Annotated in this window: 55 protein-coding genes and 1 pseudogene (2 of these 56 running past the window's edge); 36 read left to right on the forward strand and 20 right to left on the reverse strand. The window is 64.4% G+C overall.

Annotated features, from left to right (window positions below; all coding sequences use genetic code 11):
* The 4 genes from ACXJKC_RS04750 to ACXJKC_RS04765 all read left to right on the forward strand — a co-directional run.
* Positions 1–553, forward strand: partial view of a creatininase family protein gene (locus tag ACXJKC_RS04750; protein ID WP_456695530.1) — the 3' portion only. It extends 215 nt beyond the left edge of the window; 553 of the gene's 768 nt are visible here — the last part of the coding sequence; its start codon lies beyond the left edge, outside the window; it ends in the stop codon at positions 551–553.
* A gap of 73 nt (positions 554–626) precedes the next feature.
* A complete protein-coding gene (locus tag ACXJKC_RS04755; RefSeq protein WP_456695531.1) occupies positions 627–1,142 on the forward strand; it encodes a flavin reductase family protein in 516 nt (171 codons plus the stop codon).
* 79 nt (positions 1,143–1,221) lie between these two features.
* On the forward strand, positions 1,222–2,844 hold the full coding sequence (locus tag ACXJKC_RS04760; RefSeq protein WP_456695532.1) for an AMP-binding protein: 1,623 nt from the start codon (positions 1,222–1,224) through the stop codon (positions 2,842–2,844).
* 433 nt (positions 2,845–3,277) lie between these two features.
* Positions 3,278–3,658, forward strand: a complete 381-nt coding sequence (locus ACXJKC_RS04765; RefSeq protein WP_456695533.1) for a 2-oxo acid dehydrogenase subunit E2 — start codon at positions 3,278–3,280, stop codon at positions 3,656–3,658.
* A 39-nt stretch (positions 3,659–3,697) separates the two neighbouring features.
* On the opposite strand, the gene ACXJKC_RS04770 is transcribed toward ACXJKC_RS04765, so the two are convergent.
* Both ACXJKC_RS04770 and ACXJKC_RS04775 read right to left on the reverse strand, forming a co-directional pair.
* Positions 3,698–4,036, reverse strand: coding sequence for a hypothetical protein (locus ACXJKC_RS04770; RefSeq protein ID WP_456695534.1), 339 nt, complete (start codon positions 4,034–4,036; stop codon positions 3,698–3,700).
* Between the two features lie 80 nt (positions 4,037–4,116).
* The gene (locus ACXJKC_RS04775; protein WP_456695535.1) at positions 4,117–4,701 is read right to left on the reverse strand and encodes an SMI1/KNR4 family protein; all 585 of its coding nucleotides are present in this window, start codon (positions 4,699–4,701) and stop codon (positions 4,117–4,119) included.
* 51 nt (positions 4,702–4,752) lie between these two features.
* On the opposite strand from ACXJKC_RS04775, the gene ACXJKC_RS04780 reads away from it, so the two are divergent.
* Positions 4,753–5,577, forward strand: a complete 825-nt coding sequence (locus tag ACXJKC_RS04780) for a nuclease-related domain-containing protein (RefSeq protein WP_456695536.1) — start codon at positions 4,753–4,755, stop codon at positions 5,575–5,577.
* Between the two features lie 25 nt (positions 5,578–5,602).
* Here ACXJKC_RS04780 and ACXJKC_RS04785 read toward each other — a convergent pair whose 3' ends face one another.
* Complete coding sequence (locus tag ACXJKC_RS04785) at positions 5,603–5,974, reverse strand: hypothetical protein (protein WP_456695537.1); 372 nt, start codon at positions 5,972–5,974, stop codon at positions 5,603–5,605.
* 220 nt (positions 5,975–6,194) lie between these two features.
* Between ACXJKC_RS04785 and ACXJKC_RS04790 the strand changes: the two genes are divergently transcribed.
* Positions 6,195–6,263 (forward strand): FitA-like ribbon-helix-helix domain-containing protein, encoded by a 69-nt coding sequence (locus ACXJKC_RS04790; protein WP_456695596.1) that lies wholly within the window; start codon positions 6,195–6,197, stop codon positions 6,261–6,263.
* 124 nt (positions 6,264–6,387) lie between these two features.
* Positions 6,388–6,807: a PIN domain-containing protein gene (locus tag ACXJKC_RS04795; RefSeq protein WP_456695538.1), complete on the forward strand. Its 420-nt coding sequence runs from the start codon at positions 6,388–6,390 to the stop codon at positions 6,805–6,807.
* Positions 6,808–6,818: 11 nt separating this feature from the next.
* Here ACXJKC_RS04795 and ACXJKC_RS04800 read toward each other — a convergent pair whose 3' ends face one another.
* Positions 6,819–7,499, reverse strand: coding sequence for a hypothetical protein (locus tag ACXJKC_RS04800; protein WP_456695539.1), 681 nt, complete (start codon positions 7,497–7,499; stop codon positions 6,819–6,821).
* Between the two features lie 211 nt (positions 7,500–7,710).
* Between ACXJKC_RS04800 and ACXJKC_RS04805 the strand changes: the two genes are divergently transcribed.
* Both ACXJKC_RS04805 and ACXJKC_RS04810 read left to right on the forward strand, forming a co-directional pair.
* Complete coding sequence (locus ACXJKC_RS04805) at positions 7,711–8,082, forward strand: type II toxin-antitoxin system VapC family toxin (protein WP_456695540.1); 372 nt, start codon at positions 7,711–7,713, stop codon at positions 8,080–8,082.
* A 12-nt stretch (positions 8,083–8,094) separates the two neighbouring features.
* Entirely contained in the window at positions 8,095–8,502 is a 408-nt protein-coding gene (locus ACXJKC_RS04810) for a hypothetical protein (protein ID WP_456695541.1), read from the forward strand.
* A 13-nt stretch (positions 8,503–8,515) separates the two neighbouring features.
* Here ACXJKC_RS04810 and ACXJKC_RS04815 read toward each other — a convergent pair whose 3' ends face one another.
* The 3 genes from ACXJKC_RS04815 to ACXJKC_RS04825 are packed head-to-tail and all read right to left on the reverse strand — an operon-like array spanning position 8,516 to position 11,258.
* Positions 8,516–9,010, reverse strand: coding sequence for a mycothiol transferase (locus ACXJKC_RS04815; protein ID WP_456695542.1), 495 nt, complete (start codon positions 9,008–9,010; stop codon positions 8,516–8,518).
* Between the two features lie 32 nt (positions 9,011–9,042).
* On the reverse strand, positions 9,043–9,891 hold the full coding sequence (locus ACXJKC_RS04820) for a M55 family metallopeptidase (protein ID WP_456695543.1): 849 nt from the start codon (positions 9,889–9,891) through the stop codon (positions 9,043–9,045).
* A complete protein-coding gene (locus ACXJKC_RS04825) occupies positions 9,891–11,258 on the reverse strand; it encodes a serine hydrolase domain-containing protein (RefSeq protein WP_456695544.1) in 1,368 nt (455 codons plus the stop codon). Before ACXJKC_RS04825 ends, ACXJKC_RS04820 begins: the two co-directional genes overlap by 1 nt.
* Positions 11,259–11,506: 248 nt before the next feature.
* Between ACXJKC_RS04825 and ACXJKC_RS04830 the strand changes: the two genes are divergently transcribed.
* Positions 11,507–12,946: a serine hydrolase domain-containing protein gene (locus ACXJKC_RS04830; RefSeq protein ID WP_456695545.1), complete on the forward strand. Its 1,440-nt coding sequence runs from the start codon at positions 11,507–11,509 to the stop codon at positions 12,944–12,946.
* On the opposite strand, the gene ACXJKC_RS04835 is transcribed toward ACXJKC_RS04830, so the two are convergent.
* Positions 12,931–14,109, reverse strand: coding sequence for a diaminopropionate ammonia-lyase (locus ACXJKC_RS04835; protein WP_456695546.1), 1,179 nt, complete (start codon positions 14,107–14,109; stop codon positions 12,931–12,933). The genes ACXJKC_RS04830 and ACXJKC_RS04835 overlap by 16 nt on opposite strands.
* Positions 14,110–14,347: 238 nt before the next feature.
* Here ACXJKC_RS04835 and ACXJKC_RS04840 point away from each other — a divergent pair, with 238 nt between their 5' ends.
* Positions 14,348–15,763: a M1 family metallopeptidase gene (locus ACXJKC_RS04840; RefSeq protein ID WP_456695547.1), complete on the forward strand. Its 1,416-nt coding sequence runs from the start codon at positions 14,348–14,350 to the stop codon at positions 15,761–15,763.
* A 94-nt stretch (positions 15,764–15,857) separates the two neighbouring features.
* On the opposite strand, the gene ACXJKC_RS04845 is transcribed toward ACXJKC_RS04840, so the two are convergent.
* A complete protein-coding gene (locus ACXJKC_RS04845; RefSeq protein WP_456695548.1) occupies positions 15,858–17,444 on the reverse strand; it encodes an ABC transporter substrate-binding protein in 1,587 nt (528 codons plus the stop codon).
* A 230-nt stretch (positions 17,445–17,674) separates the two neighbouring features.
* On the opposite strand from ACXJKC_RS04845, the gene cuyB reads away from it, so the two are divergent.
* On the forward strand, positions 17,675–18,421 hold the full coding sequence (cuyB, locus tag ACXJKC_RS04850) for a cysteate racemase (protein ID WP_456695549.1): 747 nt from the start codon (positions 17,675–17,677) through the stop codon (positions 18,419–18,421).
* Between the two features lie 6 nt (positions 18,422–18,427).
* Here cuyB and ACXJKC_RS04855 read toward each other — a convergent pair whose 3' ends face one another.
* Positions 18,428–20,059, reverse strand: coding sequence for a PucR family transcriptional regulator (locus ACXJKC_RS04855; RefSeq protein ID WP_456695550.1), 1,632 nt, complete (start codon positions 20,057–20,059; stop codon positions 18,428–18,430).
* 99 nt (positions 20,060–20,158) lie between these two features.
* Between ACXJKC_RS04855 and ACXJKC_RS04860 the strand changes: the two genes are divergently transcribed.
* From ACXJKC_RS04860 to ACXJKC_RS04875, 4 genes are all read left to right on the forward strand, one after another.
* Positions 20,159–20,887 carry a GntR family transcriptional regulator gene (locus tag ACXJKC_RS04860; RefSeq protein WP_456695551.1) on the forward strand — a complete coding sequence of 243 codons (729 nt, stop codon included), beginning with the start codon at positions 20,159–20,161 and terminating at the stop codon, positions 20,885–20,887.
* Positions 20,888–20,998: 111 nt separating this feature from the next.
* Entirely contained in the window at positions 20,999–21,994 is a 996-nt protein-coding gene (locus tag ACXJKC_RS04865; RefSeq protein ID WP_456695552.1) for an ABC transporter permease, read from the forward strand.
* A gap of 3 nt (positions 21,995–21,997) precedes the next feature.
* A complete protein-coding gene (locus ACXJKC_RS04870) occupies positions 21,998–23,941 on the forward strand; it encodes a dipeptide/oligopeptide/nickel ABC transporter permease/ATP-binding protein (protein WP_456695553.1) in 1,944 nt (647 codons plus the stop codon).
* A 49-nt stretch (positions 23,942–23,990) separates the two neighbouring features.
* Positions 23,991–24,923, forward strand: coding sequence for an oligopeptide/dipeptide ABC transporter ATP-binding protein (locus tag ACXJKC_RS04875; RefSeq protein WP_456695554.1), 933 nt, complete (start codon positions 23,991–23,993; stop codon positions 24,921–24,923).
* A 3-nt stretch (positions 24,924–24,926) separates the two neighbouring features.
* On the opposite strand, the gene ACXJKC_RS04880 is transcribed toward ACXJKC_RS04875, so the two are convergent.
* Positions 24,927–28,283: a serine hydrolase gene (locus ACXJKC_RS04880; protein WP_456695555.1), complete on the reverse strand. Its 3,357-nt coding sequence runs from the start codon at positions 28,281–28,283 to the stop codon at positions 24,927–24,929.
* Between the two features lie 245 nt (positions 28,284–28,528).
* On the opposite strand from ACXJKC_RS04880, the gene ACXJKC_RS04885 reads away from it, so the two are divergent.
* The 4 genes from ACXJKC_RS04885 to ACXJKC_RS04900 are packed head-to-tail and all read left to right on the forward strand — an operon-like array spanning position 28,529 to position 33,202.
* Positions 28,529–29,680 (forward strand): M20 family metallopeptidase, encoded by a 1,152-nt coding sequence (locus ACXJKC_RS04885; RefSeq protein WP_456695556.1) that lies wholly within the window; start codon positions 28,529–28,531, stop codon positions 29,678–29,680.
* The gene (locus ACXJKC_RS04890; RefSeq protein ID WP_456695557.1) at positions 29,677–30,612 is read left to right on the forward strand and encodes a GNAT family N-acetyltransferase; all 936 of its coding nucleotides are present in this window, start codon (positions 29,677–29,679) and stop codon (positions 30,610–30,612) included. Before ACXJKC_RS04885 ends, ACXJKC_RS04890 begins: the two co-directional genes overlap by 4 nt.
* Positions 30,609–31,724, forward strand: coding sequence for an o-succinylbenzoate synthase (menC, locus tag ACXJKC_RS04895; protein WP_456695558.1), 1,116 nt, complete (start codon positions 30,609–30,611; stop codon positions 31,722–31,724). The genes ACXJKC_RS04890 and menC overlap by 4 nt, the downstream gene beginning before the upstream one ends.
* Entirely contained in the window at positions 31,700–33,202 is a 1,503-nt protein-coding gene (locus tag ACXJKC_RS04900; protein WP_456695559.1) for an amidohydrolase family protein, read from the forward strand. Before menC ends, ACXJKC_RS04900 begins: the two co-directional genes overlap by 25 nt.
* A gap of 15 nt (positions 33,203–33,217) precedes the next feature.
* On the opposite strand, the gene ACXJKC_RS04905 is transcribed toward ACXJKC_RS04900, so the two are convergent.
* Complete coding sequence (locus ACXJKC_RS04905) at positions 33,218–33,808, reverse strand: dihydrofolate reductase family protein (protein ID WP_456695560.1); 591 nt, start codon at positions 33,806–33,808, stop codon at positions 33,218–33,220.
* Positions 33,809–33,920: 112 nt separating this feature from the next.
* On the opposite strand from ACXJKC_RS04905, the gene ACXJKC_RS04910 reads away from it, so the two are divergent.
* From ACXJKC_RS04910 to ACXJKC_RS04920, 3 genes are all read left to right on the forward strand, one after another.
* Positions 33,921–34,997, forward strand: coding sequence for a DUF6357 family protein (locus ACXJKC_RS04910; protein WP_456695561.1), 1,077 nt, complete (start codon positions 33,921–33,923; stop codon positions 34,995–34,997).
* A 577-nt stretch (positions 34,998–35,574) separates the two neighbouring features.
* Complete coding sequence (locus tag ACXJKC_RS04915; RefSeq protein ID WP_456695562.1) at positions 35,575–36,765, forward strand: ATP-binding protein; 1,191 nt, start codon at positions 35,575–35,577, stop codon at positions 36,763–36,765.
* Positions 36,762–38,066: a tetratricopeptide repeat protein gene (locus tag ACXJKC_RS04920; RefSeq protein ID WP_456695563.1), complete on the forward strand. Its 1,305-nt coding sequence runs from the start codon at positions 36,762–36,764 to the stop codon at positions 38,064–38,066. Before ACXJKC_RS04915 ends, ACXJKC_RS04920 begins: the two co-directional genes overlap by 4 nt.
* 9 nt (positions 38,067–38,075) lie before the next feature.
* On the opposite strand, the gene ACXJKC_RS04925 is transcribed toward ACXJKC_RS04920, so the two are convergent.
* From ACXJKC_RS04925 to ACXJKC_RS04945, 5 genes are all read right to left on the reverse strand, one after another.
* Positions 38,076–38,825, reverse strand: coding sequence for a hypothetical protein (locus ACXJKC_RS04925; RefSeq protein ID WP_456695564.1), 750 nt, complete (start codon positions 38,823–38,825; stop codon positions 38,076–38,078).
* 43 nt (positions 38,826–38,868) lie between these two features.
* Positions 38,869–39,345, reverse strand: a complete 477-nt coding sequence (locus tag ACXJKC_RS04930; protein ID WP_456695565.1) for a hypothetical protein — start codon at positions 39,343–39,345, stop codon at positions 38,869–38,871.
* Between the two features lie 12 nt (positions 39,346–39,357).
* Positions 39,358–39,789, reverse strand: coding sequence for a hypothetical protein (locus ACXJKC_RS04935; protein ID WP_456695566.1), 432 nt, complete (start codon positions 39,787–39,789; stop codon positions 39,358–39,360).
* Between the two features lie 88 nt (positions 39,790–39,877).
* Entirely contained in the window at positions 39,878–40,219 is a 342-nt protein-coding gene (locus tag ACXJKC_RS04940) for a hypothetical protein (protein WP_456695567.1), read from the reverse strand.
* A gap of 24 nt (positions 40,220–40,243) precedes the next feature.
* On the reverse strand, positions 40,244–40,684 hold the full coding sequence (locus ACXJKC_RS04945) for a VOC family protein (protein ID WP_456695568.1): 441 nt from the start codon (positions 40,682–40,684) through the stop codon (positions 40,244–40,246).
* A gap of 397 nt (positions 40,685–41,081) precedes the next feature.
* Between ACXJKC_RS04945 and ACXJKC_RS04950 the strand changes: the two genes are divergently transcribed.
* The 5 genes and pseudogenes from ACXJKC_RS04950 (at position 41,082) to ACXJKC_RS04970 (ending at position 46,413) form a co-directional block, all read left to right on the forward strand.
* Positions 41,082–41,714 (forward strand): hypothetical protein, encoded by a 633-nt coding sequence (locus ACXJKC_RS04950; protein WP_456695569.1) that lies wholly within the window; start codon positions 41,082–41,084, stop codon positions 41,712–41,714.
* A 37-nt stretch (positions 41,715–41,751) separates the two neighbouring features.
* Positions 41,752–42,111 carry a hypothetical protein gene (locus ACXJKC_RS04955; RefSeq protein WP_456695570.1) on the forward strand — a complete coding sequence of 120 codons (360 nt, stop codon included), beginning with the start codon at positions 41,752–41,754 and terminating at the stop codon, positions 42,109–42,111.
* A 270-nt stretch (positions 42,112–42,381) separates the two neighbouring features.
* Positions 42,382–42,901, forward strand: a pseudogene (locus ACXJKC_RS04960) (IS1380 family transposase); the annotation flags it as partial.
* Positions 42,902–43,272: 371 nt separating this feature from the next.
* Positions 43,273–44,238 (forward strand): RNA polymerase subunit sigma-70, encoded by a 966-nt coding sequence (locus ACXJKC_RS04965; RefSeq protein ID WP_456695571.1) that lies wholly within the window; start codon positions 43,273–43,275, stop codon positions 44,236–44,238.
* 126 nt (positions 44,239–44,364) lie between these two features.
* Positions 44,365–46,413 (forward strand): hypothetical protein, encoded by a 2,049-nt coding sequence (locus ACXJKC_RS04970; RefSeq protein WP_456695572.1) that lies wholly within the window; start codon positions 44,365–44,367, stop codon positions 46,411–46,413.
* A gap of 7 nt (positions 46,414–46,420) precedes the next feature.
* Here the strand turns inward: ACXJKC_RS04970 and ACXJKC_RS04975 are convergent, their stop codons facing one another.
* The 3 genes from ACXJKC_RS04975 to ACXJKC_RS04985 are packed head-to-tail and all read right to left on the reverse strand — an operon-like array spanning position 46,421 to position 49,479.
* Positions 46,421–47,170, reverse strand: a complete 750-nt coding sequence (locus ACXJKC_RS04975) for an SDR family NAD(P)-dependent oxidoreductase (protein ID WP_456695573.1) — start codon at positions 47,168–47,170, stop codon at positions 46,421–46,423.
* Positions 47,170–47,982, reverse strand: a complete 813-nt coding sequence (locus ACXJKC_RS04980; RefSeq protein WP_456695574.1) for an NAD-dependent epimerase/dehydratase family protein — start codon at positions 47,980–47,982, stop codon at positions 47,170–47,172. Before ACXJKC_RS04980 ends, ACXJKC_RS04975 begins: the two co-directional genes overlap by 1 nt.
* A gap of 12 nt (positions 47,983–47,994) precedes the next feature.
* Positions 47,995–49,479, reverse strand: a complete 1,485-nt coding sequence (locus ACXJKC_RS04985; RefSeq protein ID WP_456695575.1) for an NAD-dependent succinate-semialdehyde dehydrogenase — start codon at positions 49,477–49,479, stop codon at positions 47,995–47,997.
* Positions 49,480–49,557: 78 nt separating this feature from the next.
* Here ACXJKC_RS04985 and ACXJKC_RS04990 point away from each other — a divergent pair, with 78 nt between their 5' ends.
* The 8 genes in view from ACXJKC_RS04990 to ACXJKC_RS05025 are tightly spaced (at most 43 nt apart) and all read left to right on the forward strand, a layout consistent with a single transcriptional unit that may run on beyond the window.
* A complete protein-coding gene (locus ACXJKC_RS04990) occupies positions 49,558–50,823 on the forward strand; it encodes a M24 family metallopeptidase (protein WP_456695576.1) in 1,266 nt (421 codons plus the stop codon).
* A 7-nt stretch (positions 50,824–50,830) separates the two neighbouring features.
* On the forward strand, positions 50,831–51,640 hold the full coding sequence (locus ACXJKC_RS04995) for a substrate-binding periplasmic protein (protein WP_456695577.1): 810 nt from the start codon (positions 50,831–50,833) through the stop codon (positions 51,638–51,640).
* Between the two features lie 9 nt (positions 51,641–51,649).
* Positions 51,650–52,327: an amino acid ABC transporter permease gene (locus tag ACXJKC_RS05000; protein WP_456695578.1), complete on the forward strand. Its 678-nt coding sequence runs from the start codon at positions 51,650–51,652 to the stop codon at positions 52,325–52,327.
* Positions 52,324–53,127 (forward strand): amino acid ABC transporter ATP-binding protein, encoded by an 804-nt coding sequence (locus ACXJKC_RS05005; RefSeq protein WP_456695579.1) that lies wholly within the window; start codon positions 52,324–52,326, stop codon positions 53,125–53,127. The genes ACXJKC_RS05000 and ACXJKC_RS05005 overlap by 4 nt, the downstream gene beginning before the upstream one ends.
* A complete protein-coding gene (locus ACXJKC_RS05010; protein ID WP_456695580.1) occupies positions 53,124–54,248 on the forward strand; it encodes an NAD(P)/FAD-dependent oxidoreductase in 1,125 nt (374 codons plus the stop codon). The genes ACXJKC_RS05005 and ACXJKC_RS05010 overlap by 4 nt, the downstream gene beginning before the upstream one ends.
* A 43-nt stretch (positions 54,249–54,291) precedes the next feature.
* Entirely contained in the window at positions 54,292–55,350 is a 1,059-nt protein-coding gene (locus ACXJKC_RS05015) for a threonine aldolase family protein (protein ID WP_456695581.1), read from the forward strand.
* 30 nt (positions 55,351–55,380) lie between these two features.
* Positions 55,381–56,691, forward strand: coding sequence for an MFS transporter (locus tag ACXJKC_RS05020; RefSeq protein WP_456695582.1), 1,311 nt, complete (start codon positions 55,381–55,383; stop codon positions 56,689–56,691).
* Positions 56,692–56,771, forward strand: partial view of a phosphotriesterase family protein gene (locus tag ACXJKC_RS05025; RefSeq protein WP_456695583.1) — the beginning only. The gene runs 919 nt beyond the window's last position; only the first 80 of its 999 coding nucleotides appear in the window; its start codon is at positions 56,692–56,694; its stop codon lies off the right edge, out of view. It abuts the gene before it with no gap.

Below are 56,771 nucleotides of genomic sequence, written 5' to 3' on the forward strand. Positions count from 1 at the left end.
CAGAGTCGGTTACTCGCCGCACCACCTGGCATTCCCAGGCACACTTTCGCTGCGGGCGAGCACCCTTGAAGCGATCTGCGAGGACTACGGGTCGAACCTCGTCAGAACCGGTTTCGAGCGGCTGGTGATCTTCTCCGGCCACATCGGGAACTACCCCGTCATGCAGGAGTTCGAGCTGCGTCTGGCACGCAAACTTGCTCCGTTGTCAGTCATCGTGTTCACCGACGGCCGCGCGATTCTCGAAGCCTGGCGCCTGGCTGCCGAGAATGTGGCGTCCCTGGGACGGAACGTGCGTGGGCATGCAGACGTGGCGGAAACGTCGGTGATGTTGGCGCTCGCGCCGGACAAGGTTCGAGTCGAATACCTCGACCGCGGGTTCATGGGGCCAGTTGACGACGAGCTCCTCGCCCACGTCTTCCGGCAAGGACTTGACTCGGTCGCCCCCAATGGCGTCCTGGGCGACCCGACAGGTGCGTCCCCGTCAATCGGACAGGCGTGCCTGGAAGCCGTGACCTCACTCATCGTCGAGCACGCACGAACCCGAGGAGCCTGATATGCGTCGTCCCGAAGCACTCGTCATCCCAAGGAACAGCCACGTTTCATCTCTGCCGGGGAGGCGCACCACGATGAACTTCGATCCAGTGAAGACCGGTCAAGCAGATATCGACGCGGCCAGACTGCGCACGCTGTACGGCCGGTATCCCACGGGTGTGGCGGCTGTGTGCGCTCTCAAGGACGGCCGTCCCGTCGGGATGGTGGCCACATCGTTCACTCCAGTTTCCATGGAGCCTGCTTTGGTGTCGATCTGCGTGCAGCACACATCGAACACCTGGCCGATTCTGTCTGAAGACGGTCGCCTCGGCGTATCCGTGCTGTCCTCGAGTCAGGAGGCAGCAGTCCTGCAGATCGCCGCCAAGAACGTCGACCGGTTCGCCGGGATCTCGTGGTTCGCCAACGAGTCCAACGGAGTCTTCCTTGCTGACGCCGCGGCGTGGTTCGACTGCACCATCTCAGCGTCCATCCCGGCAGGAGACCACGACGTCGTCCTACTGGAGGTCAATGGCACTGCGGTCAACAAGGAAGCACCCCCGCTGGTGTTCCACGACAGCCGCTTCCGCACCTTGGTATCGGCCGACGACTGACGGCGTCCGGTTCAAATCGAAAACCGCCCCACCCGACGATCTTTCGCACCAGCGAGAAATGGCTTCAACAGGAGGACATGTGACCGGTCTTGATATCCCTCTGACACCAGTACGATTCCTTGAGCGCGCAGCCGAGGTCATGCCCGACAAGATCGCCATCATCGACGGGCAACGGCAGTGGACCTACCGCGAATTCGCCGAATCGGCGCAGACGCTGGCGAAGGCTCTGCGCGCGTCGGGCGTCTCCGACGGCGAGCGGGTGGCCTTCGTTGCGACCAACTCGGCCGAGCTCCTGATCGCCCACTTCGCGGTGCCGTTGGCACGGGGCGTCCTGGTCGCGATCAACACGCGCCTGTCGCCCGCCGAGATCAGCTACATCTGCGAGCACTCGGGAGCCCGGATGCTGTGCGGGGACCTCGAACTACTGCAACCGCTTCGCGCGAGTGGTGCCGAGTTTCCGACGATCGGCGAGTGGGTGGGGCTGCCCGCGGTCGACGGCCGCCTCGCTGGTGACGGCGACTTCACTCGCTATGACGAGTTGCTGGCTCGCGGCCAGGGCGACGACCTGCGTTGGGAGGTGGACGACGAGACCCGAACACTCGCCATCAACTACACATCCGGGACCACTGGGCGCCCCAAGGGAGTCATGTACTCGCACCGCGGTGCCTACCTGAATGCCCTTGGCGGCATCCACCACTCATCGTTCGACCAGGAGACCACCTACCTGTGGACGCTGCCGATGTTCCATTGCAACGGGTGGTGCACGACCTGGGCTGTCGCTGCGGCCCTGGGGACTCAAGTGTGTTACCGAGCGGTGCGCGCCGAGACCATGTGGTCCCTGATTGACGAGCATCAGGTCTCCCACCTCAACGGTGCGCCGACGATCCTGACGACCTTGGTCACCGCAGAGCAAGCCCACCCACTCGGGACGCCGCTGACCATCAGCAACGGTGGTGCGCCGCCAAGTCCCACGATCATCTCCGCGGTACGCGCCCTCGGTGCGTCGATCGTCCACATCTACGGGCTCACCGAGACATACGGGCCGTACTCCGTGTGCGAACCCAAGCCCGAGTGGAACGAGCTGACCGCCGACGACCACGCACGACTCACGGCCCGTCAAGGCGTGGGGATGATCACCGCCGAAAGGCTCCGGGTTGTACGCGCCGAGCTTTCGCCGGACGGCGAACTGGTCGACGTTGCCGCTGACGGTGTTGAAATGGGCGAGATCGTCATGCGCGGTAACACGGTGATGAAGGGCTATTACCGCGATGAGGACGCGACACGGAAAGCGACTGTGGGCGGGTGGTTCCATTCCGGCGACCTGGGCGTCATGCATGAGGACGGGTACGTCCAACTGCTCGACCGCGCGAAGGACGTCGTGATCTCAGGTGGGGAGAACATCTCGACGATCGAAGTGGAGCAAGCCCTGCTCTCCCACCCGGCGATCCTGGAAGTTGCCGTCGTGGGCGTGCCCGATGACAAATGGGGCGAGACGCCGAAGGCGTTTGTCGTGACCACCGGCAAGGTGGACATCGACGAAGCCGAGGCCATTGCGCACGTCAAGTCGCAGATCGCGTCATACAAGGCGCCACGAGCAGTTGAGTTCGTGACAGACCTTCCGAAGACCTCCACCGGGAAGATCCGCAAGAACGAACTGCGCGAGATCGAGTGGAGCTCGCATTCAGCCAGGATCAATGGCTGATCTGCTGCTGGAGCCGGGGACGGCCGGGACGGGTCGAAGCGAGAAAGTGGGGAACCATGGCAGTCCGCAAAGGTGCGAGCCAAGAGCATTTCATCAGTTGCCAGCAATTCGCTGCGGGTGCCACGAGTCGCCGGGAGCCACGGGGGACGCAACATCTGCGCCGTCTCGGCGACACAGGGACCGCATGCGGGCAGTGGGCCGTGAACTGGCCGATGTATTTCGACCGTCAGGTCGATGTTCGCAATCCCGACCTGTGCCACGAATGTGCCCGGAGCATCGGGCTCCGGCCCTGAATGCCACCTCACGCCCAAGCAACGTCGCGGTCCACTTGCTCGGTGACCTGGATCCGCGCTACCTGACCACTCTTCGGTCCAGGGGCGGGCTGCAGTCGTACCCCCAGTCGGCGGAAGGACCCCGACACGGTCGACTACCTGTGATCCGTGATGCCGGGACACTTTCGGTCACGGCCCTCGCGATGCGGATCGCGGACGTCGCGGAGCGGACGCGCACCAGCTCGATCGGCGTCGACGAGTTCACGGGCGGCACCTTCACGATCACGAACACGGGCAGCCGCGGAGCGCTTATGGACACGCCGATCATCAATCAGCCGCAGGTGGCGATTTTGGGCGCCGGCGTCGTGGCCAGGCGTCCTGTCGTGATCGGGCGGGAAGGGCAGGACGAGGGGATTGCGATCCGCAGCAGGGTCTTCCTGTCGCTGACCTATGACCATCGCGTCGTCGATGGGGCGGACGCTGCGCGCTATCTCACGGCCGTCAAGGAACGCCTCGAACAGGGCTCGTTCGATCTCACATAACGGCACGGGCGGCGACGGCGGCCCACCGCGAAGCCCGGGTCAACTTCGCGCCCATCGCTCCCGTGGGGGCACCGCACTCCACGCCGAGTGATCGATCTCGCTCCTGTCCGCATGTCGGAGGATCGGGTTCCCGCGGATACAGAGCCCCCAGAACAGCACCTGCCCGCAATCGAGGCACTCCAGGAAGCTGACGATCGTGTACTTCAGGTCTGACTCGAGAAGAGCCGTCATGTCCCCGAGTGGAACGTCACCGCGCAACTCGCGCATCCGGCCGGTGCTGACCCTCTGGATCAAGGCCTCGGTCGTCGCATCGATATCCCAGGGGATCGCGCCGCTGCCCCGCACCCCGGCGGTGTCACAGGTATCGCAGTCATCCACGGGTTCAGTCTGGTCGATGAGGGCCTCAGTCCTCCGCAGCAGCGTGTCGAGCCGTGCCGGTTGGCTGCCCCGCGAAGGGTTCAGCGATCCTGCGAGAGTCCGTGGTCGAGCCAGAGCCCGAGTGAGTCGTCGATGCTGAATGCCCCGGTGTCGAACCGCTCCGCGAGCGACGTGAGCCAAGCCCCGTATGAGGTCAAATCCGGCGCCGGGGTGGGACCGTCGAACGGCAGCTGGAGGATCTGACCTGGTTCTCCGGCTGGCAGCGGATCGAGGTCGAGGGCGTAGCCGTCGCCTTCGGCGTCGGTGAACTGAAGCCAGCCACGACAGTTGGGGATCGTCCGGACCTTGTCGGGTTCCATCCAGGCGTAGTCATCGCTGTCGAGATCGGTGCCGAGGGCACTGGCCCGCATGTCAGAGGTCTCGATCATCGCCTCGACGCTGAGGAGGGTTTGGTGGTCGAAGACGTCCAGCAGTCGGGTGGGATTGTCCTGACCGTCGTGCCGCCGCAGGCTCGCCACGAAGTCGGACGGGAGCTCCTTGCCGATGGTGCGGGCAAGAGACTCGAGGTCATCGTCGTGGGCGGGGCTGCGCAGGGTCGCCGCAACAGTCGGGAGCCGGTCATGCAGCACGCGTTCGATGATGTCCCAGGCAGTGTCCACGTCCATGCGCCGAGTTTAGGACCGACCGTGAACCCGGCAACGGCTACGGTCTGACCCATGAGCGACGAGCCATCAGCGGACGAGAAGCGCATGCGACTCCGGTTCGCTGGCACGTGCCGCGTATGTGGGACCGAACTCCCGGCCAGGGTCGAGGCAGTATATGAGCGGGCCACAAGGACTGTTCGGTGCCTCAGCCATGTCGAAGCTGGCGGCGCTGAGGTCGCTGCAGAGGCGATCGATATCGGGACGCCCGGTGCTTCTGCTCGTCGGGAGTTCGAGCGTCGCAAGGACGGCCGCGAGCGACGAGTCCGCGCAAGGTATCCCAGGATCGGCGGGCTGCTCCATGTGCTGTCGGACGAACCGCAGTCGACCACGTCCTGGGACACCGGGGCGATCGGTGAGGAGCGGCTCGGTAGTCGTCTCAATGAACTCGCCTCTGACCACCTCCGCGTTCTGCACGACCGTCGTATTCCTGGATCCCGCACGAACATCGATCACCTCGCCGTGACCCGGACCGGGGTCTACGTGATCGACGCGAAGAAGTACGTCGGGCGTCCCCGTCTCAAGGTGCAGGGAGGCCTGCTGCGTCCCCGTACCGAGAAGTTGCTCGTTGGCAACCATGACCGCACGAAGCTCGTGGACGGCGTCCTCAAGCAGATGGGCATTGTCGTCGACGCGATCGGTGCGGGCATCCCTGTGCACGGGATCCTCTGCTTCGTCGAGGCCGACTGGCCATTGATCGGCGGCTCGTTCACGACGCGTGGGGTCTCGGTGCTGTGGCCGAAGAAGCTCTACCCGGGTCTTGGGCTCGACGGGCCTATGACGAGCGAAGAGATTGCCGAGATCCACCGACATCTCGCAATGGCCCTGCCGCTAGCTTGAGTGAGTAGCGCAGTGGTGCGCGAGGTCAGCGGTCGAACCGTTCGTCAGTCTGCGGATCGTAGAGGCGTCCGCCGCCAACGTCGGTGCCAACGTCGATGATGGTGTTCATCTGGTCACCGGTGTAGCGGCCCCTGGCAGTGACGATCAGGTGCTGAGGCGACCAACTGAACTCGAAGACAGTCGCCCCAGAGGGGGCTTCCCAGGTTGCCGAGCCGGTTGCCGTGGTCGGCGAAGGCTTCAACCCCGGCAACTTCTCGGCGAGGGCGTCGAGCGTCGCCGCGGCGTTGAAGGGCCCGATTCCCTCAACGGCTCGGCCCGCAAGCAACTCGGCATAGATAGTGTTCGGCTCCGGTCGTTCGGTGCGGGTATCGGTCCAGAAAGCCAGGTCATACGCCATGGAGTCGAGTGTGCCAGTACGACCTGGGCGGAATTCATCGGCGTAGCCGCGCGGACTGCGGCACGAGCTGGATTGCGGCTGTACAGGGCTACCAACGGCTGGCAGAGCCGCACGAGAACTGCTGCGCATCGGTTGACAGCTCAACCGCTATCAATACTGATATCACTCAAAGGAGGTGTCGGGAGTGGCATCTATCGTCGTTCGAGGGCTCGATGAGTCCGTGAAGAACCAGCTCGCAGCACAGGCAAAAGAACACGGTCGATCCATGGAGGCAGAGTGCGGGAGATAATCACTCGATCCGCTCAGCGCCCCCACATCGGCTTGGCGCTCATGCAGGCGGCCAGCGAAGTTGGCGGCATCGACGATCTTCCGATTCCGAGGCGCATCGACGAGGCGCGAGCAGTGGACTTCGAGTGATCGTCCTCGACACCAACGTCATCTCGGAGATCTTCCGGCCTCAGCCGGAGCCGCAAGTCGTCTCGTGGCTGGAATCCCTCAGCGGCGACGTCGCCATCACGGCATTCACGCTCGCGGAGCTGCTGACCGGTGTTCGTCGACTGCCCCGCGGTAAGCGCAGGTCAGAGCTGACCTCCAAGATCGAGACGGCGCTTCAGCCTTATCGCAACACCCGCGCAGTGCTGTCGTTCGACGACCAGGCGGCCGAGCACTTCGCGGACGTCCTCGTCTCCCGTGACAAGGCCGGATTGCCGATCAGCATGGCGGACGCTCAGATTGCCGCGATCTGTCGGGCGAATTCTGCAGCCTGTGCGACTCGCAACACGAAGGACTTCACCCACACCGGGGTCGAGCTGGTCGATCCATGGAATGCCTGACCCTGCAACCCCTACGAAGACGATGAGTTCCTGATGAACTGTGAGACGGCTTCGGCGCTGTAGAACTCGGCGATGGACTTCGACAGGTTCGGCTCGACCCGATCCGGATCTGCACCATGAGCAAGAAGCAGATCGAAGACGCGGGTGAGATCGTCCACGAGCTCTGGGTTGAGCGGCTTCGGGTCCACCCAGTCGGGATCGTTGTAGCGGCGGGTGGGAAGAATCTGCCGTGCGTCGAGCACCGCGCGACCCAGCGCGGAGTTGCCGGAGGAATCGACGGCGTGGATATCGGCTCCGGATTCCATGAGCAGCTGCAAAGCGGCGTACGCCTCGTCGGCCCGTTCGGCAGTGTTTCTCATCTGCCACACCTCTTCGGTGCTCTCCTTGGCAAAACGCGTGGGCCGCAGCCATCGGGAGCGCATCACGGCGGCTTTGATCGCGTGATGGAGCGCAGGCATCACGAATGTGTGAGGGCTGTCAGCCTCTATAAAGTTCGGGTCGGCGCCGTGCTCGAGAAGCAGCGCCGCGATCGCGAATTCCCCGTTGCGGTACGCGACCTGGAGAGGCGACTGCTGGGCGTACTGCTTCGGCGGTGCCGTCGCGACAAGGGCGGTCAATCCCGGGTCCTTGACCAGACGCTGGCGGACGGCGCCGATGTCACCATCGACGATCTCTTTGAAAAGCGCCTGCATGAACTTCGTCCGATCCTCAGGGTTGATCCTGCCGAAGACTCTATCGAGCGAGGCGGAATAGGGCGTCAGAGCTCTTGGCGCGCGCCAGCGAGTTGACAGGCGTTACTGAAAGGTCGGCCTTGATCCGCATCGAGAGCGCCAGGCGACTTGCCAAGCTGGGCGGCACCGATGGTGCGGCGACTTCCGCCCCTCGCCGGCGAGGCGATGCTGCGTGATCCTGGTCGATACTTCGATCTGGATCGACCACCTGCATGAACGGGACCCCGAGCTGGTCGCGCTTCTGTCTGACGACGAGGTCGGCTGTCACCCGTGTGTCATCGAAGAATTGGCTCTCGGCTCGATCAAGCAGCGCAATGTCATGTTGGACTTGTCGCAGAGTCTGCGCCAGTTTCCGGTGCTCGACCACGTCGAGGTGATGACGCTCGTCCACGGACGGCAGTTGTGGGGCCGTGGCCTCAGCGCGGTCGATTGCCACCTGCTCGGGGCTGTCGCTTTGGTCGCCGGATCCGAGCTGTGGACGCGCGACAAGCGCCTGATTGCCACGTGTGAGGACATCGGCATCGCGTGCCGCGACGAGCTATGAGAAGTTGAACGCATGATCGAGAGTCCGCAGACAATCCGAGTCAGCCGTGACGGCGATGTACACGATGCGACGATCGCGTGGTGGACTGAAGATCGGCTTCGGGTGGTCGCGATCACCTCTTCGGAGTTCGAACCAGTTGAGGCGGGAGCGAACGACGCCTTCGAGGCTCTCTGCCTCGTGCGTGAAGAACTCGAACCGCTGGGGTGGCGAATCGGCGTCACGGGTGCGCAGGCAGACGTCTGGCCGAGCGGCATGGCCCGCGATCAAGGTGGGGGCCTGGTGGCCTATCGGATGACGGACGAGCAGGTCGGCGGCGTTGTCCCCACGTTCGAGCCCGTCGACCCCGCGACGGTCACTACCGTCACGGAGCAGAGGGCCGAGGTCGAACGACGGTTCGAAGGGTACCGGCGCAAGACCTAGGACTGCCCAGACGTCACGTCAGCGCGCCCGCAGCATAGGCCGCTTGCCCGACGTGCTGAGCGGCGTCGTCGATGATCGACACCAGCCGCGCGCCCCGCGTCACGGGTGGTTCCCAGTTCTGGTCGATGATTTCGTCGAATCCAGACTCGGGCAGCGCGGAGACGTAGTCGACGAGCGCGGTGAGCGTCGCATCGAGGTAGTCGACCAACAGGTTTTGATCGTCGACCTTGATGTGAGCGGCCTGCTCGGGGCTGTGGCCATAGCCGATGGACTCTCCGAGCTCGCCGAGATCGAATCGGTCGCGGTAGGCCTCCCATTGCTGTGATCCGCCGGAAAGATGGGCGAGCTGCACGTCGACTTCTCGGCCGGTATGCCACAGGAGCCAGGCGACCGAGTTGGGATGCCTCGCAGGATGCGCATTGAGCTCATCGGGGGTCAGATCAGGAAGGTTCCTGGCTGCCTCGATGGGACGGCGGGCGAATCCTGCGAAGACGTCGGAGATGTCCATGGGTCCCATTCTGCAACCTGGAGAAGTATCCGCTAGCGGCGTGCCATCGCGACCCGCCTGCGCCGTGCGCTGGAGGCGAGCTCGTACCACACCGTGATCAACGTGAGCAGCTCGTCGACGTTGGAAACGCGCTGGCGGACTGTCAGCTCACTCAAGCGCTGGCTACCCGGAACGAATGCGAGCAGCTCAGCGGACTCGGGGATCTGGAGATCGACCTCGGCCACGAGTTCATCGGGCACCGCGATCAACTGATGCGAGCCGATCCGTTCAACCGCGAGCGCGGACGCCTGCCGGATGAGCTTCTGTGCGGCAGATGGGCTGAGCGAGTTGGTGGCGCTCCAACCCTCCGCGGTCTTGACCGTGGCTGTCCCCACGCCGGGCAGAATCTGTGCTGCCAGAGCGCACACCTGATCGTCGCCGGTGATCAATCCGACCGGGACACCCCGACTTGCGGCATAGAGCGCGTTGACCTCGGCTTCGGAGACCTCATGACCGTTGATCCGTATACGAACGAACTCGGAGGAGAAGGTGTGCGCCAGCACACCGTGGGCGCCGCCCGGGGCGTGGTAGCCCACGAAGAGCGCGACGTCGTGCTCTTCGTCGATGCCATGTGCCATGCACTGAGCACGCGGAGCGCCGAACACGAGCCGTGCTCGTGGATCGAGTTCAGCGTGCAGCAGATTGTTCATCTTGCCGTGGCTGTCACTGACGGTCACCGCCGAGGCGCCGGCCTCATACGCGCCCTCGATGGCGGCATTGGTTTCGGCCGTCATCAGGCTCTGCGCACTGCGATAGCCGGACTGGCCGCTGACCGTCTGGTCGAGCGTGGCGATCCCGGCGATACCTTCCATGTCCACTGAGATGTAGACCTTCATCGTCATCACTTGACCTTTCGAGCGGCGCGCCCGGAGTTGTGGAGATAGCGTTCTCCGTCTGCAGTGGAGTAGAAAGACACAGCCGACCACGGGGCGGACTGTTCGAACCGTGCCAGGAAGTAGTCCTGGTGCAGAGGCACCAAGGTCGCCTCCGCGTGCTCGTCCGGCAGCTCATCGGACAGCGGAGCGGTGACCAATCTCGTCACCCGCAGATCGTCGCCTTTCTCGTCTATCTCCAACCGCTCACCGAGTCTCTCGTAGATTCCGACGTAGTCAGCGTTGTTCACCGCGACGCGTGCGGCCGGCGGCGCGGGAAACCCCGGAACCGTCACGTCGCAGAGCTGGTCCAGCAGCTCTGCGAAGAACTGCTGGTAGAGCTGCAGTGTGCGGCCACCGTTGGTCAGCAGGCACACCACGACCTTGGAATCGGAGACGATGCGCAGGAACGATTCCTGGCCGATCGTCCCGCCGTCATGGCCGTAGACGAGCTGATCGTTCCAATTGTTGAGGAGCCAAGCCAGTCCGACCTGACGCGGGCTCTCGCCGGACTGGTCAGGGATGCTTGTCTGCGGCACAAGCATCTCGGCCTTGCGGGCTTCGGGCAGAATCGATTGCCCCTGGAGTCCCGGGCCGGGGAGGTGCGCGGCCGCGAACTTCACGACGTCCGAAGCCGTGGCGGTGATCCCACCGGCCGGACCGACAGATCGAGGCAGCGCCCACATGGGTGCCAGGTGGACCGTGCCGTCATCGCTCACGCCATGCCCGTACGCGACGCGGAACCGCAGCGCTTCCTCAGGCAGCGTGACGGTCTGCTCGAGGCCCAGCGGTTCGATGATTCGTTGACGCAGCGCGCTGTCCCACGTCGTGGAGGTGACCTGTTCGATGATCGCACCGAGCAGGGAGAATGCGCTGTTGCAATAGGACATCGTGGCCCCGACCGGATGGGTCAGACCGATGCGGTCGCACGATGCGACGAAACGTCGCAGGGCATCGTCGCCACGTCCACCGTCGAAGAAGTGGTCGCCGTCGATGCCGCTGGTGTGCGTCATCAGGTGTCGGACGGTCACCGCGTCGATCAAGCCGGGCGTGGAGAGCCTCAGCTCGGGCAGGTAGCGCAGGACCGGGGCGTCGAGTTCGACCAGTCCCTCGTCCACCAGCTGCATCACCATCGTGGCGGTGTAGATCTTGCTGATCGAGCCGATCTGGAACACGCTGAGCGGGTCTGTTTCGACGCGGGTCTCGCAATTGAGTACGCCGGTGGCGCCGGTATGAACGGCGCCGTCGACCAGCACCGCGAATGAAGCGCCGGGAACCTGGCAGTCAGCTGCCAGCGTGTGCAGCCGTCCCTGCCAGTAGTCTAGGTCGAAGGCCATGTTCGACTCCTTACGTCGTGTGGGGATGTGTGGGAGCTTGCGAGCGCGGGCTCATTGTGTGGCGCATTCGATCGCCGTGCATCGTGCAGACCGACGAAGTCGTCCGGGCCAAACGGGCCACAGCGACGACACGCGTGCCGCGGTGCGATCGGCCTAGTCCTGCTCGGCACATTCGGACGAATCCACGAGAGTTCGGCGCCGGTCAAGTGTGACGGTGGCGGCTACCCGCAACCACAGGAGGCACCTGGATGAGTTCGACAGACCAGATCCGTACCGCGACCACATCTGCATTGGCAGATCAACAGGCGCGCTGGCAGCAGCGCCTCATAGAACTGATGGACGTCAACAAAGTCCCCGGTGCGCAGGTCGGCGTTCTGCGAGTCGGCCAAGATGAAACCGACGAGCTGCTTCAGCTGAGCCACGGTGTGCTCAGTTTGGACACCCGCGTCGACGTCACGAACGACTCAGTCTTTCAGATCGGTTCGATCAGCAAGGTGTGGACGACTTCTCTGGTCATGCGCCTCGTTGACGACGGGCTGATCGATTTGGACGCACCCGTCGCCACTGTGCTCCCGGGGTTGCGACTGGCCGATCTCGACGCGCAGACCAAACTGACGATGCGTCACCTCTTGACCCATACGAGCGGTATCGACGGTGACCTCTTCACCGACACCGGCCGCGGCGACGATGTCCTCGAACGGTTCGTCGAGCTGCTCCCAGACCTCGAGCAGCTCTTCCCTCCGGGGGAGTGCTGGTCCTACTGCAACTCGGGCTTCGTGCTCGCCGGTCGGGTCATCGAAGCCGTCACCGGACTCACCTGGGACCAAGCGATGCGCACGATGGTGTTCGAGCCGTTGGGGTTGCCGAACACCGTGACCCTTCCAGAAGATGCGCTGTTGCGTCGAGCTGCTGTGGGGCACGTCGCAGGTCCCGACGGCCTGCCGGCGCCCATCTCGACGTGGAACGTCTCGAGATCTCTCGGCCCCGCCGGGGGCATCATGTCCACCGCCGCCGACGTGCTGTCTTTCGCGCGGATGCACATGTCGGAAGGCGCTGCGGCCGACGGCACCCGGTTGCTTCGACCGGAAACCGTACAGACCATGCAGGCCAAACATGCCAGCCTTCCGGCCGGCACCGGTGGTGGGGAAATGGAGGGCGCCTCTTGGGGCCTCGGCTGGCTCCGCTTCAAGTGGGGCAGCGTTGATCTCATCGGCCACAACGGCGGGACGTGGGGACAAGCGTCGGCGCTGCGGGTGCTTCCGGCCCACGGGCTGGCCATGGTCATCTTGACCAATGGCGGCGACCACGAGGCATTGGTCGAAGCTCTTTCAACAGAGCTACTCGCCGATCTCGCGGGCATCGAAAAGCCCGGTTGGCCGACCGAGCCCCCCACCATGTCGGTCCCCGTCGACCTGCACAGGTACGTCGGCGAATATGCCAACGTGGCGATGCGCGGCGAGGTGGTCCGGCACGAGGAGGAACTGAGATTGCGACTGTCGGCAGCCCCGAGTGGCGACGGGACGGAAGCCGAAACCCTCGAGGTCCCGCTGCTGCCCGCCGGAGGCGACCTGTTCTGGATCAATGTGCCGCCGGATCCCAGCTATGTGCCCGTGCAGTTGGGGTCCCTCGCCTCCGGCCGCCGTTTCCTGCACCTCGGCGGCCGGATGTTGGTTCAGGACGCTGGCTGAGGGGCCCGGCCGGACCGTTCGACCTCATCGGCCGACCGGCCGACCACGGTCTGATAGTTCGCCGGATCGGTGACGCCTTCGGTGCTGAGTATCAGCACCGAAGCGTCGGCCGGCACCGTGAGTTTCGTCCGCGTCGGCGCATCGGCAGCGCGCAGGGCGATGAGGGCACCCAAGGCCGCCGCGCCGGTCTCTCCGACGGAGATACCTTGCTGGGCCAATCGACGCATTGCGTCGTGCATCGGATCATCGCTGATCACGATGCTGCCCCGCAGCCGGGCTTGCAGCGAGGGCCACGTGCCAAATGATGGTGTCCCGCAGTTCAAACCCACCATCTCTGAGTTCTGAGGTCCAGGCACCGTCACTCGCCGGCCGGCCTTCAAGGATCCGGTGACGCAATCGCCGCCGACAGGCTCAACGGCGACAACTTGAGTGGGTAGGTGAGCCAGGTGCTGGATCGCCGCTGCGGCCAGGGCTCCGACGCCGACCGGGACGAACACGAAGTCCGGCGCAGGTGCACCGGCAGTGGCCAACGAATCGAAGACCTCGTGGAACATCGTTGAATAGCCCTCGGAGATCCAGGCCGGTACCTGCTCGTAGCCGGGCCATGAGGTGTCGGACAGGACGAGCCGGTTCTCGGTTGCTGTGCTGGCAGCGAGTTGCACGGTCGCGTCGTAGCTCAGCTCAGTTTCCTCGACCCGGGCACCTTCGTCGCGGATAGCCTGGACGCGCGCGGGGGCGGTTGCGTGCGGAACGTAGATGTGAGCTGACATTCCGAACAGGGCAGCGAATCTGGCTACCGCGCGACCGTGATTGCCGTCCGTGGCGGTGACCAGCGTCAGCCCGGAATGCTCGGACAACAAGGCTCGCAACTCGTCCAGGGTCGACCATTCATCGCGGAGGTCCCGGCCGATTCTCTGTTCGACGAGACGATATGCCGCCCACGATGCACCCAGCCCCTTGAATGACGGTAGACCGAACCGGCTGGCCTCATGTTTGACCCAGAGCCGCTTCACGGCCAAGTCGGCTGCCAGCTCCGGCAGCTCGTACAAGGCGGTTGGTCGATAACCCGGCAGCCGTTGGTGATACCAACGCGGATCCGAGACGGCATCGCCGATTATGCGGGGCTGTACCGGGCTGGCTCGTGACCACATCTGTTCAATCATGCGGGCGAGGATAGGGCGAAATCGTGCTCGCGATTTCGTCAGCCTCCAACAAAGCCGCCGGACGAACCTGTTGAAATCGCCGACACCGTACTCGTCGTTCTGGCTGAAATACGACCAGATACTTGGTCCGGATCGACGGGTCTGACGTGATGTGTGCTTGTTACCGTGCCCGCCGTGTGCCTATTCCGGCCGCAATTTCAGTGATGGAGGAGAAGTGTTCTTACAAAGCGTCGTTCGCGTGACGACGGTTGCGGCATTGGCCGTCATGGCAACTACTGCGGGACCTGCCAGTCCGGCCAGTGCGGGCTCAGCAAGCAAGCCCGTATTCGGCTCGTCAGGTGCTGGTGACCCGTACCTTCCACAAGCCGGCAACGGGGGCTACGAGGTCAAGCACTACGACATCAGCGTGCGATATGACCCTGTCACGCACCGGCTGCGTGGCGTGGCCCGTATCACCGCGAAGGCCACGAAGAATCTCAAGGGATTCAACCTCGACCTGCTCGGCTACAAAGTGAGCGCGGTCCGGGTCGACTCGGCGCGGGCGCGCCACTATCGACGTGGCGTCCATGAGCTGGTGATCCGACCGCGCGCAGTCCTGAAGCGAGGTGAACGGTTCACCGTGACAGTGAAGTATCGCGGGAAGCCCGACCCCGGCGGTTCCTGGTACTACAGCCCGAGCGGCGGCGCGTACGCGGTCGGCGAACCCGAGGCGGCGTCGAGCTGGTTCCCGGTCAACGAGACGACCCGGGACAAGGCGACGTTCACGCTGCACGCCACGGTGCCTCATGGCTGGTCGGTCGTGTCCAACGGCGTGCGTGGCAAGAGGTCGAGCCGGCACGGTTGGAAGACGTTCAACTGGCGCGAGCGCACCCCGATCACCGGATACCTCACAACGATCGCGATCGATCGCTTCACCTACAAGTCTCAGCGACGACTCAACGGGATGCGGATCCTGAGCGCATTCGCGCCCGGGACCCACGCGAACAGGCGAGTCGAGGCGTTGCTCCCGAAGATCTTGAATTTCGGCGAATCTCTCTTCGGCAAGTACCCGATCGACACCGCCGGCGGCATCTACGAGACCGGTCCATTCACGGGGGCACTGGAAACACAGGGACGCTCGTTCTACATGCTCGCAGAGGGCCAGCCAGCGGTTGCCACGGCTCTCAACGTCGTCCATGAAACTGTCCATCAGTGGTGGGGAAATTCGGTCTCACTGCACAGTCGGTCTGACATCTGCCTGAAAGAGTGTGTCGCGGCGTACAGCGAAGACCTGTGGAGCGAGGCAAAAGACGGGCTCGACCTCGATGCGAAATATCGCAGTGTCGTCGAGGAGAATCGGACCAACACCGACTTCTGGAGCGCGAAGCTGCGCCGTGGGGGGCCGGAGAGTGAGATGTTCAATGCCGTGTACTACCGCGGTCCGTTGTTCATGCATGCCTTGCGCCGTCAGATCGGGGACTCGGCCTTCTTTGCGACGTTGAAGGCCTTCCCGCGGGCGCACCGAGACTCCACGGCGACCTTGGGACAGCTGATCCGCATGTTCGAGAACAAATCGGGCCAGAACCTGTCCGCATTCATGCATGCTTGGCTGGACGGCACGACAATTCCTGCCGATACGTTCCTCTGGCCCGGAACGTTGGATCCCGGCGCGTAACACCGGAGCCTGGCAGAGAACAACGAAGCCACTGAGTCGCTGAGCGGCCCAGTGGCTTCGTTGTTCCCGGCGGACGTCGGGTGTTACCGCGGCGTCAGCTCGTCATGCGGATCGACCACGGGAACTGCGCCCGAGCGAACGTGGTGCCCTTTCCGAACATGGGCGTCGGCAACAGGTAGAACGGGACGATGTCGACTCGCTTGATCAGTTCGACTTCTGCCTGGTTCCAGATCGCGCAACCCTTGGTGCCGGGAATCGCGGAAGCCTTCTTGACCAGCGCGTCGTACACCGGGTTGTGCACGTCGCCCAAGTTCTTGCCGCCTTCTGCGAACGTCGGTCCGGAGAACATCGGGGCGAACTGACTCGGCAGTTCCTGGCCAGCACCGACCAGCGCCATGTCCCAGGAGCCTGCGACCACGGTGTGGTTGAACGCGACACCGTCGCCGGCCTTGTCCAGAACCCGCACACCGATCTGCTTCAGTTGCTCCTGAATGAGCTCCACCGCGTTGGTCTGATTTCCCGGAGTCGTGAAGTGCGCGAGCCTGAAGGTCAGTTGCTTGCCTTGCTTGGTTCGATAGCCGTCGCTGCCCATCTTCCAGCCGGCAGCGTCGAGAGCGGCCTCGGCCGCGGCGACGTCAGGTGCTGGGATGTTGCCCTCCACGTTGTTGCCGGGGCAGGGTTGGGGATCATTGCTGGCCAGCATCTGGTCGGCAGGTTTACCGGCGCCGCTGGTGAGTACCTTGCCGATTCGCGGCAGGTCGAGTGCCTGGATGATCGCCCGGCGGATGGCAAGATCGGCGCCGGGGTGTCCGCTCGCCTCGTGGAACCAGATCTCGCCCTCGACGGAGTAGCTGTCGATGCGGAACAGATCGGCCGCGCGGAGACGCTTTTCGTCCGGGCCCTCCACTACAGCGAAATTGAGCTGGCCCGACATCAGCAAGTTGGCCGCGGTCGTAGGGTTGGCCACTACTTTCGCCACGACTTTGTCGGGGAGACCCGGCTGATTGTTCTTCCAGTCGCCAGGTCCCCAGGAGTAGTCCTTGCGGCGATTGAGCGTGTAGTGGTCGCCAGGCACCGAGTCACCGGGCGTGAACAGTCCGGTGCCTCCCTTGCCCACGGAGAGGAGCTTGGTGTCCTCCAAGGCGTTGCGACACACCATGGCGACACCACCCAGGTTCAGCAGCAAGAAGGCATCCGGTTTGCCACTGCGCACCGTCAACGTGTTGGTGCTCTCGTCGGCGGTTGCCTTCGTCCCGGGCTGTACCGTCTGGCCGAGAACTGAGGCCTTGTTCGCCGGATCGGCGATCCAATTGATGGTTGCCGCTGCGTCCGCGGCATTGAACGGCTGCCCGTCCGAACATGTCACGCCCTTGCGAATCGTGAAGGTCGCAGTGGTGAGGTCGGCGCTGAACTTCGACGCCAGGGACGCGACGACGTTCCCGTCGGCGTCTTGTTCGATCAGCCCTTGGTAGAGGAACTCATCGAACATGCTGGTATCGCTCAAGACTGTCGTGAACGGGTTCAGGTTGCCCAGATCGTTCTGGACGGACATCGTGAAGGTGCGGCCGTCGACCAGCTTGCCGTCCTTGCCGTCCCCCGAGGGGGTGTCCTTCGATGCGGAACACGCTGACAGACTCAAAGCTATGGCAGCTGATGCCGCGATCCATCCGGTGCGTTTCATTCTTCCTCCTGTGCTGTGGGGAACATGATGCGGCCAATGACTTCAGGTGTTGCGTGACCGCTGGAGGCACCATGGGTGCCGGGGACCCGACATTCAATGAGCATCCGGACCAAAAGCCATGCCGTGATTGATCGCAACTGACGATGCAACCGGGGCGTCGAGCAGCAACTCTGCATGTGACCGGCGACGGGCCGGTCGCTGTGGCAGCTGTTGAACGATAGGAGGGTCCCATGCTGGTCGAGCACTCCGTGGCTCCGGTGGCGAGTACCTGGTGTTCCGCTCTCGGAATCCTGGGCGGAATGGGACCCATGGCCACCGCGCACTTCTACGAGAAGCTGATCGCTCTCACCTCGGTGAAGCAGGATCAGGATCACCTGCCGGTCGTCCTGTGGGCCGATCCGAGAGTGGCCGATCGTACCGAGGCGCTTCTCGGTCGTGGACCTTCGCCGGCGCCTGCCATGGTGCAAGGCGTGCGCTGGTTGCAGGCCGCGGGCGCTGATCTCATCGCGGTGCCGTGCAACACCGCGCATGCATTTTTCGACCAGATCGTCGCGCAGACCGATGCTCGGATGATCGACATGGTGCACGAGTCGGTCCGCGCCGCCGTACTGGAGCATCCCTCGGTCGACAGGATCGGAGTGCTCTGCACGGAGGGCACCAGAGTTGCTCGCCTTTACGAGCAAGCAGCCCGCTCCTTGGATGTGGAGCTGGTTCAGGTCGATGCCGTGACCCAGCGTGGGTCCGTCGATGTCGCGATTGCTCTGGTCAAGGCTCGCGCCGCCGATCATGATTCGTTGGCTGTCGCATCAGAGCATGTCACCAGCGCCACGGCGCGATTGGTCGACTTGGGCGCGGAAGTTGTCATCGCTGCGTGCACCGAGATCCCGCTGGTAATGGCCGGCGCCAGTGGCATCGTCCCGATGATCGATTCGGCCAGGTGCCTGGCTGAAGCTGCCCTGAAAGCGCTTCGACAGTAGCCGGCATCAACCCTCGTCCGTCATGAGGCGCAGCTCCAACATCGCCGCGAAACGCGTGTCCGCATCGCCGAGATCGATGTTGGCAACCTCGGCGAGTCGGCGCAGCCTGTACCGGAAGGTATTCGCGTGCACCTCGACAGCGGCCGCTGCGCCGCTCACATCCCCGAACAGGTCGAGCCAGGCTTTCAGCGTCTCGACCATGCACGTCCGGTGCTTCTCGTCGTACTCGGCCAGCCGGTACACCGGTCCGCGAACCAGGTCGCCCCGGACGTCGATCTGTTCGCGCAGTTCCAGGAGCAAGGCCTGGATGTGCACCTCGCTGATGCTGGCCACCCTGGCCCGGGACTCCGGGAGCTGGAGCACGCGCAGTGTGCGCTCTGCCGAAAGCCGCGAACTGGCCAGATCGGCGGTTCGTTCCGCCAACAGGCCCACGCCGATATAGGCATGGACGCGGCCGCTCGTACGTTGCAAGAACTCTTCGGACAACCGCATCGCTCGACGTTGTGCGGCGTCGTTGGCCGCCGAGACGGGCAAGATCCCATAGACGGTGTCGCCGATCAGCGAAGCCACGGCTTGTGGATGGGCAGCGGTCAACCGCACGGCGAAGGCATCGGCCAGGAGATGACGTTCCGCGGTCCTCGACGGTTCTGGGCCGTTGGTGGTGTCGGGCACGGCGAGGGCCAGCACGATGGCGGGCTGGTCGAGCAGGCCCAAGCGGTGCGCGACGTCGCGAGAGCCCGGGCCGCCGGCCAGCAAGACCTCAAGCTGCTCGGCACGCAGCCGACGTCGAGCGTCTGCCCCGGCGCGCTCACTCAACATGTGCAGGGCCACGACCTTGGCCATGTCGTGGAAGTCCTTGATGCGACGAGGGGTCAGCTCTTCGGCCGTGGCAGCCCACAGCGAGCCCAGCACTTCCTTGCCGGCGCGGACGGCAATGGCGACCCTCGGCACGGTGAGACCATCGATCGGGATGTAGGGCGGCCCGACATGCACGGGCCCGGTGGAGCGGTACAGCTGCTCGAAGACGCCGTGTGTCTCAAGCACCTGCAGGTTCTCGACCGAGACCTGACGGCCCAGGATCGTCGACACTCGCGACTGATCTGCTTCGTCCTGGCGGCCGGAGAAGGCCAGCAGCCGCGAACTGCGATCCTCGATCGTGATCGGAGCGTTCAGTAGTGCTGCGACCACGTTCGCCAGCGCGAACAGGTCTCCGCTGGGGATCGCGGAAAACGCGTCGTCGTGCATCGGCGTGCTCGTCTCGTCCGAGATCAGACCTTCGAGCACGGAGTTCAACTGCAGCCAGGACTCGCCGTTGGCCAAGGCGAGAATCGCAATACCACTGTGGTCGACGGCGGCGGAGATGGCAGGAAAGCGCGGGAACGGTTCGCGCAACACCAGCGCGCCCGCGCCCCCGCGGCTGCTGAGATGGTGCAACGCCTGGGTGACTTGGTCACGGGTGCGGAGGCCGACACCGAGGACGATCGAGTTGCCGGTGCAGGCCGGTTGGTCCAGACCGTCATAGACGCTGACCGCGCGGACGTCGACCAGGGCATCGAGGTTGCCGTAGCCCAAGGTCAGCGTTCCCTCGAGGCGGGACAGCACTGTGTCGATGCTTATTCCGAGCGGAGAACTGCTCACGGCGACGGACATCATCAGGGACCTCATCCTCGCGGGTTAGCAAACCAGTATTCCAATACTCTGGTATCCATCGGGGTGTAAGTCAAGTACGATCGAGGCGTGCCCAGCGACGACGAAATCAGCAGAGTTCTGGCAGCAGCGGCCGCTCTCGACGACCCGACGCAGCCTGCGCCGCGTGGTGGCCTGTTGCGAGACCGCGTCTACTCACGCCTCCTGGAGTGGATCGTCGACGGTCGGTTGCCTCCGGGAACCCGCATGCGAGATCGCGATATCGCCGCGCTGATCCAAGTGAGTCGGACGCCGGTACGGGAAGCGATTCGCCGCCTCGAGGATGAGGGCTTCGTGGTGGCCGAGGCCAGCCGGTGGACTCGAGTGACTGACCTGGACGTGGCCCAAGCCGAACAGATCTATCCGATCATCTGGACGCTCGAGAGTCTTGCCATGACGTCGGGCGGCCCATGGAGCCGCGAGCAGATCGCCGAGCTGCAAGCAGCTAACGAACAGCTCGCCGCAGCGGTGGAGGACGGCGACGCGACAGGCGCGGCCAGAGCCGACAGCGCCTTTCACGACATCATCGTCTCGTTCGCCGACAACACTCGCTTGGCATCGATCGTCGGTGAGCTGAAGACACACCTGCGCCGACTCGAGGTGGCCTACTTCGCCGGTGCGCCAGCAGCGAGCCGCTCGGTGCACGAGCATCAGCAGGCGATCTCGGCGTTGGAACGCGGAGACCTGGCTGCCGCCACCCAGGCGATCACCGAGAACTGGCAACGCAGCCTGGACCGTATGCGACACCACGCATCCTCGGGGCACGCGGACAAAGTTTGAACGTGCCGACAACAACGGTCGGCAAGTTCGGGTCGTTCTCACGAACATCGTGGTCTCCGGTACGTGCAATATCGCCCAAGCCCGACCTGGGAACGGAAGCGGAGGACCAGCATGGCAACGGTGGCGGTATCTCATCCCTCGATCCGTGAACGGATGACAAGCAGCAGATGGCCGGCGTATCTCGTGGGGAGGATGGGCCGACTGGCTGTGTCGCTGTGGGTTCTCGTCACTGCGTCGTTCTTCATGATCCATCTGATCCCCGGCGATCCGATCCGCGCCGCGATGGGACTGAAGGCGTCTGCCGAGGCCGTTGAGGCTCGGCGAGAAGCGCTGGGGCTCGACGATCCGATCTGGTTGCAATACATCCACTACCTGGGCAATACGATGAGCGGCGATTTCGGGACGTCGATCGTCACAAACGTCCCGGTGGCGGAGACCATCTCTCAGCGGCTGCCGGCCACCGTGGTGATCTCGGTGCTCGCGTTCCTCGTGGTCCTCGCGATCGCGGTGCCACTCGGTCTGATGATGGCGATTCTGACCAGGGGCGGCCGACGCGGCAGGCTCCAGCTGGGCTTCGCGGGATCCAATGTCATCATCGCCGCCATTCCCGATTTCCTGCTCGCCGTCGTACTGGTCTACGTGTTCGCGGTACAGCTCGAATGGTTTCCAGTGGCGGGCCGGTCGGACGCTTCGTCCTACGTGTTGCCCGTCATCGCTCTGGCGGCCGGTCCGATCGGCATTCTGTCCAGGATCGTGCGGGTCGAGACCTTGTCGGTGCTCGGTGCGGATTTCATCCGGACCGCTCGGTCGAAGCGGCTTCCCGCCCGGCTGATCTACCTCCGACACGCCATGCCGAATGCGCTCACCGCCACCCTCACCTTCGGCGGGATGCTGCTGAGCGGCTTGATGGCCGGAACGGTACTGGTGGAGAGCGTCTTCGCCTGGCCCGGTCTCGGCACCATGATCGTCGGGTCGATCCAGCAGAAGGACTATCCGACCGCTCAAGCGCTGGTCTTGGTCTACGGCGGCCTGGTGCTGTTCATCAATCTGCTTGTCGACCTGCTGATCGCCGTCCTCAACCCTCGATCCACCTTGAAAGAGGTCTAGTCCGTGGCCAGACGTCGTAGTTCAGTGTGGTTGCAGATCTTCCGCAGTCCAGTGGGGGCGGCAGCGGCGGTCCTGCTGCTCGCGGTGCTGCTCACCGCGGTCTTCGCGCCCATCTTGTGGGGTGCCCGCGCGGCCGAGATCGATACCGACATGATCGCGCAAGGGCCCAGCGGCACACATCTGCTCGGTACCGACGGACTCGGCCGGGACATCTTCTTTCGGCTGTTGGTCGCGACCCGGCTCTCTGTCGTGCTCGCCCTCGAGGCGACGATCCTCGGCGCGGTGATCGGAGTCGTCGTGGGCACCGTTCCCACAGTTCTGGGCAAGGCAGCCGGCCGATTCGTCACGGCAGTGGTCAACATCGCGGTGGCATTCCCAGGGCTGCTGTTGATCCTGTTCTTCGCGGTGGTGTTCGGTGCCTCGACCCGTGGCGCGGTCCTCGCGTTGGCATTGGCGATGGCTCCGTACTACGCGCGCCTCACTCAGACGCTCGCCGCCTCGGTGGCCAGTCAGGACTTCGTCTCCGCGGCCAGAGCTGCTGGAGTACCGCGAATCCGCATCCTGACCCGACACATCCTGCCCAACATCGGCGAACAGCTGATCATCAACGCGATGATCGGAGCAGGCGGCACGCTGCTGGCCTTCGCCGGACTGTCGTTCCTCGGCATCGGAATCCAGGCACCCCAATACGACTGGGGCCGCATTCTCAACGACGGTGTCGCGAGCATCTACGTCAATCCGGCTGCGGCCCTCGGACCGGCTGTGCTGATCATCCTGGCCGGTCTGTCGTTCAACCTGTTCGGGGAGGCCGCCGCTGGAACCATCAGCGGGGACAAGGCGGTGTCGCTGCGTGGCTCCGGTCGACCGGACCGGACACAGAGCCCAGACCGTGGCCATGACAGCACGGAGACCCCGGTACTGGTCGTGAACAATCTGCAGGTCTCCTACCCGAAGAGCGGCGGCTGGACCACGCCGGTCCGCGGCGTGAGCTTCCGTCTGGCAGAAGGTGAGGCCCTTGCCATCGTGGGCGAATCCGGCTCGGGCAAGAGCCAGACGGCGTTGGCAATCGCCCAACTGATCGAGAGTCCAGGCGAGGTCATCGCTGATGAGCTCATCTTCATGGATGAACCGCTGACCGAGCCGGCCAACCGCCGGACCAATCGAGTTCTCGGCACGTCGTTGGCGATGATCTTCCAGGACCCGATGACGTCGATGAATCCGACCTTGAAGGTCGGACGGCAGTTGGCCGAAGTGGCCGAGCAGCATCAGGGGATGGGACGCAAGGATGCACTGGCCAAGGCGGTTGACCGTCTGCGATCGGTACGCATCCCATCCGCCGTCCGACGGGCGCAGCAGTATCCCCACGAATACTCCGGTGGGATGCGCCAGCGAGCGATGATCGCGATGGGCTTGATGGGAGAGCCTCGACTGATCATCGCCGACGAGCCCACCACGGCACTCGACGTGACGGTCCAGAGTCAGGTCTTACGGCTGCTCGAGGATGTACGCAACAGCTCCAACACGGCCGTGTTGCTCATTTCGCACGATCTCGGCGTCGTGCGCAGATTCTGCGATCGGGTGCTGGTCATGTATGCCGGCCGGGTTGTGGAGGATATTCGAAGTAGCGATCTGCTCACCGAAGCGGGACACCCCTACACCCGGGCGCTGCTTGCAGCCGTCCCGGACATGGCGACCGACCGCACCCTGCCGCTGGCAGCGATCCCGGGCCGCCCGCCCCATCCGGACGAATTGCCTGCGGGGTGTGCCTACGCGGCCCGCTGTCCGCTTGCCGATGAACGCTGCCGCACGGACGATCCGGCCTTGGCCTCCGTCGGTGAGGAACACCGCATCGCCTGCTGGCACCCGCAACAGACCGTGCCGATCCATGGCGCCGGTCAGCTCGAGACCATATCGCTGAACGCTACCAAGGAGCGCCCGAATGAGTGATCTTCGCTTTGATCAGGTCTCGGTGAGGTACGGCCGAGGACGACACGCGATGACCGCGGTGAACGAGGTGAACCTGCTGGTGCCGTCCGGCAAAGTGGTCGGGCTGGTGGGGGAGTCGGGTTCGGGGAAGTCGACACTGGCACGTTCTGCCTTCGGGCTGTCTCCCGTCAGTTCGGGCGCGGTGACCTTCGGCGGGACAGAGCTCGGCGCCCTTCGGCGTCGGGGTGAGCACCCGTTGCAGATGATCTTTCAAGACCCCTACGGCTCGTTGAATCCCAGGATGACGGTGGGGGAGTGCATCGCCGAGACGATGCCGCGAGGGCGCCGGTCCAGCAGGGGAGATCGCCGCGCCGAAGCGCGTCGGCTTCTTGGACTTGTCAACCTCGATCCGGTCCTTGCCGATTCGTTGCCTGGCAGGCTGTCCGGGGGACAGCGTCAGCGAATCGCCCTGGCGCGAGCGATAGCCGGAAAACCCAGCATCATCGTCGCGGACGAGATCACGTCGGCGCTCGACGTGTCGGTCCAGGGCAGCGTTCTGAACACGGTGCGGGACCTGCAGCAAGAGCTGTCGCTCGGCATGCTCTTCATCTCTCACAACCTCGCCGTCGTGCGCTACGTCAGCGACTTCATCGCGGTGATGTATCTCGGGCGGGTGGTGGAGGCTGGGCCGGCGGAGCAGATTCTGACCGATCCGCGTCACCCGTACACCCAAGAACTGCTGCTGTCCGCCGCGCAGCAGGACTCCGTGCTGGGAGATGTTTCGTCCGCGCCGATCGCCGCGGTGGAACCGGCCGACCCGCATCGCCCACCGGCGGGCTGCCGTTTTCATCCCAGATGCCCCATCGGGCCGGCCATGCGTTCGGATCGCGAGATCTGCAAAACGGTCGAGCCGTTGCTGCAGGTCTCGGCCGGCCCGGCAGCAGCCTGCCACTTCGCGGCAGAGCTCCTGTCGGTCCGGGCCGGGGACGTGTCCTGCGGCTGAGCGTCAGACCTCGCCGACTCGGGGCGTGGCGCGCAATCCCATGTGCATGAGGTGGCGTCCGGATCGAGTCTGGTAGAAGGCGATGTGGCCGATATCGCGACCGTCCACGTCACGGGCCTGGAACAGGCCGCTCGCGATGTGCTCCAGGTGATATTCGCCCATCTCGCCCATCAGCTGTTTGATCAGGGGAACTGTCGAAGTGACGTGCACCCGCAGTCCGTTTCCGTCCGGGCTCACCTCGATGACCTTGCCTTCTCGCAGGTATCGACCCGAATAGATGGCGAGCTCGGCGTCGGTGGCAGGGATCGACGACAACGGCTCCGGTTCCGGCAGCCTGCTGAGGCCGGTCAGCTGGCCGGCAATCGTGTCGAAGAGCTGACCGAACAGGGCGCGGGCGTTGCCGCCGTTGGCAAGCAGGACGACCGCAAGATCCTCACCGGGTACCAGCCGCAGGAAACTGGATTGGCCGATCATGGCCCCGTCATGGCCATGAACTGGCCGGTCGTAGCCGAAGACCGACGTCAGTCCCATGCCCCAGGAGTCTGCTGCCGGGAAGATCTCAGGGATGCGGACGTGCTCGCGGTACAGCTCGGTGATGCTCTGCGAACTGAGCACCTGCTGGCCGTGTACGTCGCGGCCGTCGGACAGAAGCATCCGGGCGAAGACCAGAACATCGGCCGCACTGGAGTTGATGACGCCGGCCGGCGCGAGCGATCTGGGCAATCCCCAGACCGGGGCGACGCCGAATGCCTGACCAGGCACCTGGATATGTCCGACCGCGGTCTCGAGCAGCAGCGCATCCTCTGGGAACGACACCGTCGACGTCAGTCCGAGTCGGTCGATCAGCCGGCTGCGAAGGGCGGCATCCCACGACTGGCCGGTGAGCTGTTCTATGAGATGAGCCGCGACGACATATCCGGTGTTGCCGTAGGACCAGGTCTCGCCGGGCGTGAACAGCTGCGGCACGTCGCGGAGCCGATCGACCAGACGGCTGATGCTCTCCGCGCCCCGACCGGTGTCGAAGTACAGATCGCCGTCGAGTCCGCTGGTGTGAGTCAGCAGGTGCCGAGGCGTCAACTGCGCCGGCAGGTCGGGCTCGGACAGGACGAGGTCGGGCAGCAACTCGGCCAGAGTGGAATCCAGGTCGAGGCGGCCTTCATCTTGCAACTGGAGAACCATCGCGGCGGTCCAGGCCTTGGTCATGGAACCGATCTGGAATACCGAGTTCGGCGTGACGGGGGCGCCGGTGTCGATGCTGAGCACCCCGGTCGCCAACGTGGTCACAGCTTCGCCGGCTGGCGTTGTGCGCAACACCCCGAGGACGGCGCCCGGCACCCCGTGCTGGTCCGCCAGCTGAATCAGCAACCGCTGCCACCGCTCGCTCTCTGCCGCTTGCGGATCCACAGCCCATGACTGAGCGGCGTGATCTGACACCCATGCCATGGTGCGGCGGATGACGTCGAGGCGATGCGAGGGGACGTTGGACAAATCGTGGCTCTCGCCCGGATAGCGCACCAGCTCAACAGGTACGCCCCCCTGGCGTAGCGCGGTGAACCATTGTTGGGATTGCCCGATGGGACAACGAACGTCGGCGGTGCCGTGCAGCAGCAGTGTCGGTGTGCGGACCCGATCGACGTTGGCTATGGGCGACAGCCGACGGAGGACGGCATCGGTTGCCGGGGCAGGAGTGGAGAACTCCCGCCCTGCGATGTATCCGCCGAGATCCGAGGTGCCGATCAGGCTTCGCAGGTCGGTGACGGGCGCACCGATGACGGCAGCAGCGAAGCGGCTGTCGTGCCCGGTCAGGTAGCAGGCCAGATACCCGCCATAGCTGTGACCGGTCACCGCGAGGCGGCCGGGATCGGCGATACGGTCGGCGATCAAGGCATCGACTGGCTCCAGCACGTCGGCGATGTCAGCCTCGCCCCACTTCCCGAGCGCGCCGCGCAGGAACGCCTCGCCGTACCCGTCGCTGGCCCGCGGGTTGACGGTGAGCACTGCCCAGCCTTGCGCGACCAACAGCTGGCGGTAGACGGTCAGCCGGTCGGCGTAGGCTCCCCAGGCGTTGTGCGGCCCGCCATGCAGGTCCAGCAGCAGCGGCTTGGGTCCCGTCGTCGTGGGATCGCTCAACAGCCATCCCTCGACGCTTCCTCCGTCGGAGATGGCGAAATGACGTTCGACCGATGGGTACAGCTCGACGCCGGGCAGCGAGTCTTGCTGCAGGGAGGTGAGCAGCTCGGTGCTGCCGGAGACAAGATCCACGGTGGTCACCTCGCCGAACAGACTGTTCGTGGCAAGGATCACCGCGGCGCAGGCAGTGGCAGCTGTCGTGTGGTTCGGTGCTGACAGACCAAGGATCGACGCGCCCGGCTCAGTGAGCCGATCGACCCGTCCCGAAGCAAGTTCGAGCACGTGCAGGGGGGTGTCCCCGCCGTCCCGGATGGCGTAGACGATGCGTTGACCACCGGCCGTCCATTGGGGCTTCCCGCCAGGCAGGCCCTCACCGCCCCAGGCCACCGAACGGTCGACATCGGTGAGCTGTTCGGCGTGGCCGTCGGCGATCCGGATGCGGAACAGGTGTGCCAGTCCCACCTCCGTGTCCAGCCGTCCGACCGCGAGCAGGAATTCGCCATCCGGATGCCAGCTCGCACCGCCGAGCCGAACGGCCGGTGAGCCCAGCAGTCGGGGCGTGGCGGCCGGCGCATCCGCATCGATCAGGTACAGACTCGTCCAGTACTTGAGGTCGGCATCCGGTTCGGCGTTACCGGTAAAGGCCAAGGTCGTACCGTCCGGCGACCAGGCCGGGTCGGAAGCATCCCAGTCCCCGTGGGTGAGCTGACGCACCTCACCGGTCTGCACCTCGATGATGTGGATGTGTGAACGGGTGTTCTTGGTCGGCGACTCGCCGTCGCGCTGGTAGTCGACCCGTCGGGCGACGATGCCCGGCCCGTCGGCCTGGTCGGCGACGGGTGCGCACACCGCGATCCGCTGGCCGTCCGGACTCCACACTGCTGCACCGGCGCCGAGCGCGAGCTGAGTCAACTGGCGGGGCTGTTCCCGCGGGTCAAGGGAAAGCAGCCAGAGCTGGCTCGCCGTTGCGTCGATGCCCTCACGCAAGAATGCCAGCTGCTGCCCGTCCGGGGCCCAGCTCGGCCGGCGATCGTTGCGACCGAAGCTCAGTTGGGTGGCCGCGTTGGTGGATGCGGACCGATCAATCAGCCACAGGCTGCGCAGGTCGCGGTCGGCGTGCTGGTCGACGGAGTGCTGGACGAAGCAGATCAGCTGGCCGCTGGGATCGAGTGCGACGTCCTCCGGCCACATCTGATCGTTGAGGTCGCTGAGGTGAAGCCGTCTGCCCATGGTGCTTCCGTCCTGTCGGTGTCGTTGCGGATCGACAAGCATGTCCCGCCGGATGACACTGGCGTTTGTCGGTTGGGCCAAATCCATTTCCACACACTGGCACGATCGACCCGAAATGTTGGTTGCGACGGCTGCCTGGGCTCGCTTTCGTCCTGATAGACGAGGTCGAGCCGGCTTTCTGCCAATAGCGTGCGGCCCATGATCGAACTGACACGGGAGAACCTGGCCGATGGCGAGGGAGCACAGTGACGACATTGGATGACGCGCAGACATGTCTGCCCGCGATGCTCGCCGATCTCGAACAACTGGTGCGCTGCGAATCGCCGTCGGAGGATCTGGCTGCAGTCGCGCGCAGCGCGGCGCTGGTGGCCGAGATGGGCGAACGGTACCTGGGACAGCCGGCCGAGACGATCGTGCTGGAGGGCCGAACCCACCTGAGGTGGGAGCTGCCCGGCGCAGGGCCGCGAGTTCTGCTGGTCGGCCACCACGACACGGTCTGGCCCATCGGCACACTGCAGACTCATCCGTGGATGGTCGAGGCCACTCCTGCTGGACTGACCGTCCGAGGTCCGGGCTGCTTCGACATGAAGGCCGGGATCGTCCAGCTGTTCCACGCGATTTCCCTGCTGAACGAGCGTCACTCGATCACGGTGCTCATCACCGGTGACGAGGAGATCGGTTCGCCGACATCGCGGGGGCTGATCGAAACCGAAGCCAGGGCCGCAGCAGCAGCCCTGATCCTCGAACCCAGTGGTGAGGGCGGTGCGTTCAAGACCGAACGTAAGGGGATCGCGCAGTATCAGGTCGCCGTTCGTGGTTTGGCCGCCCATGCCGGACTGGAACCTGAGCGGGGCATCAACGCCAGCATCGAACTGGCTGCCCAGGTATTGCGCATCGCCGATTTCGGCGACCCAGCTGCCGGAACGACCGTGACGCCGACTGCGATGTCAGCCGGCACGACCGGCAACACGGTTCCAGCGGCGGCCCACCTCATGGTGGACGTGCGAGCTGCCGACGTCGATGAGCTGAGCCGGGTCGACCGCCTGATGAACTCGTTGTGCTCGACCGTGCCCGGAAGTGTCGTCACGACGACCGGTGGCGTGAACAGGCCGCCGCTGTCACGCGCGATGTCGGCCGGGCTGTTCACTGCCGCAAACCGGATCAGCATGGAATGGGACCTCGGCCGGCTCACCGAGTGCTCAGTGGGTGGTGGCTCGGACGGCAACTTCACTGCCGGCGTCGGGACGCCGACGCTGGACGGCCTGGGCGCGATCGGTGGAGGCGCGCACGCCGATCACGAACACTTGCTGGTCGACGACCTGCCCACGAGGACACTGCTTCTGGTGGCCTTGATCAATGAGCTCCGGGAGAACATCTCGAACAGCGGGGCGCAGTGAACCCGGTCGGGACGGTCTCCGACGAGGCGGTCGCGAAGGCCCGCATAGTCGCCAGTTCGGCCGCTGAGCAGTCCGGGCTCCGGGTCGAGGTGGTGCGTGAGCTCGACAAGCTCGAGAGTGTCCGGCATGTGGTCGATGAGGTGTGGCAGCCGGACCAGAAGGACCCTCCGATTACTCGCAACATGCTGCGGGCGATGACCCATGCGGGCAATTACTGCGCGCTTGCCTACTTGGGCGAGCAGGCAGTGGGTGCCTGCGTGGCGTTCCTCGGTGTCGAGCCGGTCGATACTCTCCACTCCCACATTGCCGGGGTGACCCCGGCGGGAGCCGGTCGACACGTCGGCTTCGCGCTCAAGCTCGATCAGAGGGCGTGGGCCCTCGAACGGGGGATCCCGGCAATCGTCTGGACGTTCGACCCCTTGGTGCGGCGCAACGCGTACTTCAACGTGCACAAGCTCGGTGCCGTCTCGCACGAGTATGCCCCTGATTTCTACGGCGACATGTCGGATGCCATCAACGCCGGACAGCGCACTGATCGGCTTGTTGTGACGTGGAACCTGGCGGCCGATTCGACAGCTCGCGCCTGCGCTGGCGAGGCGGCCCCGGTCGACGTCACTCAGCTGCTGTCAGCCGGCGCCGAGATCATTCTCGATGACGTCGACGGGCGACCGACCGCGATGCGTGGCGCCGCGGTAGCTGACATCTGTCTGGTCCGCATCCCGCCCGATATCGAGGGACTGCGAGTCAGCGATCCGGAACTCGCGATCGAGTGGCGGTACGCCGTGCGGGAGACCCTCGGCGGACTGCTGTCCGCGGGCTGGTCGGTCACGAGCGTCTCGCGGGACGGCTTCTACGTGCTGGTACCCGGTCCGCAGTCCACACCACCTATGCAACGTGCGGCAAACGAACCGATGGGAAGTGATGTGTCATGAAGGTCGAAGGTTTCGAGCTGCGGCGTCTGGAGCTGCCGTTGAAGGCTCCGTTCGAGACGTCTTTTGGAGTACAGAACTCGCGTGAGGTCCTTTTGGTGCGGGCGGTGACCTCGGTCGGAGAGGGGTGGGGCGAGTGCGTCGCGATGAGGGAGCCGTTGTACTCACCGGAGTTCAACGACTCGGTGGAGCTGGTCATGCGGCAGTGCCTGATGCCTGCGCTGAGCCGCGAGCCGGACATCGGTGCCAGCCAGGTCGGAGGCGTCCTGCTGCCGTTCAAGGGGCATCGGATGGCCAAGGCCGCGCTGGAGATGGCGCTCTTGGACGCCGAGCTTCGCCACGCCGATATGTCGTTCGGTTCTTACCTCGGCGCGGAGAAGACGTCTGTGCCGGCCGGCGTCTCGGTCGGCATCCAGCCCGATATCGACACTCTGCTGCGGATCGTGGGGGAATTCGTCGAAGAGGGCTACCTTCGAATCAAGCTCAAGATCAAGCCGGGATGGGATCTCGAGCCGGTTCGGGCGGTGCGGGAGGCCTTCGGTGACGAGCTTGCTCTTCAGGTCGATGCGAACACCGCGTACACATTGGCCGATGCTCGGTTGCTGGCGCGGCTCGATGAATTCGACCTGCTCCTGATCGAACAGCCTTTGGGCGAGGAAGACCTCACCGAGCACGCCCAGCTCGCTCAGCTGCTCCGGACCCCCATCTGTCTCGATGAGTCGATCGACAGTGCGAAAGCGGCTGCAGATGCGATCCGGCTGGGTGCCTGCTCGATCGTGAACATCAAGCCGGGACGGGTCGGCGGTTACCTCGAAGCCAAGCGCATCCATGATGTGTGTGTGGCGAACGGGGTTGCGGTCTGGTGCGGCGGGATGCTCGAAACGGGGCTCGGCCGCGCTGCGAACATCGCTCTCGCCGCGCTGCCCGGCTTCGTGCTGCCCGGCGACACATCGGCGTCCGATCGGTTCTACGCTCGCGACATCACCGTGCCCTTCGTCCTGAGTGACGGCCATGTCACGGTGCCGACCGGACCTGGTCTCGGCGTCGACGTGCTGCCTGATGTTGTGGCCGAGATGACCGTCTCGACCGAGTGGATCTCGGCGGTGGGACGCTGATGAAGACGCTGTTGCGTGGCGGCCGGGTCATCGATCCGCGGTCGGATTTCGACGCATTGGCCGATGTGCTGCTCGAAGACGGCAAAGTCAGTGCGGTGGGCACTGACTTGCTCGCCGACGCGCCCGACGCTGCCGTCGTCGACGTGACCGGGTTGATAGTGGGGCCGGGGTTCATCGATCTGCACAGCCACGTGCACTCGATTGCGGGACACCGGTTGCAGGCTTTCGACGGAGTCACGACCGCTCTGGACCTGGAAGCCGGCGTGATGCCCGTGGGCGAGGGATACAAGGAAGCCGCGCAGGCCGGACGACCGCTGAACTATGGGTTCTCCGCTTCCTGGGCCGGTGCCCGTGGAAAGGTTCTTGCCGGCATCGAGCCGGACACGAAGTTGACCACATCCTTGGAGATGCTGGGCGTCCGCGAATGGCAGCGCTCATCGTCTCCCCGCGAGCTCGCCGCGTGGCTCGCCCTGCTCGAGGGCGAGCTCAACGACGGAGCGCTCGGCATCGGAGTCCTGCTGGGCTACGCGCCGCTCACCGATCCTGCCGAGTTCCTGGCAGTAGCCCAGTTGGCCGGTCGGACCGCCGTGCCGACGTTCACTCACGTCCGCGAACTCGTCGAGGCCGATCCCACGACTCCGATCGACGGCTCGGAGGAGATTGCCATCGCCGCCGCCGAAACCGGCGCAGCGATGCACCACTGTCACGTCAACTCCACGTCACGGCGGCATGTGGATCGAGTACTGGACACCTTGGAACGCTCGCGGACCGCTGGTTCTCGGGTGACGATGGAGGCCTATCCCTACGGTGCCGGCAGTACCGGGATCGGTGCGTTCTTCCTCGATCCGGACCGGCTGAAGATCTGGGGGATCGAGCCGTCGAACCTGGTCCTGCTCAAGACCGGCGAGAGACTGGCCGACGCGGCGCGATTGCGAGAGGTGCGGGCCACCGATCCCGGAGCGGCCTGCATCGTGGAGTACCTCGATGAGCGCGATGCCGGGGATCGGGATCTGCTGAACCGCGCGCTGGCCTTTCCGGACTCGATTGTGGCCAGTGACGCGATGCCGGTGTGCTGGCCGGACGGAAGCATGGACACTCGCGAGTGGCCGCTTCCGGACGGGGCCACGACCCATCCGCGAACCGCGGGGACGTTTGCGAAGGCGTTGCGGCTGATGGTCCGGGAGACCGGGTCGTGGACATGGCATGAGGCGTTCCGGCGTTGCTCATATCTCCCGGCCAAGGTGCTGCACGACGTCGCGCCAGACGCTCGGGCCAAAGGTTGGCTCGCGGCGGGGGCGGACGCCGATCTCGTTGTCCTCGACCCTAAGGAAGTCACGGACAACGCGACCTATGTCGATCCGGTCCGGCTGTCATCCGGCGTCCGGCATCTGCTCGTGAACGGCGTGTTCGTGGTACGTGATGGCGAGCTGCAGCTTGACGCCTATCCGGGCCAGTCGGTCCGTGGCGAGCCGCGTTGATCGGACCGGCCGTGATCACGTCGCCGGCATGGAGGACGGTCCAGTCCCCGGTGGGCCGTCCAGCACCGTCGGCACGAACTCCATCATCTGCAGCCGGCCGTCGAATGTGCGGTGCTCGACAGTCTCCAGCGCAACGTCGGGCCATCCGGCATAGAACGGATCCTGGCCCGACGCGCCGTTGACGACCGGGAAGACCACGACCCGCAACCGGTCGACCAGGCCCGCGATCACGAGCGACCGGCAAAGGCTCGCGCTCCCGATCGTGCGTAGCGGGGCTTCACCACGCTCCTTCAGCGCGCGGACGGCTTCGACGGCGTCGTCTGAGATGAGACGTGTGTTCGCCCAGGCCAGAGGCGGCTCCAGCGTCGAGGAGAACACGATCTTGTCCATCGCGGTCAGCGGCCCCATGTCCTCCTCGCCGGACTCGGCGAAACTGGCGAACAGGCGGTAGGTCGTGGCGCCCATCAACGAGATGTACGTGTCGGCGGCACCCTCTTCGAGCCAGGCGAAGTAGTCGGGTCCTCCCATGCCCCACAAGCCGGGCCAGCCGTCTGCGGACGAGAAGCCGTCCAAGGAGGTGATGACGTCGATCATGAGCTCGGGCATGGGTCTGGTCCTCTCTGGTTGTCCTTCTACTGTGAACCTGAAGTCCGCCGGATGCCACCGTCACCCCGTTCGTCGGTAACGTGGAACGCGATGACGAGAGGAGGGTGGAGTCTTGCGCGAGACCGTCTTTGCCCGCTATGGCTGGATTCCGAATGTGGTCCGAGATGACGACGGGCTCAAGATCGAGCTAGGCGCGGGAGCAGACGCCCTCCACCAACCCCGCACGTTCAGCTTCCCGATCTCCGAGGCGCACCTCGAGGTGATCAAGAACGACCTCACCAGGCACGTACTGCTGTGGGCAGCGATCCTCCCGCTGTGCAATGCTGCCGGCATCGGACGTCCACTGGATGAAGAAGCAGCAGTCGCGCTGCTGGATCCGATCCTGCTCGGCTCACGTGACGAGGTCGAATCGTTCATGCGAGAGATTCCGGGATACAAGGCGATGCTCGTCGGCTACGGCGCTGACATCCAACTGCTCGAACGCGGCCAGATCTTCGACTCGATGCATTCCGCTACCGAGGAATCCGACTCCGAACGCGTCAAGAAGTACGTCGCCGACAGCAGGCGGGCGCAGCGTGGGGTTCGTCTTACTCCGCTCGACGCGGCGGTCCTGAAGTACACGGGCCACTACTTTCACGGAGCAAAGATCCCGACGCGAGATCCCGACGCCGTCGATCCCGAGCTCCTGCCCGAGGTCATGCAGGTCATTGCCACCGCGGAGCAGGCCTGTGCGGGGATGAGCATTTCCGGCGAGCGGCAAGGCCGCGAGGACACGTCCTCGACGAAGAAGCGTGAGTGGAAGCGGATAGAGAAGGCGGTACACCGCTCAGTGCGCCGCGCCTACCCGAGGCTCGCCGATGATGCGGTGCGGTCCGTGACCTTCTTGATGTGCTCCGAGGCCGGCCGCCGGAACCGAGATGTGGACCTCAGCGAAGCCATTGTGCTGCGTCTGAAGCGCTATCCCAGCAAGAACGAGGAAGAATACCGGTCGAGAGTCGACAGCGAGGCGATACGTGATGCCGTGCGGTCGATCCTCGACGAGACCATGAGGATTCACATCGACTGGGGCGACAAGTCGCTCGCCGAGATCGGCGATGAAGTCGTGTCGGTCATGCGCGAACGGCGTCCTGAGCTGTCGGACGCAGCGCTCCACAAGCTTGGCAATTACTTCACATATCTCGTGAAGTGAACGCCGACGGCCCCGGACCTGGGAGTCCGGGGCGCCGCCGGCGATGGCATTGAGCGTCTGCGGCGAGGCGTCATCGTAGACCTCGTCGACGAAGCACGTCACGACCTTCTCCAGGATGTTCCCGGGAAGCTTGGTCTCGCCCATGAGGTCTCCCACGAGCTTGGTGTAGCCGTCGACGACCTCGTCCTTGGACGGCTTGTCGCCGCTGTCGTCGGTCTTGGGCTCTTCGGTCTTCTCAGTCGCGTCGGGCGTCTTGGTGGCCTCCGACGTGGTGTCCTTGGCGTTGGCGTCATCGCTGCCGCCATCGGAGCCGCCGCACGCTGCGAGGCCGAAAGTTGAGAGTGTGAGCACCAAAGCGGTGCCGGTCAAGCGTGAGCGAAGCTTCATCGCGTCCCCTGTCATCGATTGCGGTCGGCCGTTGCTCGGCCGACCGTGCACGAAGAACAATATCGAGCGGCAATCGGAGGCGAGAAAGGGCGTCGCACTTTTGCCATGGCTTGCACGCAAAGTCGGAGCGCGGCTGCTGGGGCGCGGGGTGCCTTGTTATTGTCGCCACACACAGCTGAAGGGGTGACAGATGGCCGACGATGACTTCCTCAAGGTGATCGAGACCGAAGTGAGCCGCGATCCGCAGAACCTCGCGCTGCGAGAGGATTTCATCGCTCTGCTGCTGCAGGCCGATCCGGATCGCGCCGCAGATGAGCTGGACACGTTCGAGGCCGATGGCGGCGATCCTGCCCGGGTGCGAGTGCTGCGAGCTCGCCTCATGGCGGCCCGGCTCCGAGGCGGCATGTCGACACCGGCTCCGAGCGAGCTGAGGCCGATCCCCGTCCCGGCAGCTGCCGACCTCGACGATGTGGACGACGACGAAGCAGTGCCCGGTGTCTGGGAAGCCGAACGACCGGCTGTGACGCTGGCAGATGTGGCCGGCCTGGCCGAGGTCAAGAAGCACCTCGATGCGACGTTCCTCGCCCCGCTGCGCAATCCCGAGATGGCAGCAGCGTTCGGCCAGACGGCGGGCGGCTCCCTGCTGATGTACGGGCCGCCGGGTTGTGGAAAGACGTTCATCGCGCGGGCGATAGCTGGTGATCTCGGAGCATCGTTCATCCATGTCACCCTCGCGGAGCTGATCAGCAAGTACATCGGTGACAGCGAGAAGGCGATCCGGAGCGTGTTCCGCAATGCGCGAGCCGCCGCACCCTGCGTGATCTTCTTCGATGAGTTCGACGCACTCGGCGGACGGCGTACATCCGGCGGCGGCGGATCGCAGTCGATGCGGATGATCGTGACGCAACTGCTCGAAGAGCTCGACGGCGTGTCGAGTGCCAACGATGGTGTGTACTTCCTGGCCGCGACGAATCGCCCGTGGGACATCGATCCGGCGCTCCGGCGCCCCGGCCGCATCGACAAGACGGTTCTCGTACTGCCGCCCGACAAGATCGCGCGCGCCGCGATCCTCGAAGGCGACCTCGAGGACAAGCCGACTGACGGAGTCGACCTCGCGCAGGTGGCGGCAGCAACAGTGGGATTCTCCGGTGCCGACATCGCGCACGTAGCGAAGGTCGCCCTTCAGCAGGCGCTCTCCGCGTCGATGGAGGCAGGCAGCGTCGTACCGGTGACGACCGAGGCGTTGCTCTCCGTCGCGAGTGGGGTCAAGCCGTCGACAGCGTCGTGGTTCGACCAGGTGGCGTCGGTGCTGGAGTACGGCGTCGACGACGGCACGTTCGACCAACTGCGGGCCTACCGGGTCAAGCGAGGCATGCGATGAGTGGCGATGGTCTCGAGCCGGATGTCGATCCGATCGAGCGAGACGTCGACCTGGCCTGGGAACTGTACGACGTCCAGCCCACTCACCCCGAGATCGGGCGACTCGCGAGGCGCGTGCTCGCGCAGCAGCCGGGACGCAACGGCATCCGGATCCTGCTCGCGAACCACTGTCGTAAATGCGGAGATGTCGACGAGGCACGTCAATTGCTGGTCGACGTCATCGGTCAGCGCGACAAGTACTTCGTGGACGCCGCGCGTACGTTGCGCGGCCTCGAACAGTATGAGTACAACTATGTCGAGGCGCAGCGGTGGGCCGAGATGGTTCTGAGAGAGGACCAGGAGAGCTGGCACGACCGGATGGAACTGGGTGCCGCGACCGCCATGGTCGGCGACCTGGACACCGGCTGGCAGATCCTTGACGACGCCGTGGCTCAGTGCGCACGCACCGATGCCGACGACCTGCGCTACGCGCTCGCTGCCCGCGCGATCTACTTGTTCCAGAGCTTCGCGCCGTCGGAGCGCTACATTCCGGCGGCTGAGGAAGCGATCCGGGCCGATCCGTCGAGCGACTTCGTCGGAGGTCCGCTCATCTGGGCCTATGTGCACCAAGGTCGCTTCGAGGACGCGGAGGAACTGGCGCTGCGTCAGCTACGTCTCGACCCGACCGATGGTCTGGCGGAAGGCGCGCTCACGATGATCCGAGACACTCGGACAGCGCTGGAGAAGGAACAGTTGACGTTCGCGGACTACCACGCTGCCGGCGTGGTCGAGATGGCCTGGTCGCAGATGCGCGACCAGGTCCTTGGCACCGATCTGGCCTCCGCTCTGGTCGCGCTGGAGCAGGTGCTGTCTCCTGAGCTCCGCGCTGTGTTGCGCCCGCCCATGGACGATGAGGCCGATCGCTCGCTGCTGGGGGAACTGGAGGTCGCCGAATGGCACGACGGCCAGGAGCCGGGCACCGGCGCGCTGTGGGGCGTCGACGGCGACTTCCGGCTGATGTCGAGCGCAGAAATCGTCGCGATGGATGAGGCGATCGAGGCGGAGCCCGAGACCTATCCTGACTGGCAACAGGAGGGACTCAGCGACTACTACTCACAGGTCATGACCGACGACAAGGGCGGCTATCTCATCGTGACCCTGGAGAATGTGGTGATCCGTCGGGCGGGCGCCGACGATGTCGTGGTCGCGCCGAGTCTGGCTTCGTGGTTCTGGGACCGGGTGGCTGCGTTCGGCGGTCGCGACCCGCGTCCACTGGCGCCGCAAGACGCTGTGCCTACGGCTGTCGCCGGCGAAGGCCGATAGGCACGGGACTCAGTCGCTGTGACCCGTTCGGGTTACGGCCAGCCCCAGCGCCACGGCTGTCCCGCTGACCAGCGCGAGGAACGGCGGGATCCAGTAGAGCGGATTCTCGACCTCGTCCGACCGGATCAGCATGCAGACGAGAGCCAGCGTCGCGAACAGTGCTGTTCCGGCTGCGGTGCCGATAGCGCGACGCGCGAGGCGTCCGCCATCGTGCCGTCCCAGCGACCATTGCTCGGCCATGTTGACGACGGCGAGGCTGTAGCAGAGCGCCACGACGGGGAGCCCCGACGATGCGTCGAAGATGAATTCGCCGATCTGATCGGTGCTGACCCCGATCTTGAAAGTGTCGGCGCGGGTATAGGTGAAGGGGGAGATCCACAGCCAACCGAGGGCGGTCGTGATCCACGCGACAACCATGAGCACGCCGGTGAGGCCCATCGTGCGATAGGCCGCGAACAGACTCGGCTTCGGCCGGGCCCGTTCGGCCTCGGCTCGTGCTGTGCGTGCGGCCCGCCGGGCTGTCAGCTGGTCGCGCAGGCACTGACACATGTAGTCGAACGCTTCGGAGTCGGTGGCGAACGAACGCCGAGTCGCCTCGATCGGCGCTGCCGCCACGTCGGTCGCATAGACCGTCCAAGCTCCGTCGAGCGGCGTGAACACCACTGCATCGGCCCGGACTTCGTCTCCTTCGTCGAGGAACAGCGCATTGCCGTACCCAGATGCCGCGATTCCCTTGGACTTCAACTGCTTCCGGTCCACCGGCAGACTCCTTCTCGTCGGTGTGATGTCTGATGTGTGGCCATCAACGTCGCGTCTTCCACTTCCACCAGGTGTAGTGGTATTCGCCTTCCTCCACCTCGAACCGCTTGCCACAATCCGTGCACTCACAGATGCGCTTGGGCCGGTCGGGGCTTCCGTTGAAGAACACCGGGATCTCCTCGACTATCCGGATGTGCCCATACGCCTCTTCCTTTGCGGGCTCGTAGAACATGTGGTCGGAGTAAGCACCGCAGAGACACTGATGCTTGCCGAAGAGGCGAATCCGATCGAGTGCGTGGTCAACGTGCCGGGCATTCGAGGCGAGCATCCCGCCGAAATCGATGTTGTCGGTCGCCCGGTCGATTCTGGGCAGAGCTTTGACCAGCGGCGCGAACACCTCGGGATCGCGCGTCGCGAAGACCTCCCACACTGCATGCAGGATCCTGCGGCTGTCCTTCGACAGGAAGTCGTCGAGCAGGGAGGGCTGCAGCGGCTCCTGCTTGTGGCGCTTAGCGTTCATGCCGCAATCTGTTCAACCCCCGATGTCGTGCTGCATCACAACCGCCATCTTGAGCGCGTTTCCGTCGAAGTCGAACTGCACGAAACCGGCATCTACTTCGTAGAGGATGTAGGTGTCGGTGGCCCGCTTCGGTGCGCCAAGCGCCCGCACGACGTCATCGGGCGATGAGGCGGCAGTGATCCCGTCGACAAGCGTCGTCCAGCCGCGGTAGATGCTCTGCTCATCGGACTCTGTGGCATAGACGAAGACTGTGTCGAGCACACCGTCATTCAGCAGGAAGTCGACACCTCGCTCTGACATGACCAGATACTTGGCTTCGACCTCGCTGTCGTCGAACGTCTCTGTCTCGTGCTCGCCGCCGACGAAGGCCATGGCCTGCTCCAGACTCGGATCACCTTCTCGAGCTCCGAGCGCTTTCAGGAATATGAAGACATCGCCCGTCATCGTGTTCCCCTGGATCGGTTCGAAGACTCAGCTCTAGGCCGTGAATCGTTGGTCACACACTATCGATCTGGTCCCACCCGGGTCGGACCTAGACGTTCTGGGTGCCCACGACGTGTGGCGCCCGGCCGTGCAGGCGAATGAAATGGGCGATCAGTTCGGCCTCGGTCACGACTTCGCCCTCAAGGATTCTCTGCAGGTAGGGGCGCAGCCAACTCGCCTCGGCCCGGTTGAAATGCTCCGCCCATTCCTCGCCGAGCGCCTCTTTCGGGCTGATAGTCGCGGCCACTGCGCCGTGCGCGACACCTTCCCCGACCGTCACCTTCGCCGGTGCGGGCTCGACACTGAGGTCGACGAACCACGGATAGACGAAGGGGTCCCCGAGTTCCCAGAAGAGCCGATTCGATGCGAGTTGGAGGTAGCGGCGACCCATGGTGTCAGAGTATTGGAGTCTGCGTCAGCCGGTCTGCTCGAACAGCGACACGATGATCCCCTCAGGCCCGCGCACGTAGGCCATCCGCACGCTGCCTTCGTACTCGCCGATGCCGGCAACGAGACCGTAACCGGCCTCGGCCACGGCATCGAGGGCTGCCTGAAGATCGCCGACCTCGAACGACACATTGCGCAGTCCGACCTCATTGGCCATCGCCGTGGGCGATCCGGGCACGTGATCGGGCGTGACGAAGCTCGAGAGCTCCAATCGGGTTCCACCGTCTGGCGGCTTCAGCATCGCGATCTGACACTGCGCGCCGGGGATGCCGCAGACGGTCTCGACGAAGTCGCCCTCCACGAACCCGGTGCCCTCGACTTCGAGACCCAGTCCGACAAAGAACGCTGTCGCCCGATCGAGATCCTCGACGGTGATGCCGATGTGGTCGAAACGCTGTATGTGTGACACGGGTTGGTCCTCCAATGAATGCCGCGCGAGCCTTGATCGGCCGGTGATCCGACCTTAGCCTCGATCCACCGGTCGAATTCCGGTACGGATGGTAGAGGCGTTGCGAACTTCGCAGCAGTGGGAGCCCCAGCCGCTGTGTTCGAGGAGAATGACGAGCATGTATTAGCAATGACGACGCGCCCTATAGTCCTTCCGAGCCATTTGCAGGCGTTCCTCCACGCGGTTGCCGAAATTTCGATCTAATCCGACTGTCGTAACTGACAGCAAGTTCCTGCGCATCAACGCAGGTGACGAGGACTAGTCCGCTTACGAACGTCGTTTCTGCTCAGGGAATCCCGACAGCTCTCAGTCCATTTGCAACACGCCAGCACTCAAGCCCATCCTCGAGGTGACCTACTTGCCGAATGATGCGGAGGAGTCCAATGAGGAGAACGACTTCGGCGGCGTGGATCTGGATCCAACTGTAAAGGCGCAATCGTTCGATTCGGGCTCGCCGACAGATGGCGCATGGGGTCTCGGAGACGAAGAGCCAATCGGCGCGGCAGCTCCTGCGTATCCTGATGTGACCGTCGCTAGCGCAGCGCCGCGAGGAACGCTGACTAACTACTTCGGCGACTACACGGACATAACATGGAACGCTTGTCCCTCGTACACCACGACCAACAACAAGGATAAAAAAGTCAGGGCATTTTACAGGACCCCGTTTGCGGGAGGACCGTCCGAACTGATGACTGCGAATCTACGGTGTGGAAACACTAAGTACGGGTATCGGCATCTGATCGCTGGGGCAAAGGACGATCGCTTCCAGTCGTACGCGGGTGCGCGCAACTGGAGGACGATGGCTGGATGGTCGATGGGCTGGGTGCTGCATGATCCATGGAAGGTTACCTACGACAGCTCCGAGGAGAAATGGTGTTACGCGCGGCCATTCAACTTTGGACGCACCGCGCGGCGCATCATTGCGGCATACCCAACGAAGAGCAAGAATTCGTGTAAAGGCAACATGATCCAAAACTGGATCAATCCGTAGAATGCGCATGCCGGCAAAGCACCGCGGAGAAGGATGGGTGAGCTACTTCGCCCTGTGGGTCGATGCTCTCGCATCTGAACACGGTACGGCTGTGGTGATCGACCTTGAGTCATATACGTTTCGATTCACTTCGTACGCAGGGGACTCCCTAGGAGCCGCACCCGTTGAAATCGTCGTGCGTCCTGAAGACCTCCAGGCATACGTCGAGGGGCTGATCGGGCGCGATGGCACGGTGTACGGCAAGGGCTCCCCTGACGAGCCTGAGGAACGGAATCCGCAACGGGAGGCGTTTTCTCTCTTTTTGATCCACGTAGACGAATTCTTCGCGGACGCCGACGAGTTGGCTGGCACCCGATGGCAACTTGTCCCCGAGCGATTTATCCTGCGAAACGGCTGACGGTTGCGTGCATGGTTGCCTTCAACATCGACCGGCCAACGGCCGCCCGCTTCAGATGGGAAATCGGGGTGCACCACCCGCCCAACTCACACTCGAACCAGTGACTTAAAGGTATTGGGCTTAGCCTCGATCCACCGATTGAGTTGGGGTCTGTTCGGCGTGTGAAATAGGAAATACCCTCGTGTCGCAGGAAAAGTGGGACTGTCTAAGGAACTAAATTCTGCCACACGAAGGGCATCTCGTAGATGCAGTTTCCCCACCCGAAAAGCCATGTCAGCCAGGTTCGACGACCCAAATCTCATGTCGTCAACCGGACTGGCAGAGCTGGCGCACAAGGTCGTAGGGATGGTCGCCGGCGCCGACTCGATCGACGCCATGGCCTCGCTGCGCCATGGCGGGCTGGGCCGGATCTTCGACCGCACCTATGCGCCCTCAACCCCGGGATCGTTCGTACGGGCGTTCACCTTCGGCCACGTCCGTCAACTCGATGCCGTCGCTTCCAGGTTCCCGACCCGGCTCCGCGCTCGGGCACCGATGATCGTGCCACCAACCGGCGGCGGGCGCGTGATGGTCGATGTTGACGACACCATCATTGAGGTCCACGGCTATTCCAAACAGGGATCGGGTTACGGCTACTCCGGTATCCGAGGCCTCAACGCCCTGATCGCCACGGCCTCGACCACTGGCTCGGCACCGGTCATCGTGGCTCAACGCCTCCGCAAAGGCGCTTCTGGGTCGCCACGGCACCAAGAGGCTGATCGCGGACGCGTCGAAAGCCACCAGCACGCTGACCATCCCAGCGCGCATCGCCTGATCAGCCCGACGACTCCACCTGCACCTGCCCCGTGACTGGCCCTGGGAAACAGCCTGGAAGCTGCTGTTCGAGCGAGCCCTCAGCCCGCCAGCACTGCTTTCTTACTCACCACCAACCGCAACAGCACAACCCACGTGGACAAGCCTGACGATCGAGGTCAGACGAACAGCCCTGCCTAGAGCGTGTCAACCATACCTTGACGGCTTCCACCCGGCGCCATCAGCAACTTTGGTGGATCCGACCTTAGTGATGAGTTTGTTCGCCCGCACCCGTCATACCTATCAAGAGACACACCACGGCGAAGGGATGATGTGATGAGTACGGACATGCGACTGGAGGAACTGGGCATGAGCAGTCTGGACGCGGTAGACGAGCCGACCTTCGCGGGGATGGCGGAACGACATCGCCGCGAGCTGCACGTGCACTGCTATCGGATACTCGGCTCGTTCGAGGACGCCGAGGACACCGTGCAGGAGACCTTGCTGCGCGCCTGGCGGCGGCGCGGGACGTTCGAGGGACGCTCGACGTTCCGTGCTTGGCTCTACAAGATCGCCACCAATGCCAGTCTCGACTTGCTCGCGAAGCGTCGCCCGAAGCCTGCGACCGGAGGTGAAGTGCTGTGGTTGCAGCCCTACCCGGATCGACTGCTCGATGAGCTGGCGGCAGACGACACGGACGGACCGGAGACCTCCGCGGTCGCGCGGGAGACGATCGAGCTGGCGTACTTGATCGCCGTCCAACATCTTGCTCCGCGCCCGCGTGCCGTGCTGATACTGCGTGACGTGCTGGGCTGGCCGGCCAACGACGTCGCCGAGATGCTTGGAGATTCGGTCAACTCGGTCAACAGTGCGTTGCAGCGGGCCCGGGCGGGTATGCGGGAGCACCTGCCGGCCGAGCGACAAGACTGGACGGGCGGCGATGAGGATGCCGGCACCCGCGAGCTGGTGCGCCGTTTCACGGATGCGAGCGTGGCCAAGGACGTCGACGCTCTCGCGTCCGTGCTGCGAGAAGACGTCCGTTGCTCCATGCCGCCCACGCCGGGCTTGTGCATCGGGCGTGACTCGGTGGTCGGCGACTGGATCGCAGACGGCTTCGAGAGCCTCGGTCGCCTGCGGGCCGTCCCCACGTCGGTGAATCGGCAGCCTGCCATCGGCTTCTACCTCTGGCAGGACGGCGAGGACGCGTATCTGCCGCTGACGGTCGACGTGCTGCGTATCTCGGACGGGGCGATCACCGAGATCGTCACATTCCATGACGATCAGTTCCCACGGCTGGGTCTGCCGGAGCGTCTGCCGTCGGAAGATGTGAACTGATTGGCGGTATGGGACGGGCGTACCACGTCAGTGGGCTGGTTTCCCGAACGTGCCACACGGCCGATGCTCGGCACGTAGCCTGGCGAGTCGCTGTCACGCCTCGTGACGGCCGAAGGAGCCGTATCAATGAGTTTCACCGTGCGTGCCAGAGGTCTGGCGATCGGCGTGCTGCTGGCCATGTCCTGTCTGGTCGCCTGGTCGGTACCTGCGGACGCGCATCGCGATGGCTGCCACAGGTGGCACTCGTGCCCGTCGGACACGGGAAGCTACGTGTGTGGCGACACCGGCCACTTCTCCGAGTGCGGTTACACCTCGCTCCCCGAGGAACCGGTCACTGACTACGACGCCCCCCGCCGTCCGGCGCTCTTCAAGTCCACGAGCCGGCCCCACGGGCAGGTCGCTGTCACGGTCTCTGCAGAACGTGGGGCGAAGCTGGTGGTCAAGTCCGGTCGCAAGACCGTGTTCAAGACGAAGGCGACGGGAGGCCGTCAGACCCTGACGTTCAAGGGTCTGAACGGCGTGCGGGGCTACTCCGTGCGCGCCACCGACCCATCTGGCAACACCAGCTCGGTGGCAAAGTTCAAAGCGACCGCAGACGCCCTGGCACCCTCACTCAAGGGCGCGACGATTGTGGCCGGCACGCCCGAGAATGCTTTCACCAGACTGACCTTCTCGCCGGGCGAGGCAGCCAGGTATGTCGTCACTGTCGATGGCAAACGAGTTGCGGCTGGCCGTACCTCCGGCGATGCCAAGGAGATCGGCTTCCCTGTCGATAACGGCCGCCACCGCTTCGTCGTCAAGCTCACGGATGCCGTCGGTAACGTCAGTGCGCTCAAGCGGCGGGTTGTCGTCAAGGCGCCTCACCTCGCGCCGGTCCTCGAAACACTGACCGAACCGAATGAGGCCACCCAACGATTCAGCCTGGTCGGCACGCCGGGTTCACGCGGGACTTTGAAGATCGCAGGCAAGGTCGTGCCAGTGCGGTTCGAGGGCGAAACGACCGAGATCTCGGTAGATCTCCCAGACGGGCGGTATCAGGGCGGCACGCTGAATGTCCACGATCAACTCGGCCGCACAGGCAAGGTCGTGGTTCCCGCCTTCACGATCGACACCGCGGCACCGACACTCGAGGCCGTGCGAACCGACCGGCGCTCCACCACGGGACGTCTCGTCGCCCGGGTCACTGCAGAAGCTGGTGCCCAAGTCGTCTGGCGGGTGCTTGACGAGGGAGGTCAGGTCGTCGAGAAGGCGAAGTACGTCGCAACAGGGAAGCCCCGAACCGTCGATGTGAACGTCGAGGAAGGCACTGCGAAACTCGAAGTCGAAGCCAGCGACGAAGCCGGCAACGGCACGACTGACGGATTCACGGCCGAAATCGAAGCCGATCCGCTCACAGCGACCGGGTGGGTGGTCATCCTGATTCTTCTCGGGCTGTTGTTCGGGATCGGCGCGTTGGTTTGGCGTAGGCGAGACCGTATCAAGGTCTGGGGGGCCAGGCAGCGGTTCGGATGGCAGGTACGCAGGGCTCGGGCAGCACACCATGCTGCTCTGCAGCGTCACTCGGCGGACCTGAAGGAGCACGCCAAGGCTGTTTCGGACCACCAACGTCGGCTTGCCGGTTGGACTGCCCGTCGCCAGGACCTCGCGAACCTCCACGATGAGGCGTTGAGCGCCCATGGCATCGAATCTGCCGGAAGCGAGATTCTCGGCGTCAAGGCCAAGACGGGCGAGCGACTCTTCTCCATTGTCGGCGGGCGTCTGCTGGAGGAGCGCAGTCGTGACAACGTCCCGACGCTTGTCGAAGTGGAGCACGGCCAAGTCGCAGTGACCAACTTGCGCGTCCTGTTCCGCGGTCGCTCCAAGCGGCGTGAATGGGCGTACGACAAAGTCGAGAGCATCACCGAGGTCGGCCTCGATGCGACTCTCCTCAAGGTCAGCAACCGCAAGTCGCTTTCGGGAGTGGGTTACGACGATCCAGAACGAACCCGTCTCCACCTGTCGGTGGCGCTCAATCCCGGGGCCGTGGACCGTCAGCAACTCGCCGACATGATCTCAACGGTGCTCCGAGACCATGAAGCGGCGCTTCCCGCAGCGCCTGCGGCCGCTCCACGGGCTCCGCATCCGCCAGCCATCCTGCTGCAAGAAGCCGAAGACATCGGTGCGCCCGCGCACTGAAAGCGTCTCATGCGCGCGCGGTCTCGCCTCCGTCGATAACGAAGGTGCTGCCGAGGATGAACTCGCTGTGATCGGAGCACAGGTAGGCGACCAGGGCAGCTACTTCGGCTGGATCTCCCAGTCGCCCGGCCGGGATACGAGCGGCCCGACGTGATCTGCTTGCCTCATCGGACAAGTCGTACGGCTGGGCATCTGTCGCGAATGCACCCGGGGCGATCGCGTTGACCCGGACGCCGGTGTCGGCCCATTCGACGGCGAGGGACTCCGTCATGCGGACCATCGCAGCCTTCGTGGCGGAGTAGGCCACGAGCCCTGGAGCGCCGACCAGGCCGGCAGTCGAAGCGATGTTGACGATGCGACCTCGACCTTGCGGGATGAGGATACGGCCCGCCGCCCGGATGATCGCGAAGGGTGCGAAGACATTCACCGCGAACATGTCGGCGAGATCGTGCGGCGTGGTGTCGAGAAAGGGAGCGCGCGGCACGATCCCGGCGTTGTTGACCACGATGTCGAGCGATCCGAAGGCCTCCACGGCTTGATCGGGAAGAGTCTGAGCGGTCGCCGAATCGCGCAAATCGCACGCGACGGTGACGATCGGCGACGGGCATTGCGCGGCCAGTGCCTCCAGTTTGTGCCGATCCCGGCCGGTGGCAAGCACCCGCACGCCCTCGCGGGACAAGGCGAGAGTTATCGCCGCGCCGAGACCGCGAGTCGCGCCGGTGACAAGGGCGACCCGGTCCCCGAGGCCCAGTTCCATCAGCGGTCGCCCACGTGCTTCTGCCTGGACAGGGTGAACTCCTGCGAGGCGAACACACCGCCCTGAGGTTCCAGCGGCTCGCCGTCGATGCTGTCGGCGAACCTCATGGCGTCGTCCTGAGGCACGAATCCGATCGCGTGGCCGGCGCTGAGATCCCACCAGGTCTGAGCATTGGCCGACACAGCGTAAAACGTCGTGAACCTGTAGTCGCCGTCGATCGCGGCCTGAAAGGCTGCGGTGCAGTCGACCGGGCTCAGCCAGGTGTGCAGCTCTCGGGGAGTCGTCGGCGCGGTCTCGAAGCTGCCGATGCGCAAGCAGGCCACGTCGATCCCGAACTTGTCGGAGTAGAGGCGTCCGAGTGCCTCGGTCGCGGCTTTCGTGACTCCGTAGAGACCGTCGGGTCGGACCGGTTCGTCCGGACTGACGACGTGCGTCGTCGGGTAGAAGCCCGTGGCGCGATTGCTGCTGGCGTAGACGACTCTTCCCACGCCTCCCATCCGAGCGGCCTCGAGCAGGTGGTACGTGCCGATGATGTTGACGTCGGCCAGATCGTGGAAGTCGGCCTCGTCAGCGAGTCCGCCCAAGTGGATGACGCCGTCGAGCCCGTCGACGACTTCGCGGATCGCGTCGAAATCGCGCAGGTCGACGCGTTGGCTGCGCTCGTGCGGTGCGAGATCGTCGATATCCACGATATCGAGCAGCAGGAGTTCGTCGAAGGCGTCGGCGAGGGTGTTCCGGAGGTGACGCCCGACATTGCCTGCTGCGCCGGTCATGGCCCAGCGACGACCGGATGGTGAGGTGTTCGCAGTCATGGATGTCCTCTTTCAGGAGCGGTGTGCTCGAACGGGAAAGGTGATGAACTTCTGCTCCAGGAACTCGTCTATGCCGCCGAGCCCGCCCTCGCGACCGATTCCGGATTCCTTGATACCGCCGAAGGGGATCGACGGATTCGAGACGATGCCGGAGTTGAGTCCGACCATGCCGAGTTTGAGGGACTCGCACGTGCGGAAGGCGCGTTCCAGATCCTGCGTGAAGACGTACCCCGACAGCCCCCACGGCGTGTCATTGGCGATCCTGATCGCTTCGTCCTCGCTGTCGAATGTCTGGATCGCGGCGACGGGTCCGAAAATCTCCTCACGTGTGATGAGACTGTCGCCCGGAACGTCGACCAGGACGGTCGGTGAGTAGAAATAGCCGGCTCCTTCGGGTCGGGAGCCTCCCACCAGCATCGTGGCGCCCTTCTCGCGGGCATCTGTGACGAGTCGATCGACCTTGTCCTGACCTTGCCGGTCGATGAGCGGCCCGACCTCGGTGCCTTCATGGAGTCCGTCGCCGACTCGAAGCCGTCCCATCCGCTCGGCCAACCGCTCAGCGAAGTCCGTCGCGATGTCGCGGGCTACCAGGAAGCGGTTGGCCGCAGTGCAGGCCTCGCCCATATTGCGCATCTTGGCATCGATCGCGCCGTCGATGGCTTGCTCCATGTCGGCATCGCCGAAGACGATGAAAGGTGCGTTGCCGCCCAGTTCGAGCGAAGTCCGCACGATATGTGCCCCGCTCTGTTCGAGCAGGATCCGGCCGACCGCGGTGGACCCGGTGAATGACATCTTCCTGATGTCGCCGCCCTGCAACAGGGGCTGGACGACGGCGGCCGCCGAACTGGTCGGTACGACATTGAGGACGCCGGCAGGCAGCCCGGCCTGCATCAGGATGTTCGCCAGGGCGAGGCTGGACAGCGGCGTCTGCGGAGCCGGTTTGAGCACGACGGTGCATCCGGCCGCCAGCGCCGGGCCGATCTTGCGAGCAGCCATCGCGATGGGGAAGTTCCACGGCGTGATCAAGAGGGCAGGTCCGACCGGCTCTTTGCGAACCAGCCAACGCTGGGTGCCGTCATTGCTGTCGCGGAACTCCCCGTTGATACGTACTGTCGCTTCGGAGAACCAACGCAGGAAGTTCGCGGCGTACATGACTTCGCCACGTGCCTCTGCCAGGGGTTTGCCCATTTCGAGGGTCACGATGTGCGCGAGGCGCTCGGCCTGCTGGATCACCAGCTCATACGCGCGTCGCAAGATGTCGGATCGCTCCTGCGCAGGTGTGCGTGACCAGGCGTTCTGAGCACCGACGGCGGCCTGCACGGCGGCGAGGCCGTCTTCGGGCGCAGCGTCGGCCACGTGGGTGAGGACCGATTGGGTGGCCGGATTCTCGACCTCCAGCAATGCCCCGGAGGTCGATTCGCGCCATCTTCCGTCGATCAACAGCAGTCGATCCACGCTGTCGATGAGATCTGTGGTCGGGGGTGTGGGGCCGGTCATGGCAGGTGTCCTCTCGTCGTTTGATTCTCTTTGAGAATTCTCTAGACAATGTGCAGCGTACTATATATTGTTTTGGCCATGACAACTCAGATGAACTCGACAACGGAGGGCACCGGACGGCATATGCGCCGTACCGGCAGCTATTTCAATGCGGCGCGATGCGCCAGTGAATTCGCGGCGGTCAACGTCGATGGTGTGGTAGCCACCACGGTCGAGAACATCGTCTATCTCACGGGTTATGACCACTGGCCGCTGCGGACGTTCCGTGACCACGGCGTCTTCGCCTTCGTCAATGCCGACGGCAAACGTGGTCTGGTTGCGCCTCGCAACGCGGGGGAGTATCTCGCTGTCGCGGAACTGGAGGACTGTGTCCTTTACACGCACGGTGACTTCTTCGTGACCGAGGCGCCCCGTGACGAGTTCACCGATATGGATCGCCGGTGGGAGGCCGTGCGCGCCGAAACGCCGTCATTCCCCGACGCCGTCAGTGCTGTCACGGCGATGCTGACTGAGCTGGGTTTCAGCTGGTCGAGTCGACTTGCCCTTGACGATCACGCCATTGGGTTCGCGACTCGGGCCGCTATCACCTCGCAGTTTCCGTTCGATGACGCGATCGACGGCAATGCGCTCTTGCGATCTGTCAGGAGAGTCAAGACGCCCGACGAGGTCGCGGGACTCACCGACGTCGCGCTCCGCACCGAGCAGGCCATGAACGCGGTGTTCAGGTCGGTCGAGGTGGGCACCAGCGAGACCGAGCTGTGGACGCGCTACCAGCACGAAGCCGTGCACGCGGGCATGATCCCGGGTCATTGCGAGGTCAATATCGCCAAGCGGGCGAGTGGGTGCTTCCCGCCCGACCCGGACGTGCGTGCGCAGCTCGGAGATGTGATCCGCATCGATTGCGGCGGGCGTCTGAACGGATTCAGCTCCGACACCGGACGCAATGCCCACCTCGGCCCGATGCCTCCCCGACTCAAACTGGCAGAGCAGGCGATCCATGCCGCGATCACGGCGATGTTCGATTTCGCTGCACCGGGCGTCCGGGTCGTGGATCTGGCTGATCTCGCGATCGCCACGGTGCGAGACAACGGCATACCTGGCTACAACAGGCACCACGTGGGCCACGGCATCGGCTTGGAGATGTACGAGTTCCCCGTGTTGAGCCCCACGCAGGGTCCCGATGTCGTGTTGCTGGAAGGCGAGGTCCTGAACTTCGAGGTCCCCTTCTACGAGCTCGGCACGGGCGGTCTGCAGATCGAGGACACCGTCCTCGTCACGAACTCGGGGGTCGAGATCATCACGACCAACAGTAGGTCCGCCCTTTCCATCGACACACAGAAATGAGTGCAGCATGAAGCAACTCAAGATTGCCGCCGCCATGGCGGTAACCGGTTCGATCCTCCTGGCCGCGTGCGGTGGTTCGGGCGGCTCGAGCGATGCCGCCGATGGTCTGAAGGGTCAGACGATCGCGGTCGCCTTCGATGCCGATGCCCCACCCTTTGCTTTCGTGGACAACGGAAAGCCCGCCGGCTTCGACGTCGACCTCATCACGGAGGTATCCAAGCGCGCCGGGTTCAAGCTCAAGACGAGTTCGCTGCCCTTCGACGGCATCCTTCCTGCGCTGCAGGCGAAACAAGTGCAGATCGGCGCTGCATCGATCTCGATCACAGCGGCGCGGGAGAAGGTCGTGTCATTCTCGACCCCGTATTTCCAGACGGGTATCGCGCTGGCGACCACACCCGACAACACCGAGGTCAAGACGATTGAGGATCTGAAGGGACGCAGCGTCGCGGTACGTACCGGATCGAGCAACTCGCTCTACGTCGAAGCCCTGCCGTTCGCGAAGAAGATCGACATCCACCGGTACAACAACACCAACGACCAGGTCCAGGCTGTGCTGGGCGGCATCGACGATGCGGCAGTCAACGACGGAGTGATCTTCGACTACTACATCGCGACGAAGGGCAAGGGCAAGCTCGAAGTACGTCCGCCGTTGCTCAACACCGACAATTACGGGTACGCCGTGCCGAAGAATCGCCCCGACCTCAAGAAGGCCATCGACGAGGCTCTGATCGCGATGGCGGCCGACGGGACCTACACGAAGATCTACCAGGAGTACTTCGCGAAGGATCCCGACAAACTGCCCGGCGATATCGGATAGGGGCCGGTCATGGGTGGAACTCTCGAGCTCTGGCAGGACTCGTTACCTGATCTCCTCAATGGGGCGAAGATCACGATCATCATCACCTTGTTCGGCAGCCTGCTGGCGCTGGTCATCGGAGGCATCGGCGGAACGCTGCTGGCCTTCAAGGTACCCGTCGCGCGGCAGATCGTTCGGGCATACGTCGAGATCATCCGCGGCACTCCGCTGATCGTCCAGATCTTCTTCCTGTTCTTCGGTCTGCCGGTTGTCACCGGAAGCCCGCTGTCGGCGACAACCGCAGGACTCATCACGATCGGCGTCCACCACGGAGCGTATTTCAGCGAGCTCGTCCGTGGTGCGATCCAGGCCGTCCCGCTGTCCCAGATCGAGAGCTCGCGCTCATTGGGCATGTCCTGGGCGCAATCGCTGCGATTCGTCGTGGCACCGCAAGCGTTGCTGCAGGCTCTGCCGAGTCTGGGGAACCAGTTGGTGATCTGTTTGAAGGACACATCGCTCTTGGCGGTCATCGGCGTCAACGAGGTGACCCGCCAGGGCCAGATCGTGATCGCCAACACCTTCATGGCGTTCGAGATCTGGATACTCGTCGCGGTCCTCTACTTCGTCATGACCAGTCTGTTGAGCCTCGTGATTCGTCGCGCGGAACGCAGCCTGGGCAAGTTCCTCCCAGAAAGCACGATGCAATGACACGCGCCCATGAGATCGAACTTCCCCGTGAGGAAGTCGCGGTGAACATCAGCAACCTCAGCAAGGCCTACGGCGGCAATCACGTCCTGAGAGGTATCGACCTGCAGGTCAACGCCGGCCAGGTCATGTGTCTCATCGGCCGATCGGGATGCGGGAAGTCGACGCTGTTGCGATGTATGAACGGTCTGGTGACTCCCGAGTCTGGGAGCGTCAACATCCTGGGACGTGAACTGGGTCAGACGAACCTGAACGAACTGCGAACCAGCGTCGGGATGGTGTTCCAGAGCTACAACCTCTTTCCCCATATGCGGGTTGTCGACAACGTCGCAGCAGGGCCACGCAAGATCCTGAAGCTCGGCAAAGAAGAGTCGATCCGGATTGCCCGGGAGAAGCTGGAGCATGTCGGGCTTGCCGAGAAGGCCGATCATTGGCCGTCCCAGCTGTCCGGTGGGCAACAGCAGCGGGTCGCCATCGCACGTTCGTTGGCGATGAATCCCAAGGTGCTCCTCCTCGACGAGGTGACTGCGGCGCTGGATCCGGAGACGGTCGGCAGCGTGCTCGCGGTCATCCGCAATCTCGCGAGTGAGGGTATGACGATGGTGCTCGTCACCCACGAGATGTCATTCGCCTATGAGGTCAGCGACCTGGTCGCGTACATGGAGGAAGGCAAAGTCGTGGAGGTCGGAAAGGCGAAAGAGATCCTTTCGAATCCCTCCGATCCTCGGACCCGCACGTTCTTGTCGCGAACCCTCCCGTCGACGGCGATCCCGACGTTCGACGTCGGCGGTGACGAGCAATGACGGCATCGACCGTCTTGGTGGTCGGTGCCGGTGTGATGGGCGCGTGGACCGCGGCAAGCCTGGCCGCGGACGGCTTCGACGTGACATTGGCCGATGCCCTCCCACCCGGAAATGCGCGGGGCTCGTCTGGCGGTGAGAGCCGGACCATGAGGTTCGCGCACGGTTCGGATGATCTACTCACCGAGTGGGCGATCCGATCGTCGCAGATGTGGTCCCACCTCGATCAGGGATGGCACGAGTCGTTGACCGCCAGGGCAGGCGCGAGCTGGCTCGTGCCCGACGACGCGGATGCGTCGTGGGAATCGACCAGTGCGAGCACGATGGCCGGCCTGGGTGTCGACTGCAGGTGGCTGAGCAAGGACGAGCTCTCACAGATGTACCAGGGCACGGGGATCCGCGGATTCGAGCGTGCGCTGTACGAGCCCGCGGCCGGCCTGCTCTACGCGCGCAGATCGGTCCGCGCTGTCGTCGCGCTGGCGCGTGAGCGCGGTGTGAAGCTGATCCAGACGCGGGTCACACCCGCGCCTGACGGCGGCCTGAGGTTCAGCGACGGCGATGCCCCTCGACCCGACCAGGTCGTGTGGGCCTGCGGTCCGTGGCTCGAAGGGCTGTTCGATGAGGTGTCGATCACCGCACTGCGACAAGACATCTTCTACCTGGGCGGCACTGCCCTGACGATCGACGGCTCGCCATTGTGGCTGGATCGTCTCGGCATGGTCTACGGCAGCGGGGATCTCACGGGTCGTGGCATCAAGGTCAACACCGACCGCGCCTTCGTCGAAATAGACCCCGATCGCATGGAACGGATGGCCGACCAACAGGGTCTGGCCGAGCTACGGGCCTACCTGCAGCGACACTTCCCGGGCCTCGCCGACCGTCCGGTCACCGGTTCGGAGACCAATCAGTACGAAATGTCCGTCAACGGAGACTTCATCATCGGCCGGCTTCCCGGCCGCGAATCGTGGTGGATCGTCGGCGGCGGCTCCGGTCAGGCTTTCAAACACGGACCGATGATCGGCCGCGAGGTGGCCAGGCAGATGACCGGTCAACCGGCGACGACACCTCGGTTCTCGCTGAGCGCAGCCCGGGTCAGCTCCGGAACAGCCAGCGTCTTCGGCTGAACAGCCGCTCGTTCTTTCACCCTTACTTCTAGGAGTTCCACTCATGCAGACGCAGCTCGCAGCTGGCCTGTCCACCCACGCCGTCAACCTCGGCTCCGACACCCAGACCCGTCCATCGCGTGCGATGCGCGAGTTCATGCTCGACGCCGAGGTCGGTGACGAGCAGGCTTTCGATGATCCGACCACCCGGGCATTGGAGGAACGTGTCGCCGAGCTACTCGGTCATGAAGCGGGCGTCTTCATGCCCTCAGGCACGATGTGCAATGAGATCGCCGTGCGCCTGCACACCGGCGGTGGTGGCGATGAGGTGCTCGCTGAGGCCACCTCGCATCTGATCAACGCGGAAGCAGGGGGACCAGCGGTGCTCTCGGGGGTCGTCGTCACCTCGATCCGCGGCGAAAGAGGTGTGTTCTCGGCAGACCAGGTCACGTCAGCCGTCAGGGGCGCCAGTCGCTACGCGCCGAGGACGAAACTGCTGTGCGTCGAGCAGACCGCCAACGCAGGCGGAGGCCGGGTGTGGACGCTCGACCAGATCACCTCGGTTGTCGATGCCGCGAAGGATCGGGGTCTTGCGACCCATCTGGACGGGGCCCGACTGCTGAACGCCTCAGTGGCAAGTGGTGTGTCGGCCGCTGACTTCGCGTCGATCTTCGACTCGGCATGGCTCGACTTCTCCAAGGGTCTGGGCGCCCCCGTCGGCGCAGTTCTGGTGGGATCTCAGGAACTCGTCACCGAGGCTTGGCGGTACAAGCAGATGTGGGGCGGGGCGATGCGGCAGTCCGGCATCATCGCGGCGGCCGGTCTCTACGCGCTCGACCACAACGTCGAACGTCTCGCAGAGGATCATGAGAACGCCAAGGTCTTGGCACGTGGTCTCGCGACGATCGACGGTGTCGACATCGATCCTGAACTGATCGAGTCGAACATCGTGTACTTCGAGGTCGCCGACGCCCCGGCGTTCGAGGCGGGACTCGCGCAGCACGGAGTCGTCATGAACGCCAAGGGACCGCGACGGGTGCGAGCCGTGACCCATCTCGACGTATCTGCGGCGCAGATCCAAGAAGCCATCGAGGCGGCGAAGGCCGTACTCGGTTCATCCTGACACTTGCGTCATCACTCCCGGGGGGTAGATATGAGCACGACAGCATCGCAGCACCATCAGGACGCCGACTTCATACGGACACGTCGTAGGGCCATCACGGCCAGTGCGATCGGTACGGCGCTGGAGTGGTTCGACTTCAGCGTGTTCGCAGCGCTCGCCACGATCATCGGGGCGCAGTTCTTCGCAAGCGATGATCCTGTGCACTCGTTCTTGTCGGCCGTTGCGGTCTTCGGAGTCGGATTCCTGTTCCGCCCGTTGGGAGCGTTGTTCTTCGGTCACATCGGCGATGTCTACGGACGTCACAAGGCGTTGGCGCTGACGATCATGGTGATGGGTGCATCGACGCTGCTCCTCGCGGTATCGCCCAACCGGGAGACTGCCGGAATCCTCGGCCCGGTGCTGCTGGTGTTGGCGCGGATCGGCCAGGGATTCTCTGCGGGCGGTGAGTTCGCCGGTGGCGCGGCGTTCATCGTCGAATACGCGCCGCCGGAGAAGCGGGGGCTCTTCGGCAGCATCCACTACATGGCGCTGATCTTCGGCAACCTGATCGGCGCGGTCATGGTGGCCGTCTTGCTGCGCGTGCTGTCGGAGGACCAGATGGCGCAGTTCGGCTGGCGGATACCGTTCGCGTCCGGGCTGATCGTGGCTGTCCTCGGCTTCTGGATGCGCAGGAAACTGGCCGACACGCCGGCATTCGCGATGGAGAGCGACGCCCGCGAAACGCGTCCGCTCGCGTCGGTCGCGCGCAAGCAGAAGATGCAGATCCTCCGGGGCGCCGGGTTGGTGGTCGGGTTCACGATCGCGAACTACACGTACATCAACATGCAGGGCTTCGTCGTGACCTTCGGCGATCTCAGTCCGATCGACGTCAGCTTGATGTACAGCCTCTCGCTCCTCGTGCAGATCCCGCTGATCGGCGTGTTCGGCGCCATCTCCGATCGTGTCGGACGGCGTCCTGTCATGTTGGCCGGCATCATCGCGATCGGACTCTCGGTGTTTCCGACCTTTGCACTCGTCACCAGTGGGAGCGTGTGGCTGGGCTTCCTGGGGCTGGCGTTGATGGCCGCGTCGATCGGGATGTACGCCGGTCCGTTCACGGCCGCGATCACCGAGATGATGCCGATCGCCACCCGGTACAGCTCGATCTCCATCTCCTACGGCTTGGCCGTGGCGATCTTCGGCGGCACCGCGGGCTACATCGTGGCATTCCTGCGCGAACAGACCGGTGACACCGTCGCACCCGCGCTGTTCTGCATCGCCGCAGTGGGCGTGACGCTCGGTACCGTGTTGCGCATGCGTGAAACCGCTCCGTCGCTCAGCCGCGAGAATCAGGATGTCTAGATGATCATGTCGGTCACGGGTCCGGTCGGCCCCGACCAGCTCGGTCTCACGCTGATGCACGAGCACCTGCTGATCAACCA

This window comes from Aeromicrobium sp. P5_D10, from assembly GCF_054049535.1.

Bases quoted from the DNA above. Each gene is read 5' to 3' on its own strand.
- ACXJKC_RS04755 (WP_456695531.1), top strand. From the start codon at position 627: ATGAACTTCGATCCAGTGAAGACCGGTCAAGCAGATATCGACGCGGCC.
- ACXJKC_RS04775 (WP_456695535.1), bottom strand. From the start codon at position 4,701: ATGGACGTGGACACTGCCTGGGACATCATCGAACGCGTGCTGCATGAC.
- ACXJKC_RS04780 (WP_456695536.1), top strand. From the start codon at position 4,753: ATGAGCGACGAGCCATCAGCGGACGAGAAGCGCATGCGACTCCGGTTC.
- ACXJKC_RS04785 (WP_456695537.1), bottom strand. From the start codon at position 5,974: ATGGCGTATGACCTGGCTTTCTGGACCGATACCCGCACCGAACGACCG.
- ACXJKC_RS04800 (WP_456695539.1), bottom strand. From the start codon at position 7,499: ATGCAGGCGCTTTTCAAAGAGATCGTCGATGGTGACATCGGCGCCGTC.
- ACXJKC_RS04810 (WP_456695541.1), top strand. From the start codon at position 8,095: ATGATCGAGAGTCCGCAGACAATCCGAGTCAGCCGTGACGGCGATGTA.
- ACXJKC_RS04815 (WP_456695542.1), bottom strand. From the start codon at position 9,010: ATGGACATCTCCGACGTCTTCGCAGGATTCGCCCGCCGTCCCATCGAG.
- ACXJKC_RS04820 (WP_456695543.1), bottom strand. From the start codon at position 9,891: ATGACGATGAAGGTCTACATCTCAGTGGACATGGAAGGTATCGCCGGG.
- ACXJKC_RS04825 (WP_456695544.1), bottom strand. From the start codon at position 11,258: ATGGCCTTCGACCTAGACTACTGGCAGGGACGGCTGCACACGCTGGCA.
- ACXJKC_RS04830 (WP_456695545.1), top strand. From the start codon at position 11,507: ATGAGTTCGACAGACCAGATCCGTACCGCGACCACATCTGCATTGGCA.
- ACXJKC_RS04835 (WP_456695546.1), bottom strand. From the start codon at position 14,109: ATGATTGAACAGATGTGGTCACGAGCCAGCCCGGTACAGCCCCGCATA.
- ACXJKC_RS04845 (WP_456695548.1), bottom strand. From the start codon at position 17,444: ATGAAACGCACCGGATGGATCGCGGCATCAGCTGCCATAGCTTTGAGT.
- cuyB (WP_456695549.1), top strand. From the start codon at position 17,675: ATGCTGGTCGAGCACTCCGTGGCTCCGGTGGCGAGTACCTGGTGTTCC.
- ACXJKC_RS04865 (WP_456695552.1), top strand. From the start codon at position 20,999: ATGGCAACGGTGGCGGTATCTCATCCCTCGATCCGTGAACGGATGACA.
- ACXJKC_RS04875 (WP_456695554.1), top strand. From the start codon at position 23,991: ATGACCGCGGTGAACGAGGTGAACCTGCTGGTGCCGTCCGGCAAAGTG.
- ACXJKC_RS04880 (WP_456695555.1), bottom strand. From the start codon at position 28,283: ATGGGCAGACGGCTTCACCTCAGCGACCTCAACGATCAGATGTGGCCG.
- menC (WP_456695558.1), top strand. From the start codon at position 30,609: ATGAAGGTCGAAGGTTTCGAGCTGCGGCGTCTGGAGCTGCCGTTGAAG.
- ACXJKC_RS04905 (WP_456695560.1), bottom strand. From the start codon at position 33,808: ATGCCCGAGCTCATGATCGACGTCATCACCTCCTTGGACGGCTTCTCG.
- ACXJKC_RS04915 (WP_456695562.1), top strand. From the start codon at position 35,575: ATGGCCGACGATGACTTCCTCAAGGTGATCGAGACCGAAGTGAGCCGC.
- ACXJKC_RS04920 (WP_456695563.1), top strand. From the start codon at position 36,762: ATGAGTGGCGATGGTCTCGAGCCGGATGTCGATCCGATCGAGCGAGAC.
- ACXJKC_RS04930 (WP_456695565.1), bottom strand. From the start codon at position 39,345: ATGAACGCTAAGCGCCACAAGCAGGAGCCGCTGCAGCCCTCCCTGCTC.
- ACXJKC_RS04935 (WP_456695566.1), bottom strand. From the start codon at position 39,789: ATGACGGGCGATGTCTTCATATTCCTGAAAGCGCTCGGAGCTCGAGAA.
- ACXJKC_RS04940 (WP_456695567.1), bottom strand. From the start codon at position 40,219: ATGGGTCGCCGCTACCTCCAACTCGCATCGAATCGGCTCTTCTGGGAA.
- ACXJKC_RS04965 (WP_456695571.1), top strand. From the start codon at position 43,273: ATGAGCAGTCTGGACGCGGTAGACGAGCCGACCTTCGCGGGGATGGCG.
- ACXJKC_RS04970 (WP_456695572.1), top strand. From the start codon at position 44,365: ATGAGTTTCACCGTGCGTGCCAGAGGTCTGGCGATCGGCGTGCTGCTG.
- ACXJKC_RS04975 (WP_456695573.1), bottom strand. From the start codon at position 47,170: ATGGAACTGGGCCTCGGGGACCGGGTCGCCCTTGTCACCGGCGCGACT.
- ACXJKC_RS04980 (WP_456695574.1), bottom strand. From the start codon at position 47,982: ATGACTGCGAACACCTCACCATCCGGTCGTCGCTGGGCCATGACCGGC.
- ACXJKC_RS04985 (WP_456695575.1), bottom strand. From the start codon at position 49,479: ATGACCGGCCCCACACCCCCGACCACAGATCTCATCGACAGCGTGGAT.
- ACXJKC_RS04990 (WP_456695576.1), top strand. From the start codon at position 49,558: ATGACAACTCAGATGAACTCGACAACGGAGGGCACCGGACGGCATATG.
- ACXJKC_RS04995 (WP_456695577.1), top strand. From the start codon at position 50,831: ATGAAGCAACTCAAGATTGCCGCCGCCATGGCGGTAACCGGTTCGATC.
- ACXJKC_RS05000 (WP_456695578.1), top strand. From the start codon at position 51,650: ATGGGTGGAACTCTCGAGCTCTGGCAGGACTCGTTACCTGATCTCCTC.
- ACXJKC_RS05005 (WP_456695579.1), top strand. From the start codon at position 52,324: ATGACACGCGCCCATGAGATCGAACTTCCCCGTGAGGAAGTCGCGGTG.
- ACXJKC_RS05010 (WP_456695580.1), top strand. From the start codon at position 53,124: ATGACGGCATCGACCGTCTTGGTGGTCGGTGCCGGTGTGATGGGCGCG.
- ACXJKC_RS05015 (WP_456695581.1), top strand. From the start codon at position 54,292: ATGCAGACGCAGCTCGCAGCTGGCCTGTCCACCCACGCCGTCAACCTC.
- ACXJKC_RS05020 (WP_456695582.1), top strand. From the start codon at position 55,381: ATGAGCACGACAGCATCGCAGCACCATCAGGACGCCGACTTCATACGG.